General features: G+C 58.6%; 44 protein-coding genes and 2 pseudogenes. 10 read left to right on the top strand and 36 right to left on the bottom strand.

All coding sequences use genetic code 11. From position 1 onward, the window contains the following. Positions 1-233: 233 nt before the first annotated feature. Both EOD15_RS00595 and EOD15_RS00605 read right to left on the bottom strand, forming a co-directional pair. Positions 234-1,400, bottom strand: a complete 1,167-nt coding sequence (locus EOD15_RS00595; protein WP_127309113.1) for a M20 aminoacylase family protein — start codon at positions 1,398-1,400, stop codon at positions 234-236. Between the two features lie 1,419 nt (positions 1,401-2,819). Then, positions 2,820-3,249 (bottom strand): annotated as a pseudogene (locus tag EOD15_RS00605) (transposase); the annotation flags it as partial. A gap of 140 nt (positions 3,250-3,389) precedes the next feature. On the opposite strand from EOD15_RS00605, the pseudogene EOD15_RS36465 reads away from it, so the two are divergent. After that, positions 3,390-3,692: pseudogene (locus EOD15_RS36465) on the top strand (integrase core domain-containing protein); the annotation flags it as partial. On the opposite strand, the gene EOD15_RS00615 reads toward EOD15_RS36465, so the two are convergent. Further along, positions 3,689-5,008, bottom strand: a complete 1,320-nt coding sequence (locus EOD15_RS00615) for a CapA family protein (protein WP_127309102.1) — start codon at positions 5,006-5,008, stop codon at positions 3,689-3,691. The pseudogene EOD15_RS36465 and the gene EOD15_RS00615 sit on opposite strands and share 4 nt — an antisense overlap. 1,491 nt (positions 5,009-6,499) lie before the next feature. Between EOD15_RS00615 and EOD15_RS00625 the strand changes: the two genes are divergently transcribed. Genes EOD15_RS00625 through EOD15_RS00645 form a run of 5 tightly spaced genes read left to right on the top strand, consistent with a single transcriptional unit; the run spans position 6,500 to position 11,995 of the window. Continuing rightward, positions 6,500-8,083: an ABC transporter substrate-binding protein gene (locus tag EOD15_RS00625; protein ID WP_127309104.1), complete on the top strand. Its 1,584-nt coding sequence runs from the start codon at positions 6,500-6,502 to the stop codon at positions 8,081-8,083. A 19-nt stretch (positions 8,084-8,102) separates the two neighbouring features. Next, entirely contained in the window at positions 8,103-9,041 is a 939-nt protein-coding gene (locus tag EOD15_RS00630) for an ABC transporter permease (RefSeq protein WP_127309105.1), read from the top strand. A 1-nt stretch (position 9,042) separates the two neighbouring features. Then, a complete protein-coding gene (locus tag EOD15_RS00635; RefSeq protein ID WP_127309106.1) occupies positions 9,043-9,936 on the top strand; it encodes an ABC transporter permease in 894 nt (297 codons plus the stop codon). Next, positions 9,933-10,952: an ABC transporter ATP-binding protein gene (locus tag EOD15_RS00640; RefSeq protein ID WP_127309107.1), complete on the top strand. Its 1,020-nt coding sequence runs from the start codon at positions 9,933-9,935 to the stop codon at positions 10,950-10,952. Before EOD15_RS00635 ends, EOD15_RS00640 begins: the two co-directional genes overlap by 4 nt. Further along, positions 10,949-11,995, top strand: coding sequence for an ABC transporter ATP-binding protein (locus tag EOD15_RS00645; RefSeq protein ID WP_127309108.1), 1,047 nt, complete (start codon positions 10,949-10,951; stop codon positions 11,993-11,995). Before EOD15_RS00640 ends, EOD15_RS00645 begins: the two co-directional genes overlap by 4 nt. Here the strand turns inward: EOD15_RS00645 and EOD15_RS00650 are convergent. The 9 genes from EOD15_RS00650 to EOD15_RS00690 all read right to left on the bottom strand — a co-directional run bounded on the left by EOD15_RS00650 (position 11,992) and on the right by EOD15_RS00690 (position 21,443). Further along, positions 11,992-12,549: a hypothetical protein gene (locus tag EOD15_RS00650; protein WP_127309109.1), complete on the bottom strand. Its 558-nt coding sequence runs from the start codon at positions 12,547-12,549 to the stop codon at positions 11,992-11,994. The two genes, EOD15_RS00645 and EOD15_RS00650, sit on opposite strands and share 4 nt — an antisense overlap. Positions 12,550-12,828: 279 nt before the next feature. Further along, a complete protein-coding gene (locus EOD15_RS00655) occupies positions 12,829-13,326 on the bottom strand; it encodes an Lrp/AsnC family transcriptional regulator (protein WP_127309114.1) in 498 nt (165 codons plus the stop codon). Positions 13,327-13,453: 127 nt separating this feature from the next. Further along, positions 13,454-14,836, bottom strand: a complete 1,383-nt coding sequence (locus EOD15_RS00660) for a CapA family protein (RefSeq protein ID WP_127309110.1) — start codon at positions 14,834-14,836, stop codon at positions 13,454-13,456. Between the two features lie 111 nt (positions 14,837-14,947). After that, entirely contained in the window at positions 14,948-15,964 is a 1,017-nt protein-coding gene (locus EOD15_RS00665; RefSeq protein ID WP_127309111.1) for a dipeptide ABC transporter ATP-binding protein, read from the bottom strand. After that, positions 15,961-16,968, bottom strand: coding sequence for an ABC transporter ATP-binding protein (locus EOD15_RS00670; protein WP_127317701.1), 1,008 nt, complete (start codon positions 16,966-16,968; stop codon positions 15,961-15,963). Before EOD15_RS00670 ends, EOD15_RS00665 begins: the two co-directional genes overlap by 4 nt. A gap of 1 nt (position 16,969) precedes the next feature. Next, complete coding sequence (locus tag EOD15_RS00675; protein WP_127311627.1) at positions 16,970-17,851, bottom strand: ABC transporter permease; 882 nt, start codon at positions 17,849-17,851, stop codon at positions 16,970-16,972. Between the two features lies 1 nt (position 17,852). Then, complete coding sequence (locus EOD15_RS00680) at positions 17,853-18,794, bottom strand: ABC transporter permease (protein WP_127311628.1); 942 nt, start codon at positions 18,792-18,794, stop codon at positions 17,853-17,855. After that, positions 18,794-20,401, bottom strand: a complete 1,608-nt coding sequence (locus EOD15_RS00685) for an ABC transporter substrate-binding protein (RefSeq protein ID WP_127311629.1) — start codon at positions 20,399-20,401, stop codon at positions 18,794-18,796. The genes EOD15_RS00680 and EOD15_RS00685 overlap by 1 nt, the downstream gene beginning before the upstream one ends. Positions 20,402-21,290: 889 nt before the next feature. Continuing rightward, a complete protein-coding gene (locus EOD15_RS00690; protein WP_127311630.1) occupies positions 21,291-21,443 on the bottom strand; it encodes an iron chelate uptake ABC transporter family permease subunit in 153 nt (50 codons plus the stop codon). A 344-nt stretch (positions 21,444-21,787) separates the two neighbouring features. Here EOD15_RS00690 and EOD15_RS36470 point away from each other — a divergent pair, with 344 nt between their 5' ends. After that, a complete protein-coding gene (locus EOD15_RS36470) occupies positions 21,788-22,180 on the top strand; it encodes an IS630 transposase-related protein (protein WP_127312320.1) in 393 nt (130 codons plus the stop codon). Then, positions 22,164-22,739, top strand: coding sequence for an IS630 family transposase (locus tag EOD15_RS36475; protein ID WP_164761536.1), 576 nt, complete (start codon positions 22,164-22,166; stop codon positions 22,737-22,739). The genes EOD15_RS36470 and EOD15_RS36475 overlap by 17 nt, the downstream gene beginning before the upstream one ends. A 29-nt stretch (positions 22,740-22,768) precedes the next feature. On the opposite strand, the gene EOD15_RS35620 is transcribed toward EOD15_RS36475, so the two are convergent. The 9 genes from EOD15_RS35620 to EOD15_RS00740 form a co-directional block, all read right to left on the bottom strand. Continuing rightward, entirely contained in the window at positions 22,769-22,918 is a 150-nt protein-coding gene (locus EOD15_RS35620; protein WP_164761537.1) for a hypothetical protein, read from the bottom strand. A 58-nt stretch (positions 22,919-22,976) separates the two neighbouring features. Continuing rightward, the gene (locus tag EOD15_RS00705) at positions 22,977-26,081 is read right to left on the bottom strand and encodes a sialidase family protein (RefSeq protein WP_206618623.1); all 3,105 of its coding nucleotides are present in this window, start codon (positions 26,079-26,081) and stop codon (positions 22,977-22,979) included. Between the two features lie 570 nt (positions 26,082-26,651). After that, positions 26,652-26,864 (bottom strand): hypothetical protein, encoded by a 213-nt coding sequence (locus EOD15_RS00710; protein WP_127310017.1) that lies wholly within the window; start codon positions 26,862-26,864, stop codon positions 26,652-26,654. Positions 26,865-27,166: 302 nt separating this feature from the next. Then, a complete protein-coding gene (purU, locus tag EOD15_RS00715; RefSeq protein ID WP_127310018.1) occupies positions 27,167-28,051 on the bottom strand; it encodes a formyltetrahydrofolate deformylase in 885 nt (294 codons plus the stop codon). A 71-nt stretch (positions 28,052-28,122) separates the two neighbouring features. Further along, complete coding sequence (folD, locus tag EOD15_RS00720; RefSeq protein ID WP_127310019.1) at positions 28,123-29,013, bottom strand: bifunctional methylenetetrahydrofolate dehydrogenase/methenyltetrahydrofolate cyclohydrolase FolD; 891 nt, start codon at positions 29,011-29,013, stop codon at positions 28,123-28,125. 1 nt (position 29,014) lies between these two features. Continuing rightward, positions 29,015-29,602: a sarcosine oxidase subunit gamma gene (locus tag EOD15_RS00725; protein ID WP_245463533.1), complete on the bottom strand. Its 588-nt coding sequence runs from the start codon at positions 29,600-29,602 to the stop codon at positions 29,015-29,017. Next, positions 29,568-32,501, bottom strand: coding sequence for a sarcosine oxidase subunit alpha family protein (locus EOD15_RS00730; RefSeq protein ID WP_127310020.1), 2,934 nt, complete (start codon positions 32,499-32,501; stop codon positions 29,568-29,570). Before EOD15_RS00730 ends, EOD15_RS00725 begins: the two co-directional genes overlap by 35 nt. After that, complete coding sequence (locus EOD15_RS00735; RefSeq protein WP_127310021.1) at positions 32,498-32,788, bottom strand: sarcosine oxidase subunit delta; 291 nt, start codon at positions 32,786-32,788, stop codon at positions 32,498-32,500. The genes EOD15_RS00730 and EOD15_RS00735 overlap by 4 nt, the downstream gene beginning before the upstream one ends. Before the next feature lie 9 nt (positions 32,789-32,797). Further along, on the bottom strand, positions 32,798-34,048 hold the full coding sequence (locus tag EOD15_RS00740) for a sarcosine oxidase subunit beta family protein (RefSeq protein WP_127310026.1): 1,251 nt from the start codon (positions 34,046-34,048) through the stop codon (positions 32,798-32,800). A 125-nt stretch (positions 34,049-34,173) separates the two neighbouring features. On the opposite strand from EOD15_RS00740, the gene EOD15_RS00745 reads away from it, so the two are divergent. Beyond that, a complete protein-coding gene (locus EOD15_RS00745; protein WP_206523013.1) occupies positions 34,174-35,205 on the top strand; it encodes a GlxA family transcriptional regulator in 1,032 nt (343 codons plus the stop codon). A gap of 18 nt (positions 35,206-35,223) precedes the next feature. Here the strand turns inward: EOD15_RS00745 and EOD15_RS00750 are convergent, their stop codons facing one another. The 3 genes from EOD15_RS00750 to EOD15_RS00760 form a co-directional block, all read right to left on the bottom strand. Further along, on the bottom strand, positions 35,224-35,652 hold the full coding sequence (locus EOD15_RS00750) for a thioesterase family protein (protein ID WP_127310022.1): 429 nt from the start codon (positions 35,650-35,652) through the stop codon (positions 35,224-35,226). Between the two features lie 147 nt (positions 35,653-35,799). After that, the gene (locus EOD15_RS00755; protein WP_127310023.1) at positions 35,800-36,609 is read right to left on the bottom strand and encodes an enoyl-CoA hydratase-related protein; all 810 of its coding nucleotides are present in this window, start codon (positions 36,607-36,609) and stop codon (positions 35,800-35,802) included. Between the two features lie 16 nt (positions 36,610-36,625). Then, entirely contained in the window at positions 36,626-38,785 is a 2,160-nt protein-coding gene (locus EOD15_RS00760) for an acetate--CoA ligase family protein (RefSeq protein WP_127318120.1), read from the bottom strand. Between the two features lie 71 nt (positions 38,786-38,856). Here EOD15_RS00760 and EOD15_RS00765 point away from each other — a divergent pair, with 71 nt between their 5' ends. Further along, the gene (locus EOD15_RS00765) at positions 38,857-39,906 is read left to right on the top strand and encodes an AraC family transcriptional regulator (RefSeq protein ID WP_127310873.1); all 1,050 of its coding nucleotides are present in this window, start codon (positions 38,857-38,859) and stop codon (positions 39,904-39,906) included. Positions 39,907-40,023: 117 nt separating this feature from the next. Here EOD15_RS00765 and EOD15_RS00770 read toward each other — a convergent pair whose 3' ends face one another. The 12 genes from EOD15_RS00770 to EOD15_RS00825 form a co-directional block, all read right to left on the bottom strand. Further along, on the bottom strand, positions 40,024-41,067 hold the full coding sequence (locus EOD15_RS00770; protein WP_127310874.1) for a betaine/proline/choline family ABC transporter ATP-binding protein: 1,044 nt from the start codon (positions 41,065-41,067) through the stop codon (positions 40,024-40,026). A gap of 51 nt (positions 41,068-41,118) precedes the next feature. Next, positions 41,119-42,129, bottom strand: coding sequence for a glycine betaine/L-proline ABC transporter substrate-binding protein ProX (gene proX, locus EOD15_RS00775; RefSeq protein ID WP_127310875.1), 1,011 nt, complete (start codon positions 42,127-42,129; stop codon positions 41,119-41,121). Between the two features lie 31 nt (positions 42,130-42,160). After that, positions 42,161-43,093: an ABC transporter permease subunit gene (locus EOD15_RS00780; RefSeq protein ID WP_127310876.1), complete on the bottom strand. Its 933-nt coding sequence runs from the start codon at positions 43,091-43,093 to the stop codon at positions 42,161-42,163. Next, positions 43,086-44,264, bottom strand: coding sequence for an acetyl-CoA C-acyltransferase (locus EOD15_RS00785; protein WP_127310877.1), 1,179 nt, complete (start codon positions 44,262-44,264; stop codon positions 43,086-43,088). Before EOD15_RS00785 ends, EOD15_RS00780 begins: the two co-directional genes overlap by 8 nt. Before the next feature lie 3 nt (positions 44,265-44,267). Next, entirely contained in the window at positions 44,268-46,586 is a 2,319-nt protein-coding gene (locus EOD15_RS00790) for a 3-hydroxyacyl-CoA dehydrogenase NAD-binding domain-containing protein (protein ID WP_164761556.1), read from the bottom strand. A gap of 250 nt (positions 46,587-46,836) precedes the next feature. Further along, a complete protein-coding gene (locus EOD15_RS00795) occupies positions 46,837-48,207 on the bottom strand; it encodes an MmgE/PrpD family protein (RefSeq protein WP_127310879.1) in 1,371 nt (456 codons plus the stop codon). A 462-nt stretch (positions 48,208-48,669) separates the two neighbouring features. Continuing rightward, positions 48,670-49,125, bottom strand: coding sequence for a thioesterase family protein (locus tag EOD15_RS00800; RefSeq protein ID WP_164761555.1), 456 nt, complete (start codon positions 49,123-49,125; stop codon positions 48,670-48,672). A 142-nt stretch (positions 49,126-49,267) separates the two neighbouring features. Further along, positions 49,268-49,486, bottom strand: a complete 219-nt coding sequence (locus EOD15_RS00805; protein WP_127310403.1) for a hypothetical protein — start codon at positions 49,484-49,486, stop codon at positions 49,268-49,270. Positions 49,487-50,384: 898 nt separating this feature from the next. After that, positions 50,385-52,205 (bottom strand): CocE/NonD family hydrolase, encoded by a 1,821-nt coding sequence (locus EOD15_RS00810; protein WP_127310402.1) that lies wholly within the window; start codon positions 52,203-52,205, stop codon positions 50,385-50,387. A 273-nt stretch (positions 52,206-52,478) separates the two neighbouring features. Next, positions 52,479-54,146: a CocE/NonD family hydrolase gene (locus tag EOD15_RS00815; protein WP_245463534.1), complete on the bottom strand. Its 1,668-nt coding sequence runs from the start codon at positions 54,144-54,146 to the stop codon at positions 52,479-52,481. 246 nt (positions 54,147-54,392) lie between these two features. Further along, positions 54,393-55,733 carry an FAD-binding oxidoreductase gene (locus tag EOD15_RS00820; protein ID WP_127310400.1) on the bottom strand — a complete coding sequence of 447 codons (1,341 nt, stop codon included), beginning with the start codon at positions 55,731-55,733 and terminating at the stop codon, positions 54,393-54,395. A 282-nt stretch (positions 55,734-56,015) separates the two neighbouring features. Next, positions 56,016-56,690 (bottom strand): isochorismatase family cysteine hydrolase, encoded by a 675-nt coding sequence (locus EOD15_RS00825; RefSeq protein ID WP_127310399.1) that lies wholly within the window; start codon positions 56,688-56,690, stop codon positions 56,016-56,018. Positions 56,691-57,671: the final 981 nt, after the last annotated feature.

The following is a 57,671-nucleotide window of genomic DNA, read 5'->3' on the forward strand; positions in this document are numbered from 1 at the left end:
AATTTCATGTATGATTAAGAACATACGCTAACCCCCGCGATGCTCGAAGTTCCAGCATCAGCTATGATGATTTGGACATCAACTGATACATCCAGCATGCTGACTGGCTCGTCGGCGACTACCAATTCGGGCTCCATAGCGAGTGGATGAAAACTCTGCGGTTTATGGATATGCTCGTTATTTGTTCTCCCTCATTGTTCCGGCAACTAGACTGGATGGGTTTTGCACAGCCTTCACGCCGCCAGCATCGACGTCTCGACCAGCTTTACCCAGTAGCCGATGCCGTAAGGTATGGCTTCATCGTTGAAGTCAAAGGCAGGGTTATGCACGTCGGCAGTTGAGCCATTCCCAATATAAATGTAAGCTCCGGGCCGCGCCTCCAGCATATACGCGAAATCTTCCGCTCCCATTGTAGGTTTGAGCCGGTCGGTCACTGCATCGTGGCCCACAATGTCGCGCGCGGCCTTAATCGCCAGATTAGTTTCTTCCGGGTGATTGACGGTGACGGGCTCCAGACGGTGGTACTTGAAGTCGATACTGCCGCCAAAGGCGCGCGCAATTCCGTTCGCGGACTCGGAGATCTGTCGTTGGGCAAAATCGCGCAATGTGGGTGAGAGAGCTCTAACAGTCCCAGATATCTGAGCGTGTTCTGGAATGCTGTTATAGCCCTCCCCAGCCCGCAACTGGGTAACGGAGACGACGAGCGACTCGAGCGGGTCCGTGTTGCGCGAAACGACACTTTGCAGCCCAACGATGATCTGCGCTGCAATAACGATGGGATCGATAACCCTTTGGGGATACGCCGCATGGCCGCCGCGGCCCTTCACAAAAATGTCGAACTCGTCAACCGAGGCCAACGCGAGGCCGGGGCAAATCCCGAATTTGCCTATCTCCATTCCTGGCGTGCAGTGCATGCCATAAACCTTTGAGATGCTGAACCGGTCCATGATACCTTCCTGGACCATTCTGTGGCCGCCTATGCCCGCTTCTTCCGCGGGCTGAAAGATCAAGGCAACGGACCCCTTGAAGTTGCGAGTCTTCGCAAGGTATTTGGCGGCGCCCAGCAGCATCGCCGTATGACCATCGTGGCCGCATCCGTGCATCTTGCCGGGTATGGTCGACGACCAGGGCTTGTTCGAGTTTTCAAGTATTGGCAGGGCGTCCATGTCCGCCCTCAACCCAATCGTAGGTCCGTCTCCGCCTTCGCCCTGGATTAGCGCAACAATACCGGTCTCAGCGATCCCCGTCTCGATATGGTTGATACCGAAAGAGGCCAGCTTCTCGGCCACGAACCTAGCCGTGTTGTGTTCCTCATAGCCGAGTTCGGGGTTTTCGTGCAGGTAACGACGCCACTCGGTTACTTCATTCTGCAGTTCCCGGAAGGCCTTAATGCTGCTCATGTGAACCTGTTCTCTGTTGGGATCTTTGTACTGTTTCATTGGCCGATGTTCCTAAAAAGCGACCTGCCAAAGGCGGCGCTCGCGAAGCAAATTTACGCGAACTCCATTCAGGTGAGACTAGCTTGCGCGATTAGGCTTGTATTGACACGTTCGGTCAGTTTCTTGACATATGCCGCCATATCGGCACTGAATTGGGTGAAGACGACCACAGTTTCGCTTAATTCACTTCCGCGAAAGCCGTGGCAAGCGCTCAGGCAACGTCTGCCGAGAACATCTCGCTCGAGCAATGCGCGCCGCCGTCATCTCATTGCCATGCAGCCGCTCGGCGGCAAGCACTTGGGCCTCGATCAGCGCACAAGCGAGCACCAACGTGCAGGCCCGCCTGGTCGGCCAGCGTCGACACCCCAGCTAAGGGCGGGCGGCGAAACCCCGCTCCCCCACTGACTAACTAGGGTCCCCAGAGGTAGTCCGTTCTCCCCTCCCCAGCACTTGGCCTAACAGCCTGGACCCAAGCCTCGTGACTTGCTGCTCCGGACTTGCAGCTGCGAACTTCTTCCGCGGCTACTACGGTCATCATCACGAACAGCTTGCCGCACGTCGTCGTACTGATGATGTCTGTCGCCATCTTTCCTTCGACGGACGTTTCATGGATCCCCCGTTCTGTCGTCGACCATCGTCGCGATTTGACCGCCAAATCACCTTCGCACAGGCCTGCTCGGCTGCGATACTCGTTGGGCGCCGGATCACTGCAAACTTTCGGCCCTTTTTGCAGGAATAGGGACTAGCTCCCGCGCTACGCTCTCCAATGCGGAATCGGCGAACAGCGAAGGCATGACCGAAGTACCTGATGGCTGGAGGCCGCGGGGTGCACGGCCAAGTTGTTTGCAGCACAAACCAATACGGAACTCGTGGCTCGACATGCCCGAAGCGCAAACCCAGGGAAAGATCATCATGGTACCGGAGCTCACTTCACCGGCCGCGGGGTTAAGAGCAACGCTTTGCATACATCCTAGCCAAATAGAGGCTTTGCGCCGCTGAAGCGCAACTCGAGTGTGCAAGACAGGCCTGTCAGGGCGGCTGAAGCTGCTCATCAGAATGGGACTGCGGTAGTCTGTTCAGATGGAAGATGATCGGCGCTCCAGCGTTACGTCGTGCCGAGGATATGCTTAGGGCGCACGGCCGTAAGCCGAAGGGATTGGCGATTGCGGGGCCTCTTTCAATTCCTTGAGGTCACTTTGCGTGGCAGGACTGGTCGAGCACTCAATCTCATAGATAAAAGCGCAAGGCTAAGAGAAAATGAAAAAGACGGCAGGCGCAGATGCGGATTTAAGTTCGCCGCCAGCGACACTTGCGCCCCTCAGAAACCGGACCTTTCGTTCGATTTGGCTAGCCACGCAGGTCTCCAGCCTTGGTTGGCTGGGTCTTCCACAGTTCCTGCGCGTCGTTGATGCCGGCGCGCAGCGGATCATGGTAGACCTGCGTCGCCTGGATCCTGAGCATGTGCAGCATCACCTGGGCATCCTTTGGATCGTTCTTGTCCCAGCTGTTGTGCAACGCTTCTCGTGTTCGGGCCAGCGCAAGCGACACCAGCCGCACCTCAAAACCCGCTTCAGCCAGGCGCCATGCTATCGGCCGGTGATAGTTCCCGGTCGCCTCAAAGGCGCACCACAGGGCGGCCGTACGCCTGCAGCACTTCGATCAGATGGTCGTGCTCAACACGGGTGTTGAGCACCAAAAGGCGACGCCGACGCTTGTGGCCCGGTGCTTCGATCAGAACTTCATTGCGCACCTTGGCAATGTCGATCGCTACCAGCACCGCGGCGGCGGGTGTAGACTCTGAAGGGGTCATGGTCGGTCTCTCCGGAATGGTGTGAACATTCACATTCTAGAGAAACTTTGACTGGCCATGGCCGCCTCGACAGCGGTGCGCGCCTGCAGCGAAAAGCTGCGCGCACCGCTCTCTCGGTCGCCGCGGCTCCTTCATTCCGCAGCGACTACGGCTCGTGCTACCGGTCAAAAGCTTTTCAGGCAGCAAACGCTCAGGTCTACGTCAGATATTCACAAGACCGTACACGCCCAAGGCCAACGGAAAGGCTGAGCGCTTCATCCAGACGAGCTTGCGCGAATGGGCTTAATGCCCGAGCCTACAACACTTCTCATGAACGCACCGCTGAGCTGCCACGCTTTCGTCGCTGCAATTGGCACAGGCCACATGGCAGCTTACAATCAAAACCACCTATCAGCCGTCTCGGCTTGATGATCAGGGACAACCTGTTGAGACTCCACAGCTAGCGCGACCAACCCTGCCCTAAAACCAGATCGCAATAATCTTTCATCTTTATTAGGTCACCACCGGTAACGTTGCCGACCTCGTCAAGACGCTCGTCCAATTTTTCGAGCCGCATCGTCCTCTTGCCTTTGTCTAAGGATATGTTGCGAATAATGGGGATTGGTTGAGCGTTCTTTAAATAAGTTCGCTGTTCACCAGCAATTGTCCTGCCCTTTGAAATATTTAAGTTCAATACAAGGCTTAATATGAGGTGCGGTGCCGTAAACCAGTCCCATGTGAGGCTGCCAAGGGAATAGGCTATAATCGCGGTACGGTGCGGATCCCTCTTGGGGCGATAATACTCAACAGGTTGGATGACGTGCGGATGAGTGCCTAAAATCAGATCAACACCCTCTTCTACCAGGGCGTGAGCGGCTTCGATCTGTCTAAGCAGAGGAAAAAACTCGAATTCCACACCCCAATGGATGGAGGCGATGATAAAATCACAATCCTGTTCTTTACAATCCGCGATCTGAGCTCGCAGCAAATCTAACTCTGTAGGTACATTCCGAGACATGAGTCTAGACACATGAATTCGGAACTCATGCCCTGGAGGCAATGCAAACCCGTTAAGACTGTATGTAGCGGAAACAAAACCGATTTTGATCCCGTTTCTTGTGATGGTCTTGCATTTGCCATACTCGTCTTTCTTCCGTGGCGCGCCAATGGTAAGTATTCCATCGCTTTCTGCGATGTCCTGCGTGCGAGTAAGCACGTCAACCCCAAGGTCATTTGCGTGATTATTTGCCATATTAAGGACGTCGAAACGCGAAGTGTTATGAGACGTCAATGTGCGGTACTGCTCAATTGTGCAGCACATGCGAAACGAAGTTATATCAGGCATTACTTCATTGACTATGTGGGCATCAGCAACCACGGATTCATAGTTTGCAAAAGTCACGTCTTTATCGAAGACGACATCTTTAATTTGCGAGAAAAGCTGATTGTTTGAGGCTTCCAGGCCCGCAGCCTGAATAAGATCGCCACACGCAGCTAGACTGAGGGCGTCCTCTTCAACCCAGCCAGCCGGCAATGATATGTCGCTAGATTTCAACGACGATAAGGCCTCTGAGACCTCTCGCGAGTTTTTCGTGATGGGATGCCTACTGGTGTAAAACCAGTACTCAAGGCCGTTGCCCGTCCCTTCGGACATGCCGTTTGCCCTCTGGTGTAAAGGAAACTCCCACGATCCGTGGACTTCGGCTCTACGGATAGCTTCGAGCGCCTGTTCGTTGGGCTGGAAGACCTCAGTTGGATCAATTGGAAGCCGGATTGTCATGGTGGTCGCTCCGATTTGCGGGTTGTAGTGATCGATCTCAGAGATTGGCAAACACACTCCTGACCGCGTACGCTGACTTCGAAAAGACGATGTCGGCTTGCTCGCGGGTCAGACAGAGCGTCGGGGCAAGACCAAAAATGTCGCCCTGCGGCATGGCGCGGAGTAAGGATCGCGAGGGGCCACGATCCCCGTCCTGCGCCGCTAACACGTCGCCCGGTCGTCTGCGCAAAGCCACAATCGAAAGGGCAAGCATGTTGTCTTATTAGAGCCAGTCATTACGCCAAAACTTCCAATAATTGCTCGGAACGCACGAGCGGCTTCATCGGCGCTCAACACAAAAGACTCTCAAAGGAAGCGATCTGCGCAGGGCGCGCCGCTCGCCAAGCCATTTCATGCGAACTCCGCCCATACTAGATCGCTCAATCAGGATCGCATTGACGCGTTAGGCCATTTTTTTGACATCTGCCGCCATATCAGCACCTTGATGATCCTGAGTTCCCCTGGCGGTTGCCTTGCGTTGTGGGGCAAAGCTCCGTCGCTTTCCAGCTCGCAAGCGCGGCTCGATCGGCCCGCTTCATCCGGGAGAAAACAAGATAGCCGCACAATCTCGGCGCAATGGCGCGGCCCTGAAAAATCATACTGGCAGAAATCAACCTGCTGACGCCAAGCTCGTCGGCCAGATACTAAACCACCTCGTCGGGAGCCTCAGCCGCCGCGGTCGCAAAATATCCATACGCGAACGAAAAACTTCAGTCGAACTGCCAGTCCAAGCCTCGACCCGGCCGGCCTTGCGTAAAAATTCGATGTCGGGAAAAGGGAGGCTCCATTGCTGTCGACGCCTCAAGCGAAACACGCAACTACATCCACTCCGTCTGCGAAGAGTGAATTCTCAAGCGACGCCGCCATACGGGTCATCCGTGCCGCCAACGTTCCACAACTTGACCAAATCGCAGTTCGATCCGATCAGGCCTACCTAGCCGCCGTCAAAATCCGCGAACTTTAAGCGATTGCGTTCGGTAGGCGCGTGGCTCAGGAGACGACGCGGCGCTAGCAGTATCTTTCGACGCGGAAACGCCCATGTGCGTGCTTATCTATGACGCCGCGGTAGTAATCCTAACCCGCCGCCGGCAAACAGCGACTGGCGCAATTGGGATATAACACTACGCGACAAGATCGGCTTCAAACGCTCCGCTTTCGGTCATCCGCAAGCTCGCCCTTACCAGGCATGCGATGCTCCGCTTCGGTGGGCCGATATGGCGGCAAGTGTCAAAAAAGTGGCCGAATATGTCAATGCGATCCCCATTGTGCGATATAGTATCGTTCCCAATGGAACTCGCGTGAAACTGGCTACTGCATTCGTACTCTCAATGCGATTGAGAGCAGTCTGCGCATGGCTAGGAGAGATACGGTGTGGGATGCCGTCTGGCGCTGCTCGCGCGAAAACAGGCCCACTCCATCTGCAAGCTGTTCGGGTAATTAAGGGGAACAACTATGAACTATTATCAAGGTAGTGTTAGCCGCAGAAACTTCCTTAAGACTACTTCAGTGATCGGAGGGGGGATCGTCGCGGCTGGAATGCCCTTGTCCAGCGCGATCTGGGCTGCGGAAGGAAAGGTCCTCACAGCTGCTTCAACCAACGATATTACCAAGATGGATCCCCAATTCTACACTGCCGTCTCTGAAGTGAGCGTGATGGAGTGTCTCTATTCGAAGCTCACGCGATTCAAGCCGGGCTCCGAATGGGGCTGGGAGTTGGAAGCGGCCGAAAAACTGGAGCAGGTCGATCCAACCCATGTCCGCTTTCGCCTAAAAAAAGGGATCAAATTCACTGGCGATTACGGCGAACTTACCGCCAAAGACGTAAAATTTTCCTTTGAGCGGGGGATCAAGCACAATTCGCCGGTCAAAGATAATTGGGGTTCACTCGATCATGTCGAGATTGAAGATGACTATACTGGCGTAATCGTACTCAAGACCCCGTTCATGCCACTCTTTAACATCGCATTCCCCTACGCGGTAGGCCATATCGTATCCGAAGCTGCGGTGATGAAGGCAACCAAGGACGGCGGCGATTTCGGCATGAAGCCGCCAGCGTTCTCGGGGCCGTATGTGCTTGCCGAATATAAGCCAAACCAGCATTTGCTGTTGACCCGCAATCCGGAATGGGCGGGTTCGAAGCCAGGCTTTGACGAAATCCGCGTGGTCCTGATCGGCGACACCAAGACGGCAGAACGCGCCTATCAGGCAGGCGACATTGACTTCACTGGTATCACTCTGGATTCCCTCGCAAAGTTCAAGAGCAATCCGCCGGCCGACACCAAGATTGAGGGACATCCCTCACTGAACTACCACTGGATTGGCATGAATGTGGATCATCCAAAACTGAAGGACATCAACGTCCGCAAGGCGATCCAGTGGGCGATCAATGTGCCGCAGATCCTGGAAGCCGCATTTGCGGGACAGGCGGAGGTCGCAACAGGGACAATTCCTCCTGGCCTTCTAGGGCATCGTGAGAAAGCGCTTGTCCCGCCGGAAGGCGATCTCGAGAAGGCCAAGGAGTTCCTAGAAACGGCTGGTGTGAGCGATCTGAACCTGACCATCGATTGCCTGAACGAGAGCCTTTTTTTGACTATAGCCCAGACTGTGCAAGCTCAATTGTCGCAGATCGGCATCACGGTCGAGATCAATGCTCAGGATGCCGGCTCGTTCTGGACGCTCGGCATGGAATCCGAAGGCGATCGCTGGAAGGACATGCAGCTCACTGTCATGTGGTTCAGCAATTTGCCAGACCCCTTCTATGCGACAGGATCCTTCCTACAAAGCCGAGTGGGGATCTGGAACTGGGAGCGCTTCCGCAGCGAACGCTTTGACGAACTCAGCGCCAAGGGAGTCACTATTAGCGATCCGAACGAGCGGGCGAAGATCTACCAAGAGATGCAGGATCTCATGGAAGAATCCGGTGCCTACCGGTTCCTTACTCATGGGGGCAATCCGGTCATGTATCGCACCACGCATACGCAGGCCGTAACCCGTCCTGACGGTTACCCGCTGTACGTAGATTTCAAGGCAGTTTAGCTCTAGGCACCGTAAGAATATGTGGCTGTATTTTGCCAAACGTACCATCCTCGCGGTCGCAATTATTGCGGTCGCGGTGACGCTATTGTTCCTGATGATCATGGCAGTACCCGGCGATCCTGCCGTGGTTATGCTCGGCCCGCGAGCGACGCCCGAGATGAAGGCGCTGCTGCACCAGCAGATGGGACTAGACAAGCCGCTCGTTGTGCAGATTGTCACGTTCTTCGGCGGGCTGCTCCATGGCAATCTCGGCTTTGACGTGTTCAGTCAGAGACCTGTTGCAGACATTGTCTTCGAGCAACTGCCTTTTACATTAGAACTGATTTTGATCTCCATCTTATGGGCGGTCGTGATAGCCGTGCCGCTCGGCTGTTACTCCGCGGTGCGGCGTAACTCGTTGGTGGACCAGGTGGCCGGCGTCGTGACGGTGGCCACGATCGCAATCCCCTCCTTCGTCATGGCGGTCTATGCGCTGCTGATTTTTGCCGTGACCCTACGCTGGTTGCCAGCGATCGGAGCCGGCAATGGCCTCTGGGATGGACTTATCCATCTCATCCTCCCAGCTTTCGCCATAGGGATTGGTTGGGTCGGTTACATATCCCGACTGGTACGGGCATCCATGCTTGAGGTTCTGGGCGAAAACCACATACGCATGGCTAGCTCCTTCGGGATCTCGGAATGGCGCATCGTTGCGCGCTACGCGCTGCCGCTCGCGATCCTGCCGACCGTGACCATACTCGGGGTAGGCATCGCTTGGCTGCTTTCGTCCGCGGTCTTTATCGAAGTGGTCTTTGCGAGACCTGGCATCGGCGCGTTGATCGTGAATGCGGTCAATACGCGCAACTATCCGATTGTGATGGGCGTCGTGCTCGTCACCACGTTCCTTATCGTTGCCGCTACGACGCTCTCCGATGTGGTCAACGCATTACTCGATCCGCGAACTCGGGAAAAGCTCTGACATGATGAGCGTTGAAGCCATCCGTCCGGAAGCCAACGATGCCACGGCTGTCGGCGCCTTTCGCACCTTTTGGGGGCAATTTCGCAAGAACCGTCTGGGCATGCTCGGAGCAGTGCTTGTCGTGCTCATAGCAGCAATTGCGATCTTCGCTCCGCTGATTGTCACGCATGATCCGATCCGGATCATGGTCGGACCGCGTCTGGCCGCACCTTCACTGGATTTTCTGCTGGGCACGGACCAACTGGGCCGCGACACGTTTTCTCGCACTATCCTGGGCAGCCGCATTCCCCTCTTCGTGGCTTTCGCCTCTCTCGGCAGTTCACTGGCAGTCGGGCTAGTCCTTGGCTTGATCGCGGGCTTCGGTCCGCGCTGGCTTGACAATTTGCTTCTGCTGTTCTTCGATACGATCCGCTCCTTCCCAAGTATCATTTTCGCGCTGGCCCTGATCGCACTTCTGGGACCAAGCCTGGCGAGTGTCATTCTCGTCATTGCAATAACGTCCATGCCCATTTACGCGCGTGTCGTGCGTACGCAGACAGAAGGGCTGCGTAACAGTGAGTATATCGCCGCAGAGCGTAGCATGGGGGCTGGCACAACACGTATCCTGGCCGTGCACATATTGCCAAATGTCCTCGGCCCGCTTGTCATTCTGGTGAGCATGGACGTGCCCGCCGTGATTGCCGTGGAGGCGGGTCTCAGCTTCCTCGGCATGGGCGTGCGACCGCCGACCCCTGATTGGGGAGCTATCCTCAACGATGGCTACAGCTACATCGATCAGACGCCCTGGCTTGTATTTGCAGGCGGCGTTCCGATCGTCCTCGCAACGCTTGGCTTCACATTCCTGGGCGAGGCGCTACGCGAAATCTTCGATCCCAAGCTGCGGAAAGACCTATGAGACACGACGATTCGATACCGCCGCTCTCATTCAGTCGCCCGCTTCTTGAGGTCCGTGACCTGAGTCTCGATTTTGGTACGCCGCGTGGGCGCATCCAGGCCCTGCGTAAGGTTTCTATCGACGTTCCGGCCGCACAAGTGGTTGGCATTGTCGGCGAGAGTGGATCTGGAAAATCGACGCTCGCATACACGGTAATGGGCCTCCTTTCTGAAAATGCAGATGTGACCGCCGGCAGTATCCTGTTTGAAGGTAAAGACCTGCTCAAAATGCCCGCTCAGGCGCGTAGGAACTTGCTCGGCGATCGTCTCTCCATGATCTTTCAGGATCCGATGACCGCACTCAATCCGGTGCGGACCATCGAGAGCCAGATGATCGATATTCAGCACCACGAACAAGGAAGCCGCAGCGAAAAGCGCGCTCGTGCGCTCGATATGCTTCACCGGGTCGGAATTCCCGATCCCCAAAGCCGTATCGGCGCCTACCCGCATCACTTCTCTGGCGGCATGCGCCAGCGCGTTTGCATCGCCATGGCGCTTCTAGTGAAACCGGCGCTCCTCGTGGCCGACGAGCCAACCACCGCGCTTGATGCGACCTTGGAAGTGCAGATCATTCATTTGCTCAAGGATCTGCAGAAAGAGATCGGCTGCTCGATTCTGTTCGTCTCCCACCACCTCGGAGCGGTGGCTGAGTTGTGTGACCGGGTCGCCGTCATGTATGCGGGCGAAGTGGTGGAGCAGGGCGCCGTTCGGGACATCTTCCACAATCCTGCTCACCCCTACACGCGCGCGCTACTTGAGTGCGATCCCGGGCGGATCAAGAAAAGCACGCGCACTTTGCCGACCATTCCGGGCGAGGTGCCGGGTCTCCTGGGCACCAAGGTAGGGTGTATCTTTCGGACACGTTGCCGGCAAGCGTTCGATCGCTGTGGGCAAGAGAACCCGGTCGAGTACCGCATCGGCGTAGACCAAGTCGCCCGATGCCATCTCCTCGACAAAGAACTGTTGGTTTCGGTATGAGCGCGCTGCTCCGGGTTGAGGACCTGCTGGTACGTTTCCGCACTATGGGTCCGCTTAAGGCGCTCGCAACCGGGACGAGAGCCCCTTTCATTGACGCGGTATGTGGTGTGTCCTTTGAAATCCGCAAGGGCGAGACACTGGCCCTTGTCGGTGAAAGTGGCTCAGGCAAATCCACCATCGCGCGTACGATAATCGGCTTGCAGCGGGCTGTGAGCGGCAGCATCAGCTTCGACGGACAGGAAATTGAGGAGCTCACCGGGGCCGAACGCAAGCCTTATTTGCGGCGCATGGCGATGATGTTCCAGGATCCCGTCGGCTCGCTCTCGCCGAGGCTGACGGTGCGATCGCTTCTCACAGAGCCCTTTCGCATCCATGGGCTAAAGGATCGCGATGCCGAAGGCGAAGCGGAGCGACTGCTTCGAATGGTCGGCTTGTCGGCGGAATTTGCTCGTCGCTACCCCCATCAGCTTTCCGGTGGTCAGGCCAGGCGCGTTGGTATCGCGCGTGCTCTTGCGCTAAGTCCGGACTTGCTTATTGCCGATGAGCCGACCGCAGGCCTCGATGTTTCGGTGCAGGGCGAGGTGCTTAATCTTCTCGCGCGGCTTCAAAACGAACTCGGCATGGCGATCTTGATCATCACACACAATCTTAACGTTGTGCGCCACATGACCGATCGGATGGCGATCATGTATCTCGGCCGCTTTATTGAGGTAGGCTCGACCGAGCGTATTTTCGATCAACCGCGCCACCCCTATACAGAGGCGCTGCTTGCGGCCAATCCCGAGCCTGACCCAGATGCGGTGCTCAACAGGATCGAGCTCAAGGGTGAGGTGCCGAGCCTGATGAGGCGGCCATCCGGTTGCGAGTTCCACACCCGCTGCCGTTACGCGCAGGATATCTGCAGCCGCATTTTCCCCGAACCTTCAACCAGCCCGGATGACCCGGAGCACAGCTTCAGATGCCATTTCCCGATCCAGCGTGAAGTCATCTCTGGCTTCGGGCGGCCACACCATACCTCATTCGGAACAAGTGATGGTGACTAAGGAAGGTCTCGGCTCAGGACCCATTGATCAGAGCCACAAGTGACGGTGGCCTGCGATGCAGATCCCGCGACGAAGGTGTGGGCGCATGTGTCGGAGCGGGTGGCGATGCGCCGGCAGTCCTTTAGCTTGGCGAACAGGTCGCGACCTTGTGGCGTTGATGATAAAAGCGTTGTCGTAGGGTTGCGAGCCGGGACAAGCCGTTTCGCTCCGAGATCCGCGCGCATCCGAAGCGCCCGCACGGAAGCGCTCGAAGACCTGGCGGTGGAATTTTCGGCACACGGTCTTTCGGCGCGCGACATTGAGGGTGAGCGGTGCCGGAGATCGATCGAGGCATGTACTTGCAGCCGAAGGCGGGATCGCAATGTCGCGCTGCTTCGTGTTTCCCTCCCGTCGTCCGTGGCCTTGGTGACTTCACAGTTCAGCGCGTCCCGGTCCTTCTGGCGCAGCTTGGCTGGCTTCTTCTGCCGCTGGTGCGGCACCTTTCCTGTCTTGATTTGGGCCTTTTCAGTATCGCTACTGCGCTGCTTCGCCGCCGCCACGATCGTGGCATCCACGATCTGGCGACCCCTCGCCAGATTGCCGGCCTGCCGAGGTGCTTGTCGAACCGGGCAACCGGTCCTCCACCGCCCGGCCCTGCGTGTGGTACTCCCTAAACAACCAGATCGTTTTGGCGTCGGGAACCTTTGTCGCCGAGCCCCAGCCCGAGAACCGCAAGAAGCAAAGCCGGTCCTGAATCCTCAATCTGAAACTGGGCTTGATCGTCCGAGAGGCTGAAGCGATGGCTGACTACCGCGGCGCCATGGAAATGGGCAACCTGTCGCCTTGGACGACAATCACTTCCCCGGTGTTTGCGCTAGGTGCTGAGTCACCTCGAGAGGCACGGCGAAGCTGGCCTTGACGCGATCCATAACTACCATGGTCTTGAATCCCTTGATGTCATGGTTTTCGTAAAAGAAGCGACGCGTGAACTCTTCATAGTCCTCCATGTCCTTGGCGGTTACGATAAGAATGAAGTCCGCATCCCCCGTAACATAGAAGCCAATCATTACCTCATGTGTGTTGCGAATTGCCGCTTTGAATCGATCGACGATGTCCGCCCTTTCCCTTTCGAGGGATACCAGGACGATCATGGTGATATGGCGGCCCACTGCCTTGGGTGAGACAATGGCAACATCCGCTTCTATCACCCTTTCAGCGCGTAGCCGTTTCAAGCGCCGTTGGCATGCCGTTGGGGACAGATTCACGATTTCAGCTAATTCTTCTGACGTAAGCCGGTTGTTCTTCTGGACAGCTCCAAGAAGTGCGACATCTATACGATCCAACTCGGTCATTCCGCGATCCTGCGCAATCCAGCAAACGGTCGCCGGAAGCTTTGCATTGACATCAAGTATAGCTCCGCCATTTAAGAGGGCTTTCTTCGGGAGCGCGGTTCTTTTATTGATCCGCGTCATCCGCAGCCTAGCTGGACCGAAGTCTGATCACACCAATATTGTTTTCGACGGCAATTTCGGTACCGAAAGGGTTCGAAAGCTCCTGGAGACGCTCTAGAATTCTGTTTGCTTGCTGGCCGAGCGCGAGTCGAGGGATGCCCCGGTTGGCAAACCTCTTCGAGTGACCAAGTTCAATTGGATAGATGCGCAATTCGGTAAGTTGATTGTGCTCAAATCGGCTGACTGCGATAATGCTTTCGTAGAAGACCGGGTCCGCGAATCCCGGGTCTGTCTTATAACCTCTCGCCATCTCATCGACTGTCACCTCGGCATCAGTGTCGCTCCGCGGATCCTTGCCATGAGCGGTGAACATGTCGGCGCCTACGGGCGTCCGCAAGTCGTCCATGATGAAGTTCCCAACGCTGTAGAGAATCGGCCTGCCCTTGTAGATCTCAATGCCTCTAAGCTGGTGCGGTCCATGCACGATATACGCATCGGCCCCGGCATCGATCATTTTGTGCGCAAAGGATTGTTCGTAGTCGGGCAACTGCTGGCTCCAATTCCCGGGCTCATGCCCATGGTTGGTGACGATGCAGAAGTCAGCAAACTGCTTGCCTCGGCGAACGTTTCGTAGGATGTCCGCGACATCGCTCTCATCGGGTTCGTAGCTGAAACCGACCTGGTCGCCCGCCTTGTACCTCGCTCCAGCGAGTGCGAGGCCGTTTGGATCGTTACGGCCGGGCCTGTAATTGGGCAGCGCATCGCGGACTTGCCTCAAGTTCTCGAGCATCGCCCGAGGGACTACTATGCTTTCTTCCAGACGAAGGGCAGAGAGGCCGGGTCTGCCCGGCGCCTCGCCGGCAGGATCGCACGCGCGAGACATAGGAGTAAACGTCGTGGCAAATGAAATGAGCGCCACCCGAGCGCGTGGAGTCTCCAGGAACCGGGCGGCGCCGGCTTGTGCAAGATTTTCGCCAACACCTGCGTAAACGATTCCGTTCTGATCCAGTGCTCGGCACGTCTCCCGCATGCCTTCAACACCCCAGTCGAGGGTATGGTTGTTGGCGTAGCTGACCAGGTTGAAGCCCATGGCCTTCAGATCAGGCCCGAGTTCTGGCAGGCTGACGTGATATGCGCCCCCGTACTCGGCCTGCGGACTTCCGTTGAACGATCGGATGTCAAAGATGTTGGTTTCCATATTGCCGAACGTGACATCGGCATCTCGAAGGATCTTTACGATGTCGTCAAAGCCGGGATGCTGACCCTTCGTCAGTGGCCGGGTCACGATCAGATCGCCCACCGCGACCATCGTGAAACCGTCCGCAACATTCGTTGCAATTGAACCGGTCGGATCATAGCTCCCGGTCTGCTGGGCGAGAGAAGAACCCTTCTCGTGTCGATCTTTTTCCATAAGCTTCGCTTTAATTGTTTTCTTGCTGCACTTGGCGTGATGTTCACGTCAGCACCGCACTCGAGATCTTCGATCGGGTGAGAGGGGCTGGGGCTATGCCACAGCGATGAGCTAAGGAGGATTGGCCGCCGCAGCCGGTTGGGCCGGGATGTCGGTGGCCGGAGCGCGAACATGACAGGCGACGACCCGTCCGTCTGCCATTGGGACCAAAGGCGGCACTTCGATGCGGCAACGCTCGATCGCGAGCGGGCAACGCGGATGAAACGCGCACCCGCTCGGCGGGTTGATCGGACTTGGCACCTCGCCCTCGACGGGCGACTCCAGCCGAACCCGCGTCGGATCCGGAACCGGAGCTGCCGCGATCAGCGCCTCGGTGTAGGGATGGACCGGTTTCGCGAAGAGCGCCTCGCTCGGGGCGAGCTCCACGATCCGCCCCAAATACATGACCGCAACGCGATGTGCGATATGCTCCACGACGCCGAGGTCATGCGAAATGAAGACGAAGGCGATGCCCATCTGCTGCTGGAGATCCAGAAGCAGATTCAGGATCTGCGCCTGCACGGAGACGTCGAGGGCTGACACCGCTTCGTCTGCGATGATGAGAGAGGGGTTGAGCGACAGGGCGCGGGCAATACCGAGCCGCTGGCGCTGACCGCCCGACAATTCGGACGGCAGCCTGTGCATCATTTCGGGCGACATTCCGACTTTTCGCAGAAGGTCCGTGGCGAGTGCCTGGCGCTGCTTGCGGCTAAGACGTTCAAAATTCTCGACGGGTTCGGTGATAATTTGCCCGGCCGTGAGGCGGGGATTCAGGGACGAGTAAGGATCCTGAAACACCATCTGCATCCGACGGCGCCACGCGTGAAGCGCGTCCTTCTTGAGGCCCGCAATGTCGGTCCCGTCGATCAGTACGCGGCCACCCGTCGGCTCGACGAGCCGCATCAGGAGCCGCGCGACGGTGGACTTGCCGCAGCCGGACTCGCCGACGATGCAAAGCGTCCCGCCCGCCTCAACGGTGAAGGATACATCCTCCACCGCTCGGATCACCGGAATGCTTTTCTTGAAGAGGCCCGAGCCAAGCGGATAGTGCTTGGTCAGCTTCTCGACTTTTAGCAGAGGTCCGTTCATGCGCCCATCACCTCTTCGGCGCGCCAGCAAGCTGCGGCGTGGCTCAACCCGACATCACGCATGGCGGGCGTCTTGTCGCGGCAAATGTCGATAGCGAACGGGCAGCGAGGAGCAAAGCTGCAGCCCACAATGGGCTCGCGTAGGCTTGGCACAATGCCGGGAATTTCTGGAAGGCGGCGCTGACGGCCACGCCGCGGATCAGGCACCGACCGCATCAGCCCCTGGGTGTAAGGATGCGCGGGACGCGCAAACAAATCTATCACGTTCGCTTGTTCTACGATCCGACCAGCATACATCACGATCACGCGTTGGCATGTCTCTGCGACAACGCCCAGGTCATGCGTGATGAAAATGACGGCCGTTCCCGTGCGCTCTTTCAGCTCGACGATGAGCCGCAGGATCTGCGCCTGGATAGTAACGTCGAGCGCAGTGGTCGGCTCGTCGGCGATCAACAGTTCCGGCGAGCAGGCAAGAGCCATGGCGATCATGGCGCGCTGGCGCATGCCGCCTGACATTTCGTGAGGATAGTTGTTGACGCGACGCTCGGGATCCGCGATCCGCACGAGACGCAGCATCTCTTCGGCTTTCTTCATGGCCGCCGGGCGGGAAGCCTTGGTGTGGATCTGCACCGCCTCGGCGATCTGGTGGCCGACCGTGTAGACCGGGTTCAGGCTCGTCATCGGCTCCTGAAAGATCATGGCGATCCGGTCGCCGCGGGTCTTTCGCATCTCCCGATCGGACAGCTGAAGCAGGTCGCGTCCCTGGAAACGGACCTCGCCGCCGACGGTCCTGGCGGTCTGCTTCGGCAGCAGGCGAAGGATCGACAGGGCGGTGACGCTCTTCCCGCATCCGGATTCGCCAACGACGCCGAGCGTCTCGCCTTTCTTGACCTGGAAGCTGATGCCGCCCAGGGCACGAGTGACGCTTTCTTCGCCAAAGAAATGCGTTTCGAGGTTTCGCACGTCGAGCAGCAAGTCGTTCCCTAACCTTTGATGCATCTGCATGTCAGCGCCTCTGCTTGGCGCGGGGATCGAACAGGTCGCGCAGGCCGTCCCCGAGCAGGTTGACGGCAAGGACGGTGACGGCAAGACAGATACCGGGGGCGAAGATCGTCAATGGGGCGATGGCGAGATACAGGCGCGAACTGGCGATCATGTTGCCCCAGCTCGGAATCTCGGGCGGCACGCCCACGCCGAGGAAGCTCAGCCCCGCCTCCGTCAGGATCGCGCTGGCGCAGACGGTAGCGCCCTGGAGCATTAGCGCCGGAATGGTGCTCGGCAGGATATGTCGCCACAGCACTTTCGGCAGGCGCGCCCCGCCGCAGAGCGCGGCCTCCACATAGGGACGCTCGCGAACACCCAGAACCACAGAACGAACCAGCCGCGCGACGGCTGGCGTCTCAGGGATGGCGATGGCGACGATGAGGATGCCGATCCCCGGTCCTATCAGAGAAATGAGCGCAATCGCCAGCAGAATCGTCGGGATCGACATCAGGCCGTCCATGACCCGCATGACGACATTGTCGAAGCTGCGGCTGTAACCTGCGATGACACCGATCAGGAGCCCGACCACGGCCGCGCTCGCTGCCGACAGCAGCCCGACCAGGAGGGAGATGCGGGCACCGAAGATCGTTCGCGCAAACACATCCCGGCCCAGATTGTCGCTCCCAAACCACATTTCGGCGGAAGGCGGCTGAAGGCGTTTGAACGGATCCATGTTCCCCGGATCGCCAGCGTAAAGTGGGGCAGCCAGCGCCAGGATGATCAGAAGCCCCAGCAGGCCGCCGCCTATCAAGACCAACGGATGGCGTCTTGCCAGACGCGGAAGGTCAGACAGGCGAAGTCGCCCCGCCGGAACATATTCAACTGGTGCCGACAAATTCGTCATTTCAGTACCGGATGCGCGGATCGATCAGGGTGTACGCCAGATCGACCGTGAGGTTGATCAGTACGTACAAACCCGAAGTCAGGATGAGCACGCTCTGAATGATCGGATAGTCACGGTTGTTGATTGCATCGACGACCAGACGGCCAATGCCGGGTATGTTGAACACGGTTTCCGTGAGGACGACGCCGCCGATCAGATAGGCGAAGCTGATGCCGATGACGGTCAGGATCGGGACCCCGGCATTCTTCAGAGCATGATGAAAAAGCATGGCATAGGACGAAGCGCCCTTGGCCGCGGCTGTTCGCATATAGTCTTCTGACAGAACTTCGACCATGCTTGCCCGGGTAACTCGGGCGATGAATGCAATGTAGCCAAGACTTAACGCCACGGTGGGCAGGACCAGATGCACGAACCATCGGCCCAGATCAACCTCGATCGGCACGTATCCCTGTACCGGCAGCCAGCGGGTCCTGATAGCGAAGAAGTAGATGAGGAAAAAGCCGATCACAAAGACGGGGATGGAATACCCAAAAGCTGAAAAGGCCGTGAGGAGCCGATCGACCGGACGCCCGGTTCGCCACGCTGCAAGGATACCGAAGGAGACCCCCACCGTCACCGAAAGGATCATTGTTAGGATCGACAACGAAATGGTTGGTTCCAGCCGCTGCGCGACGAGTTCAAGGACCGGCCACCCACTGAAAATCGATGTCCCGAAGTCTCCCTGGAGAATGCTGAACGCCCAGCGCATAAACTGAACGGACAGCGGCGCGTTGAGCCCCAACTGTTCGCGGATAGCGGCGACTGCTTCGGGTGGAGCATTCCTACCGGCGATCATGGCCGCCGGATCGCCGGGCGCCAGCCTGAGAAGCAGGAACACAAAAACTCCGACCATCGCCATGACGGCGATGGCCGAAACTATCCTGCGAAGGATGTAATTACCCATCAGGCTGAGGTCTTCTGCATATTCCACATCGGCACGATTTGAGGCATGCCAATAACGCCAGTCAGCGTCTTGCGTCGCGTGATTGGCGAGACATATTTTCCCAACCTCACATCGCCGACGAAGTCCCACCATAATTTTTGCATCTTGCGGGCCACTGCCTTGCGCTCTTCAAGCGATTCGACATCCGCCCACTTGACCCGCAGCGCCTCATATTCGTCGTTCGTCGGCCAGCCGTACCAAGCCTTGTCACCATTCGCGAGGAGGAATGGTGAGGCGAGCGGATTGCCGAGCGAATAGTCAGGTTCCGACGTAATGAACACGCTCCAGCCGCCGTTCTCGACAGGGTCTTTGCTTGCCCGGCGCGTGGAAAGCTCACCCCAGGTCATTGACGCGAGCTCGGCATTGACTCCAATCTTCCGCAGCGAGGCCGCCAAAAGCTGCGAGGCATTGTCGCCCTCGCGCCAGTCCGTCGCAGTCAGAATGACTACCTTCTCGCCGGCGTATCCGGCCTCCGCGAGGAGCTGCTTAGCCTTTTCGGGATCGCCATCCTCCTTGTACCATCCTGTGTTCTCGTCGTTGGAAACCGGCGTAGTGTCTCCAAAGATCGAAGTGACCGTTTTGAAGTATTTTGGGTTGCCGAAGGCGGCGCGCAACATCGCCTTCTGATCGATTAGGTGGAGCACCGCCTGGCGCACCTTGACGTTGTTGAACGGCGGCTGCAGGAAATTCATTCGCAGGACCATGTCCCACCCTCCCTTGTCCAGAACCTGGAGTTCAAGGTTGGGATCGCTTTCGATCACTGGGTAAAGATCGGCGGGCGGGTCCTGCAGGTAATCAATCTCACCAGCTTGCAAGGCCGCGAGAGCGGTCTGCTGATCGGCGACATTCTCCCAAATGACTCGATCGACGTTGACGATCTTCCCGCCGGCCAATCCATCGGATGGCTCTTTGCGCGGCACGTATTTGTCGTTACGGTCGTAGGTGAAGCTCGCACCCGGCTTGGCGAGGGCTTCATTGAACCTGAACGGCCCCGAGCCGATATTTGTGGTCACCTGTTCGGTTGCGGGGCGATTGGCGTCCTTTTCGCGCATTATGAACAGGCACGGAGGAGTCAGGTCCGCTAGGATATCGATCAGCACCCCAAGCGGATCCTTGAGCGAGATCGTGAACGTCTTGTCGTCTTTCGTCGAAATGTCGCTGGCCCTGGCCAGGATAATTTGCCCGCCGGGATGAACCTGTCCCCAGCGGCGGATCGAAGCCACACAGTCCGCCGCGGTGACCGGAGTGCCGTCATGCCAGCCCAGACCGTCCCGGAGCTCGAATGTATAGGTCTTCTTGTCGTTGGAAACGCCCCACTTCCCCACCATTTGCGCCCGCGGCATCAACTTGGAGTCGAGCGTGAACAGGGTATCGTAAATCGCCGCGCCGTGATCAGCGGTAATGTTAGTTGCCGTCCAGATCGGATCGAACACGCGGAGATCACCCTTCACCATCCGAACGGTCTGCCCCGCAGTCGGTGTCGTCTGCGCCCGCAGAACCGACGGGATCGACACAGCCAAGCCGGCGGCAATGCCGGCCTTAAAGAGGTGGCGCCGGGAGATCGTCATTTTTTATTCCCCTTTTGATTTTGTGCATTGTAATTTCGTCATGCGCCCGATGGCCCTTGTGCCAAGCGCTATTAGTTAGAGAGTACAGCCAGTAGGTACTTCCCTTGTGCTTCAATTCGCTGACGCCACCTTGGCGGGCCACCAACTCGCACATGTCCGCGCTACCCAGTGCCACGATCAATCAAAAGCTGCCGTACGTGCAGAACTTCACACAGGGAGAGTTGGCGCATCCCTGCCGATCAGCAGTTGCACTATTCGCTCCGCTCACCCAGATTTCACGAGATCAGGTACCATTTTGCCGCTCTCATCGGCTCCATTGGGTGAGAATAGCTCGCGCTAGCAGAATCACGTTGACACGTTCGGCCATTTTTTTGACATCTGCCGCCATATCAATACTTGATGCTAGGTCCCTGACCTGCTAGTTGGTCGACACTGCATCATGGTGACGTGGGCGGCCATGGGGCTTTGACCCATGTTCGCAGGTCGCTATCAGCCAACTGCGTTATAGAACCACGGTCGCCAGTTTCGTAGAGATGCCGTCGTAAATGACGATTGCCACGTCGGGATATCCGGCCATCATAGTCGACCTCTCCCTATTGCCAACGTCGGGTCACCAAGCGCGTCCATTTCGAAGCCGACATCGCACAGCAGCGACGGGTCGCCAGGGGAGGCAAAATGCAGACCTGTGGCGCGGAGGCTTAGCCGTGAACGCCGGCTGCGTGCGAGCGCGAACGCGAACAACGGCTCGGCGATCAGCCAGGTGGGATGCCGAGTTGAATCTCTATCGTGTCAGGCAGGGCGCGCGAGATTGCCAATGCCGAGCAGCAAACCGCCGCCGATCAGCGCCGACACGGGCAGCACTGCGGAGACAACCATGTGCACGGCTAGTCTAGAAATCAGTGGCCCACGCAGCCAACGATGCCGTAACGCTGACGCGCGCAGCAGTCATCAACATCGCGGCCACGATCAGCAGCAGGCGCACGCGGGATACGTCGCCGCCCATGGCGCGTGCCTTGTCCTCGCCGGCAGCCAGTATGTTCACCTGCTACGTAGCGTAGAGCAAAAGCCCTGCCCCGGCGATCCGGGAGGAGCGCCGCCGTGCCCATGCGATGCAGGCCGCCAAGCAACCAGAAAGTGACGGTGGGCAGCTGGGTTCCTCGTTTCCCAGTCAATTAGCAATCGGCCCACTTTTCCTCGTCCGGCCCTTCTGAGGGCGGCGCCGGACCGTCACGGTCGACGGGGCTTTCATGATCTGAAGAAGCGGCGGGGGCTCTATCCTAGGCCGTACGCCGGATGCGCTCAACCCTAAAGCGTGTCGCGATTTAAGGGATTCAGGATTCCCCTTGATTTGAGTTCGTGATTCATTGCGGTTGAAGGGAGACCGTGATGGGCAAGCCGCTACCACTTGAGTTGCGTCGGCGTGTTGTTGCGTATGTCGATGAGGGACATGGTCACCGCGAGGCTGCGCGCCATTTCCGCGTTTCGCCTCGCTTTGTGAACAATCTGATCAACCTGCGCCGGCAGACTGGTTCGCTCGAAGCGCGCCGGCAGGGCCATGTGGGCGGCGGGAAGCTTGAGCGGCATGCCGAGTTTGTCCGCTTGCGATTGGCCGAGACCGGCGAACTGACGCTGGATGAGCTTTGCGTCGAGTTGGAGGTGCGTGGTGTAAGCGTGCACCGCTCCAATGTCGGTCGCCTGCTCAATCGCCTTGGGCTCAGTCATAAAAAAAACTCTACTGGCCAGCGAGCAGCGGCGGGCCGACGTGCGCCAGGCACGTGAGCTGTGGACCGGGCGGCGAAAGCGCTTCTTCAACAAGGCTTTGGCGCGGCTGATCTTCATCGATGAGACGTCGACCAACACCAAACTGACCAAACGCACCGGCTGGGCGCCGAAGGGCGAGCGCTTCAGGACACATGCGCCCTTCGGCAAATGGCAGACGCAGACCTTCATCGCCGGGCTACGATGCCACGGTCTTGTCGCGCCGTGGATCGTCAACGCGCCGATGAATGGCACCATCTTCGAGCACTATGTCGAAACGCAGCTCGCTCCCGAACTGTCGCCCGGCGATATCGTCATTCTCGACAATGTCGGCTTCCACAAGAACGAGCGCGCCGCACAACTGGTTCGCCAAAGGGGCGCCTGGCTCCTGTTCCTGCCGCCATACTCACCCGATCTCAATCCGATCGAGATGGCCTACTCAAAACTCAAGGCGCTGTTGCGAAAGAAGGCGGCCAGAACCTTCGACGCACTCTGCCAGGCTCTCGGCGATATCTGCCACCTGTTCGAGCCAGCTGAATGCAGAAACTTCTTCAAGGCTGCCGGATATGAGGCTAATTAATCGCGACACGCTTTAGCCCAACTAAAAGACTAGCGGCGCCGCGCTGCCGCGCGTCTGCGGAGCCAACTGCGGGCGATCACCATCGCTAGGACGGCAAGCACGGCCGCGATATAGAGTATCTCGGTCGTGCCGTCGCCCCCGTCAGGAGCCACGCCGAATATTCGCTCGATAAAATTCATCTCTGTCTTCTCCTTGGCATGAAGGCTCACTCAGCTATATGTGTTTCCTCGCGGGCACCTAGGCGTCCCCGGTCCCGAGCAGCTCGAAGCCAGCGCTCTTGAGCGCGGCGTTGAGCGCAGTGACCTCGTCCTTGACGAGCCCATTCAGTTTTTTGATCTCGCTGTCGACCTTCGACATGATCTCATCGGAAACATGACGGGCCTGCACGGTTGGCGCAGCATCGCCGATTTCGACTACGGTGACGAGGTCGATCAGCTTATCATGCCAGCCAGCAGGATTACGGTCGTCGCTGTCGCGCGGCGTCTCCCGCTTGATGTCGACCAGCGTTCCCTCGATCGCCTCGAGCCGCCCGAACAGTGCCTGCGTGCGCTCCCCGAGCGATTTGTCACTGCCGCCGAGCCGCTTCTGGAGATCCGCGAGTTGACGCTTTAGGAGCCGGATCCGATTGACCGCCTGATTGAGCGATGAGACCTTGCCGAACAGCTCTTCTAAGAGCGCGAACTGCTCGACGAAGTCCTTGTCAGTCGTCGCTATGCGGGGATCCTTAACGACGGTGAGACCGGCCGTCTGACTCTTTCCGTCCGCCTGCAGCACAACCTTATAGCTGCCGGGTACCACCGCCGGGCCGCTCGGATCCTCGTCCTCCACCGCGAGAGGCTCGTACTTCCGAGTTATCAGCGATTTGTCGAGCTTGGACGGTCCGCGATGCCTGAGGTCCCAAACGAAACGGTTGAGGCCGGCCTTCGTGCCTGGCTTCTTATCGAAGGACGCTTCTTGGTCGTCGCTCGAGAAATCGACGATGGTCTTGCCCGTGGCGTCCTGGAAAGTGAGCTTGACCGGACCCTCCGCATCCTCAAGCAGCCAATAATAGACGATCGCTCCGATCGGCGGGTTTTCGCCGCAGTCGAGATAGTGGCGATGGCTGCGTCCACCCTCCAGCTCCACGTCCTCTGTGCCGGCACCGATGCCGAAAGACGGACTGTAGCTCATGCCGGCATTGGAGCCTTTCCGGGCTCCGTACCGGAGCCTGGTCCGGACTGTGGGGCGCGGGCTCATCAGCCTCGCAGCTTTCTGATCGACGGCCAGCTCGCGCAAAGGCGTAATGTCGTCGAGGATCCAGAAGGATCGGCCATGGGTGCCGGCGACCAGATCGCTTCCCTTAATCTTGAGATCGTAGACCGGGACCACGGGCAAGCCCCCGGCCAGACGCGACCAGTGCGCGCCGTCGTCGAGACTGAAGAAGACTCCGGTTTCCGTGCCGACGAAGAGCAGGCCCGACCGCACCGGGTCGGCGCGCACCACACGGGTGATCTCGCCCTTGGGGAAGTCGCCGACGATCGACCGCCAACTCTGGCCGCCGTCCCTGGTGCGGAAGAGATAGGGTTGATAGTCGGCGAGCTTGTAGCGCGTGGCCGCTACATAGACGGTGTTAGCGTCATGCGACGATAGCTCGACGCAGCCGACATAGGCGAGTTCGGGCATGGCGTCAGGCGTGACGTTCCTCCACTCGATCCCGTCGTTCCGCGTCACATGGACGAGGCCATCATCGGTAGACGCCCAGATCTCCCCCTTGCGATGCCGGGATTCGACGACCGATGCGCACGTCGCATGCACCTCCGCGCCGGAGTTGTCGTGGGTCAAGACGCCGCCCGAGTAATCCTGTCTAGCCGGATCGTTAAGGCTGAGATCGGGCGAGATCGCCGTCCAGCTCGATCCTTCGTCGCGGCTGCGGAAGACGTGATTGCCTCCGGTATACAGCGTCTTCGGATCATGCGGCGAGAAGGTGATCGGAAAGGTCCAGGCGAAGCGGTACCGCATGTTCTTCGGCGCCATGCCACTCGTTTTTTCTGGCCAGACACTGACGACGCGAATCTGCCGGGTACGGTGGTCGTAGCGTTGCAGAGCTCCACAGCCGCCTGGGCTCGAGCCGGTCGCGCCGCAATAGACGATGTCGGGGTCCTCAGGATCGACAGCGATGAAGCCGCTCTCGCCGGTCCCCGGATAGGCGCAGTCGCCCAGGGTGATGACGCCCGTTTCCGCGGCGCTCGGGACTGAGATCGCGGTGTTGTCCTGCTGGGTAGCGTAGACCCGATAGGGGTGCCGATCGTCAACATCGATGCGATAGAACTGTGCCGTCATCTGATTGTAGATCGACGACCAGGTCCTGCCACCGTTGAAGGTGATGCAGGCGCCGCCGTCGTTGCCTTGGATTATCCGCTTGGGATTGGCTGGGTCGATCCAGAGAGCGTGGTTGTCGCTGTAAGGCGTCGTCAAGTTGGTGAAGTTCGCCCCGCCATCGGTCGACTTCCACATTTGCAAGTTGTTCACATAGACCGTATCGGCATGTCCGGTGTCGGCGAAGACGTGGGTGTAGTACCAAGGGCGATGGATCAGATCGCGGTTTTGCGAGACATGGATCCAGCGGTCTCCGTAGTCGTCAGTGCGGTAGAGCCCGATCTTGTCGCCCTCCGCCTCGATGAGCGCGTAGACGCGCCCGCGCTGCGCCTGCGAGACGGAGACCCCAAGCTTGCCGAGCACCCCGCCCGGTAGGCCATTGCGACCGGACAGTTCCTCCCAGGTGTCGCCGCCGTCAAGCGACCGGAAGAGTCCGCTCCCCGGCCCACCGCTGTTCAGGTTCCAGAAACTGCGCCGCGTCTCCCAAGTCGTGGCAAAGAGGATGCGCGGATTGCTGGGATCCATCGAAATATCGACGGCGCCGGCGTCAGGATTGCGGTAGAGGACCTTCTGCCAGGTCTTGCCGCCGTCCTTGGAGCGGAACACGCCTCTTTCCTCATTTGACCCGAACGCGTCGCCCAGCGCCGCGACAAAGACGATGTCCGGGTCGAGCGGATGTATGCAGATCTTGCCGATATGGCGGGTCTTTTTCAGCCCCAGATGAACCCAACTGCGGCCGGCATCGGTCGATCTATAGACGCCATCGCCGTAAGAGACGTCGACGCGGATCGTTGTCTCGCCCGTACCGGCATAGATGACATTCGAGTCGGAGGGGGCAACCGCGAGCGCGCCGACGCTGGCACTCGTGAAGAAACCGTCGGACACGCAACGCCAATAAACGCCGCCGTCGGTTGTCTTCCACACCCCGCCCGCACAGGCGCCAAAGTAGAACACCATTGGATCGGTAGGATCGCCTGCGACCGCCACAACGCGGCCGCCTCTGGCGGGTCCGATGCAGCGCCATTTCAGGGCTTCGAGGCTCTTCGGGTCACTGACAAGGATCTGCGTCGACATCGCACTACCTGCTCATAATGATGTTATTTGTGCTGAGACTCTGGAAACTTTCGCGAGAGCGCGCCAGACCCTGGTTAAATGCCGCTGTCAATTCACCTTGGGTCACCGAAATTGAGCGTCGGCCGCTTGCGCCAAATTCAGCTCGCATATGCCAAGTTCTAATGAACGGCTGCGATCCATTCTTCGATGGCGCTGCTGGTTCATCAAAGATACTTACGCAATTCGGGCAGCCTTCGCTTGGCCGATGGCATATGCTCGGTAATCATAGCGCGACTCCAGATGATACGTGGCGTTCTTGATAATGCGGTTGCGCTACATGCAATCCCATCGCCGCCTTGTCGAGGCTGCCGCCCCCCGCCACATCGACGAAACTTTTTCAGGCGCATGAATTCCACAACTGTATGCCTCTTGGTGGAGTCGCTTCGATGGCTGCCGCTCTCAATAAGCTGTGCGGCCGGAATGACTCATGTACCTCCACTGGAATTATGCCGCCTTCAGTTGCTTATTTTCCGCAATTTCGTCGAGAACGGTATCGGATTCCTGCGTTCTCTTTGCGTCTTTAGGGGGAACCTGCGTTTGGTTGATTGCCTGCGCGAGGTCGTGCAGAGATGGAAACGCGTAATCGGAAGATTCCGCAGCCGAGCGGCGGCCTGTCTGCGCAAACGATGGCGCCATGGAGATCGGCGAAGAACCCAACTGCAACCTCTGAGCACCCGCGCGCCATCCTTAGCGCGGGCGCGGTGTGGAAACAGTATCGGATGGGCTTCGTCATCGCTCGCGAAACGCTCGCGAGCTCTTTCGCTCGGCGACCCGGAGAGAAGCCGGATTGAGCTGATGGGCAGCAAAGGGTCATTGCTGCCCTGCAACCCAGAGATCGCTGGCAACCGCCATTCTGTTCGAGCTGCGAAAGCGAGACGGTCCGTCAAGTGCGAAAAATGCAGCGGCCAAGGTCGAATGGTTGGTCCGAAGCACTTCCGCTAACGCCGGGCGCCGCTGCATCATCCCATTCGTTCTGAGGCATAGGAGCCAGGCGAAGCGGGGAAGACCACCGTCTTATTCCCGTTGAGGAAGACACGGCGATGGATGTGCGCGTGAATGGCACGTGCGAGAACCTGGCTTTCGACGTCGCGCCCGAGCGAGACGTAGTCTGACGGGCTCTGGGCGTGGGTGACGCGAACCGTGTCCTGTTCGATGATCGGCCCCTCGTCGAGATCGGCGGTCACATAATGCGAGGTCGCGCCGATCAGCTTCACCCCGCGTTCAAAAGCCTGCTTGTAGGGGTTCGCTCCTTTGAATGACGGCAGGAAGGAGTGATGGATGTTGATGATGCGGCCGGACATCTTCTCGGACATCTCATTCGATAGCACCTGCATGTACCGGGCGAGCACGACCAGCTCCGCGCCGGTCTCCTCGAGGATGCGCATCTGCTGCGCTTCGGCTCCCCTCTTATTCTCCTTCGTAACTTTGACGTAGTGGAACGGAATGTCATGGTTCACGACCAGCTTTTGGTAGTCCAAATGGTTCGAGATCACCGCCACGATATTGACCGGCAACGCTCCGATACGCCAGCGATACAGAAGGTCATTGAGACAATGGCCGAAGCGCGAGACCATGATTATCACCCTCATCTTCTGGCTCTCGTCATGGAAGGCGAAGTCCATTGCGAACGTCTCGGCGGTGTCAGCAAAGCCGTTGCGCAGCGCGTCGAGGCCAGCGCCTTCTTCAGAGATAAAGCTCACACGCATGAAGAAGTTGCCGGTCTGCGTATCGTCGAACTGCGAGCTGTCCGTGATGTTGCAGCCGCTGCCGGCGAGGTAGCCGGCGATGGCAGCGACGATCCCGCGCTTGGACCTGCAGGTGACGGTCAGGTAGTATTTGTCCATAGGGAGCTTGCTCGTGTGTGCGGAAGAGATCCATTCGGGCCTGTCAGGGAGAGTGCCGGATTGCACGCGGCTCATAAGGTGAGGCCCTCGGGCTCGGACAGCCTATAAGCACGGCAGCAGGCGGTAACCGTGTTGGCGAGAAGACAGGCGATGGTCATGGGACCGACACCTCCCGGCACTGGCGTTATCGCTCCCGCTACCTCCGCCGCGCTTCCAAAATCCACGTCGCCCACCAGTTGTTGCTTGCCATCCCGCGCGATCCGATTGATGCCCACATCGATCACTGTAGCGCCCGGCTTGATCCAGTCGCCGGGGATCATCTCGGGGCGGCCGACGGCAGCGACAAGAATGTCGGCTCGACGGCAGAATGATGCCAGATCGCGTGTACGCGAATGAGCAATGGTTACGGTGCAGCTGTCATTGAGCAGGAGTTGCGCCATCGGTTTTCCGACGATGTTCGAGCGCCCCACGACCACGGCTTCAAGCCCAGAGAGATCGCCGAGATGGCTTCGCAGCAACATCAGGCAACCCAATGGGGTACATGGCACCATCGCATTTTGTCCCGTGCCCAGAAGCCCGACATTCGAAATGTGAAACCCGTCGACATCTTTTGCTGGATCGATCGCATTGATCACCAGATCGGCGTTCAGATGACTGGGTAGAGGGAGCTGGACAAGGACACCATGAATATCCGGATCGGAATTCAGCTGCTCGATTAGAGCAAGCAGATCGGCCTGAGATGTTTCGGTGGGCAGCTTGTGTTCAACGCTGCTCATGCCAGCTTCGATAGTCTGCCGTCCTTTGTTGCGCACATAGACTTCCGACGCCGGATCGCCGCCTACCAGAACCACTGCCAGGCCCGGCGTAATGCCGTGTTCCTCCTTGAGCCAGGCCACATCCCCAGCAACGCTCGACCGTAGCTGCGCCGCGGACTCTTTGCCGTCGATGATCTGAGCGGTCATGTTACCTTTCCTCTAGCCGCTTCGCCGCCGTTTCCAGTGCGTGCCAGAGCGATCCGGCCGACGAGCGCGCGCCCAGCACGGCGATATGAGCCTCGCTGCGGCGGATGACGAAACAGCTCATATGCTCAAGCCCGGTGCGCGTCGCGCAGCCCGGGCCAAAATCCGCGAGATCGACGTTAACGAGCTTCGACAGCAGTGCATCGATAGGCCCTGTGCCGGCTCGCGAAACGATCTCGAACGCGACCCAGCCATCGGTCTGCTCGGTCACCGAGCAGCCAGGGGCGAGTTGCTTGAGCTCGGCGGCAAAATCCAGCTCGGCGCGGCCTTCCGCCTCGATCATCCACTGATCCAGCCCGGTCCACAGCGCGGCAACCCCCTGCCCTGCAATCCAGCGGCCTGGTCCGGGAAGAGCGAGGCCGAACGGCGTGGGCTCAACGGTTCCGCGGCGCAGCGCCATGGAGGCAAGCGCCAGACCCCCGTTCTCACGGATCTCCAACGCCCCGAACGATGCGAGGCGTGGTAGTGCGGCACCGAGCGCGGTGATGGGTCTCAGGTCACTCACGAAGACGTGCTCCTTCAGGATCGACAAAATGCGCCGGCACGACGCGCAGGCGCGAGCTTTCGCCTTCGAGCGGGTTCGCAGCCACGATCACCTCGCCCAGCCGTTCATCGCCGTTCTCTAGGAAACCGAGCCCGATCATCGAGCCGACATGCGGACTGTAACAAGCCGACGTGGTCCAACCCTGATCGGTGTCGAATTTCCTCGGTGCGCCTTCCGCAAAAAGATGCGAGCCGCTGACCACATTCCCGGCAGGATCGACGGGCCGCAGCCCGACCAGGCGTCGCCTGTCGCCGGCAAGGCCCTCGCGCCGCGACATCACGGCGCCGACGGAATCCTTCTTCTGCGATACCATACTGCCAAGCCCGACCATGAGGGCCGTCGCCTGTCCGTTCAACTCAGGGCCGGCGGCGTGTCCCTTCTCGATCCGCAGGACCCCCAATGCCTCGGTGCCGTAGGGCGTCGCTCCGAGATCGGCTCCCAGTTCCATCAGCCGCTCGATCAATGCGTGGCCGTAGCGTGCGGGAACCGCAATTTCGTAGGCAAGTTCGCCCGAGAAGGAGATGCGGAAGAGCCGCGCGCGCAGGCCGTCGCAGACGGTGAGCTCCGTGCAGGCCATAAAGGGGAAAGCCTCGTTCGACAGGTCGAACCGGTCAACGATGCGGGCGAGCAGAGCGCGCGACTTCGGCCCGGCGACGGCAATCTGCGCCCAGGCATCGGTCGTGGAGATGAGCTGGACGTCGAGTTCCGGCCACAGGCATTGCCGCGCGAATTCCATGTTGCGATAGACCAGACCGGCGTTTGCGGTCGTCGTGGTGACCACACAATGATCCTCGGCCAGCCGCGCGCAGGTGCCGTCGTCATAGGCAAATCCGTCTTCGCGCAGCATAAGCCCGTAGCGGACCCGGCCGACTTTCAGTGTGGCCATCATGTTGCAGTAGAGCCGGTTGAGAAACTCGCCCGCGTCGGCACCCTGGACATCGATCTTGCCGAGCGTCGTCACATCGCACAGGCCCACTGCGCCGCGCACGGCCCTGGCCTCGCGGTCCACGCTGTGGCGCCAATGCGTTTCGCCCGGACGCGGGAAATATTGCGCGCGCATCCACTGCCCGACCTCGACGAACACCGCACCCTGCGCCTCGGCCCAGTGATGGGTGGGTGTGAGGCGGCGCGGTCGGAAATGCCGCCCTGTATCGCCGCCGCCCAGGACCGAGAGCGTCACTGGAGTGTAAGGTGGGCGGAAAATCGTTGTTCCAATTTTTGGGATCGACCTCCCGGTCAGCTCCGCCATCACGGCAAGACCGGTCACATTTGACGTTTTGCCTTGGTCCGTCGCCATGCCCAGAGTCGTGTAGCGTTTCAAATGCTCTACCGGCCGCATGTTCTCGGCATGGGCCAGCTTGATGTCCTTCACCGTCACGTCATTCTGGAAATCGACCCAGGCGCGCTTCTTGCCCGGTACATGGAAGACGGGCGCAACCGTGTAGTCTGCCTCCTCGGCGCGCGGCAAATCGGGCAACGATGCCGCGATTCCAAGTTCGTCCATCGCACGCTGTGCGGCTCGCGCGCCGGAACGCAAGGCGTCGGCGGTGGAAAAATGGCCCGCCGCCGCACCTGCCGGAATTAACCCTACAGGCCCATCCTCTCCAGGCAGGAACGCCTGCAGCGGTTCATTCCAAACAGGCCGACCGCGATGATGCGAAAAGAGATGCACATTCGGGTTCCAGCCGCCAGAGACCCCAAGCGCGCCGCACTCGATTGATTCGGACCTCCCGTTTGCCTGAACCTCGATCGACTTCAGGCCAAGCCGGCCGCGTGAGCCAGTCACCATGCCCCCCGCGATCAGTCGGTAGTCACCGCGAGCCTTCGCCTCGGGGCGCGCGTCGATGACGGCGGCGATCTGGACACCCTTGGCGGCCAGATCGCGCGCGGTGTGATGACCGTCATCGTTATTGGTAAAGACGGCGACCGTCTCGGACGGGCATGCCGCCCAGCGATTGGCGTAAGCCCGCATCGCGCCGGCCAGCATGATTCCCGGACGGTCATTGTCGGCAAAAGCGATCGGGCGCTCTGTCGCGCCCGCCGCCAGGACCGCGCGTTTCGCCGTAATACGCCAGAGTGTCTGGCGCACACGCCCGCTCACCTCCGGGAGATGATCGGAAACGCTTTCCACAGCGCCATAGATGCCGTGATCATAGACCCCGAAAACCGTGGTGCGACGCATCACGCGAATGTTCGGCAGGCTCTCAAATTCAGCCTCCAACGCTGAGATCCAGTCGCTGGCTTGCGCTCCGTCCAACGTTCTCGTCTCGGACAGAAGCCGCCCGCCCAGGCGGAAATCCTCGTCGGCCAAAATCACACGTGCGCCGGAGCGCGCCGCCGTCAGCGCCGCAGCAAGCCCGGCCGCCCCCCCGCCGATGACCAAGAGATCGCAATGCAGGAAGCCCTTGTCATAGACATCGGGATCGGCCTGCATTGAAAGGCGCCCGAGGCCTGCCGCCCTGCGGATCACCGGTTCGTAGAGCTTTTCCCAGAAGGCTTTCGGCCACATGAAGGTCTTGTAGTAGAAGCCGGCTGTGAAGAAAGGCGACAGCAGGTCGTTCACCGCCAACGCGTCAAAGCCGAGCGAGGGCCAGCGGTTCTGGCTTCGAGCCTCCAGACCGTCGAACAATTCCACCGTCGTCGCGCGCGTGTTGGGCTCCCGCCGCGCCCCCGTTCGCAGTTCGACTAAAGCGTTCGGTTCCTCCGAACCGGCCGAGAGAACCCCGCGCGGGCGGTGATACTTGAAGCTGCGGCCCATCAGACGAACGCCATTGGCCAGCAGCGCAGAGGCGAGCGTGTCGCCGGCATGGCCATGATACCGTTGCCCGTCGAAGGTGAAGTTCAGGGTCTGCGAGCGATCAATCAGCCCTCCGGCTAGCCGTGTCATTTGCTGCACCTCGTCCGCGCAAGGGCCACATTGCGGGCCAGTTCCGCACCGAGGACTTCATGGGTGACCGTGTCGCGCGTCACCACCAGCCATGACCGGTCGCCGTGCTCGTGGTACCACAGTTCGCGGTGCACGCCCGCCGGGTTGTCGCGCAGGAAGACGTAATCGCAAAAAGCCGCCTCGGCATCGGGCGCGGAGGGGGCTGGACGGTCGATGAGCCGCGCGTCGCCCAGATAGGTGAATTCCTGCGCATCGCGCAGGCCCAGAAGTGGATGGGTGATCAGCATTGAACCGCCTCAGTGGAGATTGGGCTGGGCACCGGCGCCGCGCTCGTCAACCACATGGCCGCGTGCGAACCGCTCGATACGATAGGCGCGCGCGGTCTCGTGCGATGCGCCGGTGGCAAGAAGATGGGCGAAGGCGTAACCGCTGGCAGGCGTCGCCTTGAAGCCGCCATAGCACCAGCCGCCGTTGAGATAGAGGCCCTCAATTTGCGTGCGGTCGATGATCGGCGAGCCGTCCATCGACATGTCCACCACACCCCCCCACATGCGCAGGAGCCTCGCCCGCCCGATCATGGGCATCAGCGCCATACCGCCTTCGACGACGTCCTCCACCACCGGCAGGTTTCCGCGTTGGGCATAGGAATTGTAGCCGTCAATATCGCCGCCGAAGACAAGCCCGCCCTTGTCGGACTGGCTGATGTAGAAATGGCCTGCCCCGAACGTGATCACACCGGGAATGGTGGGTTTGAGCCCCTCCGTGACGAAGGCCTGCAAGACGTGGCTTTCGATCGGAAGCCGCATTCCAGCCATTGCCATGACCCGGCTCGAGGAGCCCGCCACCGCCACCCCGACCTTGTCGGCGGCGATATAGCCACGCGATGTCTCCACGCCACGCACCTTGCCGCGATCGAGCCGGAAACCGGTCACCTCGCAATTCTGGATCAGGTCCACGCCGTGGCTGTCGGCGCCGCGGGCATAGCCCCAGGCCACGCCGTCGTGCCGCGCGGTGCCGGCACGCGCCTGCATCAGGCCGCCTTTGATCGGGAAGCGCGCGTTGTCGTAATTCAGGAACGGAACCATGGCGCGCAGTTCCTCCCGACCCAGCAGCCGTGCGCCCGCCCCCGCCAGCATCATGGCATTGCCGCGGCGGCGAAAGGCATCGCGCTGCGCATCCGTATGAAAAAGGTTGATGATGCCGCGCTGGGAAACCATTGCGTTGAAGTTGAGCTCCTGCTCCAGTCCTTCCCAGAGCTTCATCGAGAACTCATAGAAGGGCTCATTGCCGGCAAGCAGGTAGTTCGAGCGGATGATCGTCGTGTTCCGCCCGACATTCCCGGATCCGAGCCAACCTTTCTCCAGCACGGCGATACGCGATCGTCCGAAGGTCTTGGCCAGATAATACGCTGTGGCCAAGCCGTGGCCGCCTCCGCCGACAATCAAATAGTCGTAGGAAGGCTTTGGATCGGGATTGCGCCAGAGCGGCCGCCACCCGGTGTGACCCTTGAGCGCTTCAGCAAAGACGCGGAAGCCGGAAAACTTCATATCAAGGACTCCTTGGACTGCCGAGACTATGTCACGGCAAGGGCAGCGAGGTGTTTTCAAAATTGACACATGTGTGCTTTTGCCGGACATGTGCGAACGATGTGGACGATAGGATTTTCAACAGGATGATTGACGGGAATCACGGCAGCGCGCAGCGATACGGTTTCCTGCTGATCGAAGGCTATGCCCTGATGTCCGCGGCCGCCGCGGTCGAGCCGCTGCGCGCCGCCAACCTGCTTAGCGGGCGGACCCTTTACGATCTGAACTTCATCTCGGCCAAAGGCGGGTGGATGCGCAGTTCCGTCTCGGGCGCGTTCGAAACCGAACCTGTTTCAGAAGCAGGCACTGATTTCGATATTCTCTTCGTCGTCGCCGGCGGCAACCCGCTCACCTATCGGGACGACAGGATCCTGGCGTGGCTACGCCGTCTCGCCCGGTCGGGAGTGCCTTTGGGCGGAATCTCAGGCGGGGCGGCAATCCTGGCCGCGGCGGGTGTTATGTCGTCACGCCGGTTTACCATCCACTGGCAACACATCGATGCAATGCGCGAGGTCTATCCTGAGGCGCTGATCGAACGCCGCCTCTTCGTCATCGATCGCGACCGCTTTACCTGCGCCGGCGGCATGGCTCCCCTGGACATGGCCCACGCCCTGATCGCTTCAGATCACGGTGTGGAATTGGCCCGCGCGGTCAGCGATTGGTTCATCCATACCGGCATCCGGCAGGCAGAGGCGCCGCAGCAATTGGACCCGGTGCGCAGGTATGATCTGCACCATCCCGCTCTGGTCGCCATGGTACAATTGATGACGAGCCATATCGCGGACCCGCTAAAGCTGGAAGATCTGGCTCATCTGAGCGGTATCGGGGCGCGGCAATTGGAGCGGCTGACAAAAAACCAGCTTGGACAGAGCGTGATGCAGTTCTATCGGTCTCTGCGGTTGGAGAAGGCCGACGAGATTCTGCAGCAGTCCAACCTTCCGCTCGTCGAGGTGGCGCTTGCCACTGGCTTTTCCAACCGTAGTCATTTCTCACGCGCTTTCCAGGCCCACTTTGGCATAGGCCCCGCCACTCGACGAAAACGGCGCGGCCGCGAAGAGGCTCCGGATCAGTCTGACCGAAGAATCCTGGGGGAGAAACTAAGCAGCTTGGCCCAGTAGAGCGTTCCAAGCAGGCTCTTAGCCTTCGGCACACACCGGTCCCAGTGATCTCAACTTATGGAGGAAGGGTTCGGGAAGCGGCGTGCTGCGACCATTTTTGCGATCGACCAGCACGTGAGTGACTTCAGCTGTAGCCATTGGCTTACCTTCGATCCATAAACCTTGGCCCACAAGAAATGATGATCTGCCAGTCTGGAGTAACAATGATCCCACAACGATCTTGTTTGGATACTTTATCTCTGCTCGCAGGTCCATGGCGATCCGCGCTATCGGCAGTATGTAGTCGTCGGAAGCCAGCATCGTATCGAATATTGCCCTGCCAGCGGCAAAATAGGACGAGTATACACCGACGTTCACATGACCGAGAGCGTCGGTATCACAGAACCGGACATGCTCGTCAGCAAAATGCTGGAAAAGCTCAATATCTAGGAGTCGTGCGTCGTTCATCTTGTCACCAACAAAGTCAGTTGGATATGCAAGCTGCGCCCGTCATATCGAGAAGCGTCCATCGGCTGTGTCCCCACTCACCAACCCGCATTCAAACGCCAGTCACTGTACCTAGGAGGTTGTGCCGCTGAATATATCTCTAGTGATTTACCTGCCCCTCCACTGGGGCTTACGCTTTTCCATGAAGGCCCGGGGTCCTTCGAGGCTATCTTCAGAGTTCGCTATAGCTTTGTACTTTTTCAATTCACCTGGCGGGTTTCTCACCGCTGCGAACCCGTCCCTTGCAGAGAGGTGCGATGTATAGCGCATAACTTCTTTGAGACCTTCAATGGCGAGCGGGGCAGATTCGCAGATCTTCTCGGCATGGCGCATCGCCGCTGCCAGAGCCTCTCCCCGGGGAACAACCTCGTTCACAAGGCCCAATCGAGCAGCCTCAGACGCCGAGATCGGCTCGCCGGTCATCATGAGGTGCATTGCAATATTGTACGGTATCCGGCGATGCAGGTTCTGAATGCCGCCCGCCATCGGCAAAAGCCCGATCCGCGTCTCGGGGAGAAGGAAGCGCGCATGCTCGGCCGCTACGATCATATCGCACGCGAGCGTGATTTCGAAGCCTCCTCCCGCCGCGGCGCCGTTGACAGCGGCTATTACTGGCTTTGTCAGGCCCCAGAACTCCGCAATGCCACCGAACCCCCCAGGGCCGTTGCCGACCTGCGTGTCGTAATAGAGGTCAGCGGTTAGGCTTTCATCGGACTCCTTCAAGTCCCAACCGCCGCTGAAGATGCGGTCCCCGGCGCCTGTGAGGATTGCCACTCGTAGGTCTTCGTCTTCCTGAAACGCCGCGAACGCAGCATAAATTTCTCGGCTCGTACGGCGAGAGATGGCATTCGCCGGCGGGTTGTCGATCGTGACAACAAGTATCTGTCCGTGGCGCTGAGTGCTAACTAGTGCGGTCATAGCGGCAGCCTTCTGATCAGTGCTTCGTATGTAGATTCTTGATGGCGGCTCTAACCGGCAGCGCGTCTACCGCAATCACCTCAGCGTCAGTAATAATCACAGGATTCACATCGAACTCAGCAAGCTCGTCTTTCAGCGCATCAGCCATATTAGAGAATTTCGAGAATGCTCGGGCCAGTGCATGGACATCATACGGTTTCTCGCCACGACGGCCGTCGAATATTGGTCGAATCTTGAGGCGGTCGATCAGCTCTAGTGCGCGCTCCTCGCCAAAGGGCGCCAGCGCAATCTGCCGGTCGGCAAACAACTCGATCCATTTCCCTCCCGGAGAGACGGTTACCAGCGCGCCGAACTGAGGATCGACAACCATGCCAAAGCTCATCTCAACGCCGGAGGGGCTCATCCTCTGGACCATCACCTTTGGTCCCAGACGCTGCGCTAAATCCTTGTAGGCTTCAGTCACCCGAGTAACGCTGTCCAGATTCAGCGAAACGCCACCGACGTCGGACTTATGATAGATACCCGGCATCGCAGTCTTCAACACCACAGGAAAACCCGTCATGTCGACTGCGGTCAGCACTTCCTGCAGATTCTCGCACTCGTGGTTTGCCACCACCGGAATATCAAAAGCCTGCAATACCGACAGGCCAATCTTCTCACCATCGGAACCCGGCTGCGCGAGCAGGGCTTTAGCATTTTCAAGAGCTGATTGTGGGACCGAGAAGCCGACCTCCCTCGCGGCATTTTCTAGTCGCGCTTTAAAGGTGTCGACGGCCTTCACCGCCGTCATCGCGCAATCGACCCCGCTGATGAGAGGAACGTCGCAATCCAACAATCGCGTAGCTATCTTAGAGTTTGCAATCCCCGAAAAGCTGCTCATCATAAACATCGGTTTTCCGGTCAACCGCTGCGTCTCAGCCACGATCTCGGCATAGACGGTCCCAAATTGAAAGGCGTCCCCTGCCTCGGTTGCAATAGCGCCAAATGCGCTGTTGGGATCACGCATCATCAACTCTAAACAACGCGCAAAATGTGCTTTGGCGTCGGTACGGCTACCCCATGCATCCAGTGGGTTCTCCGCGATCATACCGTCGTCCAACTGGTCCTGCAGTTGGGCCAGCGTGGACTTACTAAGTTCAGCGAAAGTGGCGCCCTTGTCTTCTGCGATATCAACCATGAGTTCGCGCAGCCCGCCAGAATCCATCGCCACGCAGAGCCCACCTGAATTGGCGTCCTTGACGTGCGCGAGTAACTGGGCTGTCGCCGCCAACTCATCGAGTGTCTTGACCGAGATCACATTGTAACGGTCGAAGAGCGCTTCATAGGTCGACGCGTCGCCGACGACCGCTCCACTATGACTGATGGCCATAGCGGCGCTCTTTGCCGTCCGGCCGACCTTGAGCGCGACAATCGGTATGCGCTTGCTAGCGGCCTTTTCTAGCGCTTCCACGAAGCGTGCGGGGTCACGGACCGTCTCGATAAACAATGCAACTGCTTTGGTCGATGGCAACTCCAGCGCATAATCTAAGTAGTCCGCCAATGTGGTATTGAGTTCCTGGCCGGACGACACGGTTAAATTGTACCTAAGACGCGTTAGATCAGTGGCTAGCGCTTGAATGACAGACCCGGAATGGGCGATCAATGAAACATTTCCAGGCGCGGCCTTGGTAACAGGACAGGAGCTAAACGTTGCATGCGTGCTGTTGGTGAAGTTCTGAAACCCCATCCCGTTACCGCCGCAGATCGGCATTCTCGCTTCCGCGGCGATACGGGCCAGACGATCGCGTTGCTCCTGATTACCACAGTCCGCGAATATGACGGCAGCTCGCACGCCAAGCGTTACACATTCCGAGAGAACTTGCTCCAACAGTCTCTGATTGACCGCAACTACCGCCAGGTCTGGCGCCTCTGGCAGTTCAGATACCGCGCTGAAGCAGTCGACATTTCCGATCTTCTTATACTTGCTGTTTACGGCGTAGAGTCGCCCGCGGTACCCACGCTCAACCATGTGGTCAACTGCGCTTCTGCCTAGGCTTCCTTCAGTTGCCGAAGCGCCGATAATCACGGCGGAACGAGGTTCAAGCAATGGCTTTAGCCAGTGGTTGGAGGGCACTTCGGAATTCTCCTTGAGGGGCAATTTCTTATAGCCAACATAGCCATGCTGAGCCACACGCACATTGACATTTCATGCCACATTTTCGATAGTGCCCGCCAACAGGGGTCGTTGTCGACACCTAGGAGTACATCATGACGACCGCGGTTCTGAAGCTGCCCACTATTCCAATGCGCGTCTGCAAACCGGTCTTGGCCCATATGCGCGATCACGGCGTTGCGATCCCAGCACGTGATGCGCGTACTGGCTTTGACCTTTCGAAATTTCAAGTTGACGGTAAGCGTGTATTCCTTTGCGAGTGTATCGCTCTTATGGAGTTTGCTGCGCGAGAAATTTCCGAGCCGGCGTTTGGCCTTAACCTCGGCCGCACCTATAGTATTTATGACCTTGAGATCATCGGCTACATGATGCTGAACTCGAAGGATGTGGGAGACGCTCTACGGACATTTGTGCGGTATTTCAAACTTCGTGCCGACGGTTGTCGATTCGACCTCATTAGAGGACCCGACGGGACTGCGGAGTTGACTTATGCAGTGATCGCCCCCGGCGTCGCCGAATGCAGACAGGATGTTGAACTGGCGCTCGCCTGGGGCATGCAGATAATACGCACGCTATCAAGCCGTACCTGGCGCCCGATTCGCGTGCAGTTCAAGCATAGTCCCTTGGCCGCTATCGAGGATTACAGGGAGGTTTTTCAATCGCCAGTTCATTTCGAACAGGGCTCCAGTTCGATTGTTTTCGACAGCAGGGTGTTGGAACATCCTGTTGCCAACGCAGACCCGCGGTTGTTGGGCATTCTGCGGGACCAGGCTGAGAGCCTTATATCACGAGATGCCTACTCTGCTGATCTGGGTTCGCTGGTAGGCGCGCAGATTGACCAAGCTGTGCTACTGGGTAGGGCTCCCCGAATCGACTGGATTGCTAAGCAGCTGGGCATGACCACACGAACGCTTCAACGTCGCCTGGACGAACAGGGACTAATGCTGCGTGATTTAGTCGACGCCAAGCGGAAAGCCGTCTCGACCGATCTACTGGAGAAATCTGATTACGGTCTTGCCGACATCGCCATGATCTTGGGCTACTCGGAGGTCAGCGCATTTGTTCGAGCTTTCACACGCTGGACGGGTATGCCCCCAAAGGCATACCGAGTGCATTGGCGAGAACAGGCGGTCGCCAATGCCTGAGGTCGCACAGGTCGGCTCTCGTCGGCGTGATTAATTAACTCTTAGCGAACGCCTTTTGATGCGATGGCTCACAGCTAGCTAAGCTAGGAGGCCATGCAAACCACATCCAGTGACCGCTTAACGGTCCCTGTCTGGACGCATTGTGAGAAATGTCAGGATATCCTCACGAGCAATCATGCCGACGTTCGTACCGCCTCTCGAAACGAGAAGCGTTCCAGTTCCAGAGATACCCCTCCGTATGACCTCCGCCACTGGCGTTTGGGCGTCGATAGAACCGCCGTCACAGGCGACATTTAAGGAATCGACGGTCTCCGAGGTTGATTGCATGATGTCACCGGCAACCAACTTATCCAAGAGGGTGACATGGCTTACGAATTCTCGAACGTAAGGTGTCGCAGGTCTCAGTAGAATGTCCTGCGGCGTGCCGATCTGTTCCACCTTTCCTTTGTTCATGATCGCAATGCGATCACCTAATCGCGCGGCTTCCTCGATGTCGTGAGTTATGAATACGGTCGTTTTTGTCGCTTTTGCCGAGATCTCTATGAACTGATCCTGTAGCTGCCTTCTGATAATGGGATCCAACGCGCTGAACGGTTCGTCCATCAGCAGAATTTCCGGATCTGTTACCAAGGCGCGCGCTAGACCCACCCGCTGCTGCATCCCACCGGACAACTCGTCGGGATAAAAAGTCCCCCACTCTGGCAGTTGGACTCTTTCTAGCGCCTCTTGGGCCAGCTGACGTCGCTCAGTCTTCTTGACCCCCCGAATTTCTAGTCCCAGCGCCACGTTCTCCGTCACAGTTCGGTTTGGTAGTAGTGCAACATGCTGGAACACCATGCCTATCTTTCTCGAGCGCAACTGCAGCAAACGTGCCTCGCTCAAATCGTTAATTGACGCCCCATCGATAACGATTTCTCCGGCGGTAGGCTTGATCAGGCCATTGATATGGCGCAGCAGAGTGGACTTCCCACTTCCGGATAGGCCGATTATACAAAATATCTCACCTTGATTTATGTCGAAGCTAACGTCTTCGACGCCCACGACATATGGGGGTGCCGGGGCACCGGAAAGACGTGATCGTTTTATCTCCTCCAGCGCATCGCCTTCGCGCGCCGCGTAGATCTTCCAGACATTTTTGAACTCAATCTTCTTGACTGACAATTTCGAAATCCTGATCCAGGCGTGAAGATGAAGCGTTCGCAATATACCCTTCTACGGCTTAGCCGCTTTCAAGGCCTCGTTTACCCAACCGTCAAATGTGGCACGGTGCGCCTTGATCCAGTCTTGAGTGTGGCGCTCAATATCTTCGGGTGACTTTTCGCCCTCTTCGATCAAGCTGTTCTCAGCTTCAATGTCCGCCACTGGCACCGTGGCCAGTTCGAAAAACTTGTTGGCCGCGGGATTTTTTTCCAAAAACTTATTGTTCGCGAGCACTCGGATAGTATTAGGAGCAAACCCAGTGTTCGTTCCGTCTGGAGATTCCGTGTTCGCGTTCGGGTCATCAGGGCTTGCCGAGAAGGGCACGTTTAGCCAAACGACATCGGTTCCAGGCTTCAGGCGATTATTGAGCCAATTTGGCGACCACGTATAATACAAAATTGATTGACCATTCTTGTACCGTTCCAGCATATCAGCCACCAAGGCAAAGTACTCGCCCTGATCATGATGAATTGTATCCCGCAATTTATAGGTCGTCAGATGGTGTTCAATTATCCGCTCGCATCCCCAACCGGGGTTGCATCCCACGAGATTGGCCTTCCCGTCACCGTCACTATCGAAAAGTGCTGCAAGCTTCGGGTCAGAGAGCTGCCCGAAGTTCGATATGCTGTATTTGTCAGCTGTGCGTTTGTCGATAAGATAACCCTGTTTCACGTTGGGCGTGAAGTTTCCTATTCGCGTCATCACCTTCTTGCCACCAGCATTCTCGAAGAACGCGTCATGAAGGGGCTGCCAATGGTGCACCGTGTAATCGACATCGCCGTTAGCTACAGCGATGTGAATTGTGGGATAGTTCGCGATCTGAGGCTCCTCAACCGTATAGCCGAGTGCTTCTAGCCCATGCTGAACGATCAGGTGTTGGAACACCGAGGTGTAATCTTCGCCTTTAATCTGTCGAACTACTATCCCTTTTCCTGGGAGATCTCGAGCCAAGACGCCAGGTGCGAGCGCGACGGTGAACACCGCAACGGCGGTTGCCAATTTTTTCAAAACTGACGTGATCATTTCATCCTCCTTGAGATCTGCTTATTGTTGTTCATTTTCTTCCACGAAACAGGAAGCTCAGGATCGCCAGAGGCCGCGATCCTGGCCCTGTGGCGCCAACACGCTGTCTGGTAGTCTGCGCAAACGACTGTGATAGGCGGTCGATCGCAATCGCCAGCATCACAATTCCAAAACCCCCAACGGTTGCTTGGCCGAGATCTAAGCGGCCTATACCGCTCAACACGAGTTGCCCCAGCCCTGGAACAGAGATCATCGAAGAAACAACCACCATCGACAGGGCAAGCATGATTGTCTGATTGACGCCAGTCATTATGGCCGGCCGCGCCTGGGGCAACTGAACCTTAAACAGGACCTGCCAATCATTCGCTCCGAACGCACGAGCGGCTTCAACCAGATCGTGACTGACCTCACGAATGCCAAAGTTGGTCAGTCTGATCACCGGGGGCAGCGCATATATCATCGTAACGATCGCACCCGGGACCTTGCCAATGCCAAACAGCATCACAACTGGCACCAGATAAACGAATGAAGGGATCGTTTGCATGAGATCCAAAACAGGCCTCATGCCGGCTTGGACCTTTTCACTACGCGACATGAGGATTCCGAGAGGAATGCCGATGATAAGACATGCGAGAACGCAACTTACGACGAGTGATAGCGTCGTCATCGCCTCTATCCACGCGCCGATGAGGCCGATCACAATCAACGGCATAACCACCGCTACCGCCACGCCAGCCCCACCTGTCTGCCACGCGACTAACCCGACAACCACGAGCAAAACAGTTGGCGGACAGCTATGCAATGCTTGTTCCACGGCGTTGAGAAGAAGCTGAAACGGAACCTTGATAGACTGGAACATCTCACGATAGTGTGAGGTGACCCAGGCCATTCCGTTGTTCACCCATTCCCTGACCGGAATGTCGATTGAGGCAAATGGGTCAAGAAGGTCAATTCTTTCAGGCATCGCGACCACTCCCTGCTTCAAACAGTGCGCCCGCCCCCATACCGCCACCCACACACATTGTGACGACAAGGTATTTGCCAGCTCTTCGGGACAACTCAATAAGTCCGTGGCCAGTCAGACGGGCGCCCGTCATCCCGTATGGATGTCCAAGGGCAATCGCGCCACCATTCACGTTTAATCGTTCAGAGGGAATCTCCAATCGATGCTGACAGGGGAGTACCTGGGCAGCGAAGGCCTCGTTAAGCTCCCATAGGTCGATATCGCTGGTTGCAACTCCCGCCTTCCTAAGCAGTGGCGGCACTGCCAATGTCGGTCCTAATCCCATCTCGTCCGGCTCGCATCCCACGACCGAGTATCCCCGAAAAATGCCCAGAATAGGCAGCCCCGATCGCACCGCGTAATCTGCGTCAGCTAGAACGCATGCTGATGCGCCATCGGACATCTGGCAGGCGTTTCCGGCCGTAATCGTGTACTCACTTCCGAGGATCGGCTTAAGTCCGCTCAAGGTTTGCTCGGTTGTGCCAGGCCGGATGCCTTCATCTCTCTCGATGATTGCCGAACCTGCAGGGTCCAGTTCGTCATCTATGGTGATCGGCGCGATCTCGCTGCTGAATAGACCCCCTTCCCGCGCGGCCGAAGCTCGACGTTGGCTTTGCGCCGCATACGCGTCCTGATCTTCTCGTTTGATCCCGTATCGCTGAGCGACGACTTCAGCGGTCTGGAGCATGGGCATGTAGATTTCGGGCTTGTGGGTTTTGAGCCATGGCTCGGGAATCCAGCCTTTGCGTATCTGCTCGTTATCCACAATGCTAACTGAGTCCACCCCCCCTGCAATACCGACGTCAATCTCGCCACATGCGATGCGATGAGCAACCTGAGCGATTGCCTGCAGCCCGGAGGCACACTCTCGGTTTACAGTTGCAGCTGCAACCGACGTCGGCAGGCCTGCGCGAAGTGACGACAGGCGCGCAATATTTCGTCCTGCGGCGGCTTCAGGCAGTGCGCATCCAATGATCGCGTCTTCGACTCGACCGGGTTCAATTCCAGCACGCGCTACAGCGTGAAAAATAGCGTGCGCAGCCAGCGAAACGGGATGAACCGCGCGCAGCGCTCCTTTGTAAGCTCTGCCTACAGGAGTCCGAGCTGTTGAAACGATAGCTACAGTTCGCATCTTTCACCTGACATCCGCAAATCTCATGCCGCTCTTGGCAAGGAATGCCAGTAGAGGGGCAGGTTCCCATACCACCGGGCCGTGTTCTTCTCTAAGTTCGATGACCTGGTCGTAGACTCGTTTTGGGCCCAAATGATCGGCCCAGAACATCGGACCTCCCTTGCGACGTGGAAAGCCCAGCCCATTCATCCAAACTACATCGATATCGCCGGAACTCCTCGCAATGCCGTCACCGAGCAGCCAGGCGGCGTCGTTGACCACAGGCAGCAGGCATCTTTGCAGTATCTCGTCATCGGAGATGTTCCGTCTCTTGAACCTTAGTTCGGAGGAAGTCGACTCGATCAACGCGGCGACCTCGATGTCCGGATGCGCCTCGCGCTGTCCCGGCTCATATCGGTACCAACCCTTGTTTGTTTTCTGACCATAGCGGCCAGCTTCGTAGATCCGGTCCGCGACGTGCGGATAACGCATTCCGGCCGGGTATGACGCCGCCTGCCTTACATGATAGCTGATATCATTTCCGGCCATGTCGTTCATCACGAATGGCCCCATCGCGAACCCGAACTCTTGAAGCACTCTGTCGACCTGTTCCGGAAGGGCGCCCTCTTCCAACAAAAAGAGTGCTTCGCGTTGGTACCCGGCAAGTAGCTTGTTGGCTACGAAAGCGAACTGGTTGCCGACGACCACCCCGATCTTACCAATGTGCTTGGCGACAGCTCTCAACTGCTCGATAGTCCCTTCCGCTGTCTCCCTGCCTGGAATTATTTCAACCAGCTTCAGGAGATGAGCAGGACTGAAGAAATGCATCCCTGCAATCTTTTTTGACCGCCCTGTTGCAGCTGCAATCTCGTCAATATCGAGCGATGACGTGTTGGTGACCAAAACGGCGTGGTCTGGACATATACTGTCTAGCTTGGCGAAGATCGTTTTCTTTAGTTCAAGGTCTTCGGACACCGCTTCGACAACCAGATCGGCCTCTTCTAGCGCCTTCATATCGCCAATTGCTATGATATTGTTGCGTGCCGTGTCGCCCTGCTCCTGGGATATGCGACCACGCCTAACCATGGATTTCAACGACGCACCAACGGCCTCAAGGCCCCCAGCTAGCCGATCTCCAGCTTGATCGTGAACCAACACCTTCACGCCGCCTGTCGCAAAGCTGATTGCAATTCCGCGACCCATGAAGCCGAAGCCAACCACTGCAACGCATCTCGGAAGACTTAAGGTCTCGGCACCAGACCGGAAATGAGGCAGATCAGTTGCAAGCTCGACCCTGCTTGCATGTAATAGTGCTATTGTCTCGGCTTCCGCGAGCAGCTTTTCGTTGTGTCCGTTTTCAATGGCGATGTTTTCTTCAAGGGAAGCTGACTGGGCTCCTAGAACGCATTCCATAGCCAGTTTCCCAGCCGGTGCCTTCAAGGAAGCTGGAAACGATTGCTTGAAATCCTCAATGATTTCCTGCCGGCTTTTCTCAGTTGGGCTTTTTGAACGCCTCGGACTGCGATCCGTCCCGACCCGAATTGCCTCATCCACCAACGCTTCACGGCTGCTGACCAGTTCATCAACCACTCCGAGCGCGTGCGCGGCATTTCCGGTAATGTTCTTCCCCCCGACGATCATTTCAAGGGCGCATTGCAATCCTGCCAATTCACTCAGATGAAGAGCGGCGGCACCTAAAGGAACAAGCCCCCATGTCGCCTCGGGAAACGCAAGCTGTACGCTCGGTGTGGCAACGCGCGCGTGGCAGGCGAGCGCTATGGACAGAGCCTCCCCAATGGCGCGCCCCTCAAGAGCCGCGACAACGGGGACCGCGGACGTCTTGATCGTGGTAATCAGTTCCTGCAAGCCGCCAAAATCTACCTTCTCTGAGGATCTTGAAATGTCGGTTCCAGAAGAGAATTCCGGTCCTGCGCCCCTCAGAATGATCGCATCGATGTCTTTGCGCGTCGCAAACTGGTCGATCAAAACTTTCAATCGAGCACGAGCAATGGCAGTGATCGCATTCAGCGGAGGATTGTCTAGATAGATGACCGCAACCCGACCAAACAGTTTGTAGTGAGGGGCACCCAACATCAAGCATTCTCCAGCAAAGCGATCTAAAAAACGACGGCGCTCGCAAACCAGTTTACACGAGCTCCATCGGCTCAGCTTAGACCGCGCGATTAGGATCGCGTTGACACGTTCAGCCACTTTTTTGACATCCGCCGCCATCGATGATTTGCGGTTTGCCCGCGAATGCGAGGAGAGGCGGGTGCGAAGGCGGGCGATTTGGCCCGCAATCCAGGGGATAACCGAGGCGACGCAGTCCTCCAGCGCCTTCACCCAACTCGAAGTCGGCAAGGCAACGCGAAGAACGGACGAATGGCTCGTTCCGGTCGCGACGAGCTCCCAGGCAGATCGCCCGCTCGATGCCATTGAGAAGGAAAGCGGACGAGTTGCGCCACCCATGCCTCGGGCGCGGTTACGGCTGATCGCCTCAGGCCAACGCTGCCACGGGTCTCACCAGTCCGGCAAGTCTAATGACGGCAGTGCTTGGAAAGCCCATGGTGGGACGAGCTATAGCACGACGTCCCTAGCTTAGCTGTGGTTGGCAGTCTGGTGGACGAAAAAGCTCCTGGAGTAGCTCGCACAATCCACTTGTCCCGTCGGCGAGCCTGAACACAGCATCTTCGATACGTGTCATTCTGCCGGTCTCAAGCGAAGTGCTAGCCAGGGCGCGATACTTCGAACGTAACTCATCGGTCCGGAGCGGACATTCCGGGTCGCCGCGTGGTGTCGCTGGACCTGAAGCTAGCCGGCGTCCGTCCGTCGTGCTGATGACGACCTCAGCCCATCGCTCCGCCGGAAACACGTTGCTGTAGGGTCCGTGTTCTACCAGTACAATGCGCTTTTGCAGGGCGGCGGTGAGCGGGTCGCTCAAACCACGTCCGGTGATTTCTTCGGTGCCCACCTGCCCGTGGGCCAGCGCTGCGGCGACGGGGAAGGCTGTGGAATACTGTGCGGCATCGGTCTCGGTCGGCACCCGCGAGCCGAGGGCGACGGCCGCGGCAAATGTTCGGATCTCAACCCGCTCGATCTGTTGTGGCGTAAGCGCGTGCCGGCGCTTCAGATCGAGCGCGGCATCGATCGCCGGATGCGCCCAACGGCAGACGGGATATGGCTTGAAATACTGCTCCTCGATGCGCCAGCGCACGCCCAGATCATCCCAAAGCGCTGCCGCCTCCTCGCTCTCGATGATGGTCGCCGGGGCGCCAGAAAATCCCTGCCGCGCAAGGTACGCGGCAGAGACACCAACCATTGCGCCCCAGCCGGAACCGTCCTTCACCATGGTCGGATGAGCCACCATGCGCATCATGGGACTGCGCGGACCGTAGTACTCAGCAATCCCAAGTGCATGCCGAAGCTTCTCATGGCCCAGATGCATCAGGCGCGCTCCCAGGGCGGCGCAGGCTATGGAGTTCCAGGATCCCGATGAATGGAAATCGCAGGTGCTCGCATGCTGTACAATCCCCGCGCGGGTGCCGATCTCGTAGCCTTGCACCAACAGCGTGAGAAACTCGCGGCCGGTGGGCGTCACGACCAGGTCCTGAATCAGCGCGAGAAGCGCCGGAAGCACGGCGCACCCGACATGCCCTTTCACCAGACGATGACCATCATGTGCGTCAATGGCATCGATTGTGATGCCGCCAGCCAGCGATGCACCGACCGCGCTGCAACGACGCCCGTCGAATAAGAGACTTGCACCTGAGGTTCCAGCACCGGCGGCGAGAAACGCGGCCGAGAAGTCACGAGCAATTTGGGATGCAGGAGTAAGCACGCCGGCGGCAGCCGTACCAAGCAAGTCGATAAGACAGCGCTCGGCCTGCGCGACGACAGGTTTCGGTAGGTCTTCGAACCGAAGTTCGGACAGAAACGCTGTCAAGCGTTCAAGCGCCGCGGTCATCGCCCCCTCCACGTGAGTTTGCACTCGCAGTGATTGTGATGCGGCGACGGTAGCAGGGCTGTCTCTTGGATTTTTGGGCCAGAAAACGTTCGCACTTTTTCTCCGGGCGAGGGCTGCGGTCTGCTCCTCATAGAGCGGATCATGGATTTTCGGGCGGACCATTGGCTGCCTGCGATGTGCCTGCTCGCCGTCCAGCTGATCCGTTTCAGGCTGCTCTGGCCGTCCGGGAAGGTTCCCACGGCCCGAGCGCGGCTTGTTGGTCCAAATCTCGAGCCAACACTGCTGTCGGAGAAGCTGTAGTAGCTAAGCGTCTCCACGCGCGTCTCGGCCGTCCTGTTGCCTAGCACTCCGAGCATCACGGCGCGAAAGTCGACAGAAAGAAGGTTCAGGCACGAGCCGTCGAGCGTGATTAGCTCGAGCCCCGCTTGCATCGCCATCCGGCAATTCCCCTTCATGACTCCTCTAATCCCTCGGCACGAAAGGCTTGACCCGCATGTGCTCCCCTTCTCTACCGCGCAACAAATCAACCAAAGCTTGGGGGACAGGTGCCGGCCGATAATTGGTACGGTCGAAACTCACCCAAACGATCTCGCCCGAGCTGTGCATCGTCTCACCGTCCCTAGGGTAGATCTCGAGGGCGAAGGTAAGACTCGTCCGTCCGATGCAGGATGCGCGGGCGAAAATCTCCACTTCGTCATCAAAATGGAGGGGGACCTTTAGCTCAACACTGATCTTGACGGTATGGAAATCGATATGATCTTCACGATCCACGAGACGGAATCTCAGCGCCCGCATGTACTCCCACAATGCGAGACTGAAATAGTTGACGTAGTTTGCGTTGAAGACGACCCGCTGTGCATCAACCTCCGCCCAGCGGACGCGAAGCGGCATTGAGAACGTGAAATCCGTCTTAGCCATTTCAGACCGCTGCATGACTGATGATCGGCTCGGCGGGGCACTCATTGAACATACACTTGCTTAACATGCGATGCTGTCGCGTCGCTGGAGCTGGGCTCAAGTGCCCGGGCGGTGCTCGCGCGCAATGGCAATTCACGCGCGCTCATCGAGCATAGTTAAATCGTGCTACTGGAATCGAATTGACACTTTCGGTCATATCGTTGACTTTTGCCGCCATTTCGCGCTGGCATGTGCTGAAATTAGCGCGCGATCTCTGCTTTAACGATAGTCGGCAGTCCGAGCCACCGCGAAACTCTTCATCGAACACCTTGCCGTCGCACCCCGTCAATTGCCCCTCGCCATGCGTGACGACTCGCTTCACGGTGCAGTTCTCCAAGAACGCATGGCGATGGTGCGCCTGGGTGGTTTTGCCGTCTCAACGTTCGGACAAGAGTCATGCCGTTGACCGTTCGGCTGCTTTATGGACTGGAGGATCACCATGCCTGGCAAGTTTCTAGACCGCGGCAACACTGCTGGATCCACCCGGTGTTATGAGTTCCGTCCTCTCTAGGCCTCGTTGTTCGGGAATCCGACCGCAAATGCGGATGGTCTGGAGCAGACCAAAGCCGTTATCCGGGGCTTGAATCGGTCTCTGCTATTCCACAGCGGAGTGGCAGCGGCGATGGTCACCGATTTGCAGCCGCGTAGCCGCGTCTTACTGAGGAGGGTTGCTCCCCGGTCGAGTGGGCTTGCATGCGCAGCGCGTGATCGCATGGAGGCTTAGCGATCGCTAGCTTAAATCTGCTCCCGAAGACTTCCCTTAGCTCGTTCACTCCGCGGACGTGTTCGGAGGACATTGCGCGCGAGATGGAGGCAGCGGGCTCCGGGAGGTCAGTCACTTCCAAGTTTGAAGGATGCACCAAGCTTGCTGCAAACTCGAAGCTGATGTCGCGTCCAGTTCCTGTGGATTCGGGGCAAGCAAGGCTTTTGACGGCAATCGCGATGAGGAGTTTGTTCGTTGGCCCCTGGAGGGCTTCCTTCACGTCGCATAGCACCCGCCAGTCGAACGTGCCTGTCGTCGCAGAAAAAAGAATGGCCAGCAGATCTTTTGGCTGGATGAATGATCCTAGCGAGGTTTCAGCTATGCCCTTAGCAGACGTTGAAGGCCCTCTCGTACGGGTGGCGTCTTGTTAGGCCGTCGAACCCATCGTTCTGATAAATCCGCCTCTAGTCCTTTCGTGAGCAAAATTCCTGCATGGCGCACCGGAAGGCCCTAGAGACTAGCTCTCGATTATCGGCAGGTCGATGTAACAACCCGCCGCGCCACGATGAAATTTGAGCAACGGCGGCGCGCCGTCGGCGGGCACATCGGCAAACGTAGTCTTGTCGCTGCCAGCAAGACACACCCGCAGACGGTATCCCGCCGGGAGGCGGGCGGAGATCGGATGCAACGTGAAGGTCAGGATGGCGGGCTCGCCCGGAATGAGCGGTTCGGCGTCGCGCTTCAAATAGCTATGCTGGGGTCCAAGCGCGCTGAACGGTGAGTCGGTCCACACCTTCCGGTGCAGGGCGCGCAGTTGGCCCTCGGTGAGATAACAGGATACGCCATCCGGCTTAACGGCTTCGAGATATACGAAAAAGGCGCCGTCCTCGCGGGTGGAGGTGATGTTCAGGTGCACGACAGGATGTCCGGTGATCGTGAGTTCGCTGATCAACGGATCGCTGGTATAGCCGAGGCGCACTCCGTCAAGCTGTCGCCGATCTCCGTAATCGACTTTCAGCGCGCCGCCAGTACTGGTGGCCCACCGGTTTGAGGGAACCTCTGCCAGCGCAGGATCGACCTGGAACGAGTCGAACCCCGGCCCGCCGGGCGACGAACTCAGCCGCGAATCACTTGCCATGTACCACCGTTGGCGGGTAGCCGGGAGCGGCCAAAAGCGGGTCGATTTCCAGCCCTCTCCAAGAGTGTAATAATGGAGGATCTTCCCTTGCTCGCGGGCGGCATGACCGTTGAAGCACAAGTCCGCGAAGCGGACGTCGTTTGCGTCCTGGGTCGGCGGCGTTGGCGGGATCGCGTCGCCATCGGCACGGAGGGGATCCCAAGGGTAATCACCGCCGTGGTTCCACGGACCGATGATCACGTTCATCGGATTTGACTGCCCCACGAAACGGCGAACGGCTCCCTGCGCGGTACCGGCGTCAAACCAACTCGCCCAGTTTTGGATTGGCGCGCCTGAGCGAGAGACGCGGTCCGCTGCTTCCATGACGCTCCAGTCGAGCATCGACGCTCCGCCCCAAGCCGCGAGGCGATCGTCCTTGAACGTCACCTGCTCGAGACCCTCCCAGACCGGTGGCACGGACTCATGATCGCGCAGGGCCGCGGCAAGGTCCGCCTCCCCGCCCGGCCCGACGGAACGAACTCCTGGCGACGGTCGGCGCTCGCCATCCCCGCTGACGACCATATTTAGGTCCTGGTTCTTGCTGCGGCTGCCCCAGAGCCGCGCGCCGGAGACGGCGGGAATTCCACTTGGAAGCCAGACATATTCATAGGGGTCGTAGGAAGCAAACCGCGGTATGATGCCCTTCAGCGCCGGATGGTTTCGCTCTGCCATCCATTCCGCAGTGTTGGCGGTATAAGATGAGCCATAGCCGACGACACGACCCGTTGACCAGGGCTGTGCAACGATCCAGTCGAGCACCTCCGTGAAATCCAGTGTCTCCTCGCGCCAGCAGGGATATGGCCACACGCCGAAGGAAGCACCGGTCCCGCGAACATCACCAACGACCACGGCATAGCCATGCGGCACAAACCGGCCGGCATCGCGGTGGGGCGGGTCTCCCTTGATGCCGCGCCAGTAGCGCGTCATCACCAAAATGGTGTCGCGCCTTGTGCTGGCGTCGTCGCCCAGGGGACGGACGATGTCCAACGCAAGCCTTACGCCGTCGCGCATGGTCACGTACACAGATTCCAGCGGACCGAGCTTGTATTGCCCCGCGGCCGTGCCATTGAGATCTAGGCGAAAGTGCGTCTGCTCACGATCGGAGCCCGTTTCCGAGCGGCTATCGAGCTGGGTTGCGCCACATTCCTTCGATACACTCATCAGTTTGCTCCGGTCGAGCGCGAATGGCACAACGCCCACATTGATTTTGCCCGTAAATATTCTGGCTCCGACCGGTCAAATGTCAGTTGCCAAATGGCAGGATTGTTTTGTCAGTCTTAGACCTACAGGCCGCCTTCTGGTGCTCACGTCCTAACGGCTCCTGGTGGCCGTGGCGTCATACCGGAATCCGGGAAGACCTTCTACACGCACCCAGGGTCCAGTTAGCTGTTATCGGCCTCCATTGTCGTTCGTAATGGGCTGATTGGCTTTCGCTCAGCTTTCGATGATCGGCAGGTCGATGTAACAACCCGCCGCGCCCCGATGAAATTTGAGCAACGGGGGCGCGCCATCGGCGGGCATATTGGCAAAATTCGGCTTGTCGCTGCAAGCAAGGCACACCCTGAGGCGGTAACCTGAGGGAAGACGGGCGGAGATCGGGAACAGGGTAAAGATCAAAATGGCGGGCTCGCCAGGAATGAGCGGTTCGGCGTCGCGTTTCAAATAGCTATGCTGAGGTCCAAGCGCGCTGAGCGGTGAGTCGGTCCACACCTTCCGGTGCAGCGCTCGCAGCTGACCTTCCGTGAGGAGATAGGACTCCCCGTCCGGCTTTACGGCTTCGAGATAGACGAAAACGGCGCTGTCCTCGCAGGTCGAGGTGACGTTCAGGTAGACTACGGGATGTCCGGTGATCTCGAGGTCGCGCGTCAACGGCTCGCTCGTATAGGCGAGGCGCCCATCGAGGAACGTTCGGCGATTTCCAAACCCCAGGCGGTCGGTATCCCACCGCATCGACGTGTCGTCCTCCTGCGCCGCAGGGTTGACCTGAAGCGAGTCTAAGCCGGCACGATCAGGCGATGCTGTAAGTCGGAAGCCAGTTGAAATGTACCAACGTTGGCGGGTGGCCGGGACTGGCCAAACCGCGGTCGATTTCCAACCCTCTCCTAGCGTGTAGTAGTGGAGGACTTTCCCTTGCTCCCGGGCAGCCCGGCCAGAAAAGCACAAGTTCGCAAAGCGGAGGTTATTCGCGTGTTGCATCGAGGGCGTGGGCAGGATCGGCGCGCCATCTGCCTGGAGCGGATCGTAGGTGCCGCTGCCGTCGTGGTTCCACGGGCCTATGATTACGTTCATCGGATTTGACTGGAGCAGGAAGCGGCAAACGGCTCCGTGCGCCATCCCGAGGTCGAACCAACTCGCCCAGTTTTGGTATGGGGTGCCCGAGCGAGAGACCCGGTCCGCCGCTTCCCTGTTGCTCCAATCGAGCATGGACGCTCCGCCCCAAATCGCGAGGCGATCATCCTTGAACGTCACTTGCCGAAGACCCTCAGATAAGGATCGTCCCGGCTGGTGATCTCGTAGGGCCGCGGCAAGGTCGGCCTCGCCGCTAGGCCCGACGGGACGAACGCCCGGCGAGGGCAAATTGAGGTCCAGGTTTCTGACCATGTCAGCCCATGCCGTTCCGTAGGCGGTGGACACTCCACCGGGAAAGTAAACCTCTTCGTAGGGGTCGTAGGAGGCAGCCATCGGTATGATGCCCTTCAGCGCCGGATGGTTGCGCTCCGCCATCCATTCCGCGGTGTTGGCGGTATAGGACAAGCCATAGCCGACGACACGGCCCGTGGACCAAGGCTGTGCAACGATCCAGTCGAGCACGTCCGAGAAGTCCAGGGTCTCGTCGCGCGAGCGGGAATACAGCGAAACCCCGAAAGATGCACCGGTGCCGCGAACGTCTCCGACGACCACGGCATAACCATGCGGCACAAAGAGGCTCGAAAAGTTCTTGTGCAGCACGAGCTGGTCGCCATCACCGGCAGAGAGGTCTGCCTTCTGGCCACGCCAGTAGCGTGTCATCACCAGAATTGTGTCGCGCTTGGTGTTGCGGTCGTCGCCCAGTGGACGGAAGATATCCAAAGCAAGCCTCACGCCGTCGCGCGGAATGGTCACATAGACCGATTCCAGCGGGCCGGGCTTTGCTCGCCCCGCAGCAGTCCTATGGAGATCAAGGTGGAAAATTGAGTCTTGCGTCTGCTCAAGAGCGAAGCCCGTTGCCGAGCACCTCTCGAGCTGAGTTTCACGAGGTTCGTTCGATCCTCTCACGAGTTATTTCCTCCGGTCAAGCAAGAGAGCTCAGGCGCAATGCCTTCATTGGGTCCACCCGATCCCGTCCCAAGTCTGGCTGTGACTGCCAGGTCAACTCCAGGGGAATGGCGAGTGCGAGGTCGGATGCAGCTTGCCTTCGGCGAAGCGCGAGAAGCGGAACGGCCGCAGCAGGTCGCTCTCGTTACCGCAGATGTCGTCGGCCACCAGCTTGCCGACGCCGATCATCTTGTAGCCGTGGTTGCTGTCGGCGATCACGTATACGTTCTCGCAGAAGCGGTCGAACACCGGAAACGAATCCGCTGTAAAGCTGCCGATGCCGCCGGACGGCTCCTTCTTGTATTTCGGCATGGTGCCTTCGAAGCGCTTCTGGCAGAAGGCCAGCGCCGATACCCACATGTGGGCAAAGTCGTCGCCGACAATGAAGTCCGGGCTCTCCGGGCCGTAGGGATCAATCTTCACCTGCTCTGGCGCAGTCGGCACCTTGAACGGCATGGCGCCGCCCTGCACGCCCCCGAAGTGGAAATCAGGCTTGTAGTAGATGCCCCACAGCTTGTCCGTGATCACCGTGCCGTCGACATCGGAATGGAGCGGCGCATCGGTGTCCACATGGATCACTGGCGGCATCTTGCCGTCATTGGTGCGCTGCAGCTCCGGGTTCACGCCGAGCGTGCCTTCCTGCAGCGACCAGAAGGTCCACATTGGCACGTCCTGGTGCATCTTGCCGTCCCGGCCCTTGATCGAGATCGCCTTGGGCAGTTCGAGCATGTCCCAGATCTGCTTGACCCACGGGCCGGCGCCGATGATGACCTGGTCGCAGCCAATCTTGCCCTTGTCGGTGACGACGGCCTTGACCGCGCCATTGGCGTCCTTCTCGAAACCGAGGACCTTCACGCCGGTCGCGATCCGCACGTCCTCGTTCTCCGCTTTCTTGGCGAGGCCGTAGATCGAGCGCGTGTTGTTGGCATAGCCCCCCTTCTCCTCGTGCAGCACCGACGTGATGCCTTTGGCCTGCCAGTCGGAGAAGATGCCCTGCATGTACTTCATGCAGTCCTTCTCGCCTTCGATGAAGACCGACGGATAGCCAATCTCCTTCTGCTGCTGGTAAATGCTGGCAACGTCCGCGTGCATCACCTCGGGGCTGATCTGCATATAGCCGACCGGGTGGTAGGAGAAGGCCTCCGGGTCGCCTTCCCAGACCGAGACGCTGTGCGCCATCAGGCGGCGCATGGCGGGCTGGAAGTAGTTGTTGCGCACCACACCGCAGGCAATACCGGAGGCGCCCGCCGCGATGGCGGTCTTGTCGACGACCAGGATGTCCTTGCCGCTGCCCTTGCCGCTCTTGCGCAAATTCTCGCCCAGATGCCAAGCGGCCGACAGGCCGTGGATGCCGGCGCCTACGATGACGTATTTGACGTGACTCGGAAGTCCCATAAGAGCAATGTCCTGTTGAATTTCGAGGCTGAACATAGTTGGGGATCCGCGACAACCATTTGACATATGGCGCCACATTACCGATAGTATCCGCCATATCGTCGATGTTGGAAGCGCACCTATCGGATCGTGGCAGGCTAGTGCTGCTGGTTGAGCTGGTTAGCACCGATCCAAATCGCGTCAGCGCCGCGATCCCGCTGCTGATGCGGTGCGATAATGTCTCCAGGAATTCGTCTGTCGCCCTCTTTGAATGCAATCTGATGTGCGCCGCGATTTCCGCGCTTACAGGGATTCGTACAAGGAATCGATTGTTTCGGTCCGGTACGGCATCGAGAACGGCTTTTCGAAGCGCCATGCGCGATAGTCATTCCCATCCGCCTTAGCCAATTCCTCCGCCCCAAAGATCATCCCGCCCCTCAGCCAATTAGCCATGTCAAGCATGGCAGTCTTGTGAATTGTCCCGGTCGCGCTCCCGCACGCATCTTTCACCAGCGTGATCCGAAAATCGCGCCAAAGAGCATCCCATACCGTCGTCTCCAGGCAGGCCTCCGTCCAAACCCCGAAGATGATCAGGTGCTCGATATCCATGCGGTTCAGAACAAGATCGAGCTTCGTGCCGTAAAAGGCGGTGAAGCGCTGCTTGTCGATGACGGTGTCCCCGTCCTGCGGGGCGACCTCGGGACAGATCTCGCCGCGCGTTGAACCGGCGACGCTGTGCGGCGGCCGGCCGCGGTCATCCAGTGACTCATATCGCGGCGCGTCGATACCCCTCGGGTCGAGCCAATGGCGCGTGTAAATGATCGGAAAACCAGTTCGTCGACAAGAGTCCAACACCTTGTGAGCCTTGCTCAGAACGTCTGGATAATTCTCCACCGCGCAAGCGCCCTCAGGGAGGTTCTCGCCTTGCAGATCAACGGCTAGTACTACGGTTCGCTCCAGCCGGAACCAATCAGTCATTTCAGCTCCTCTCACACAATGGGTAAACTGAGTTGCAAGCTCGGCCAATTACTTGCATGTGTTCGGGCACGGCAAGCAGCCAAAGGTCTATACTAGCGATATTTTGTTCACGCGAAGGCCCCTACGGCCCAATCCATAGCCAGTTTCACAACCGGTCTCTTCAAGGAACCTGGAGACCTTGCTTGAAATCTCCGATCGTATCGTGTCGTCTCTTCTCAGTTGGGCTCTTTTGGGCGCCTCGAGCTTCAATCCCTACCGGCAAATGACGGCGCTCACGAAGCCAAATTCACGCGAGCTCCATCGGCTAAGGTTAGATGCGCAATTGGGACCGCCTTGACGCGCTCTGCCACAGTTTTGACATCTGCCGCCATCGAACGCTTAGTTTGGCGACTCCGCCGACATCGGCGGTTCTGGCAGCACGGCACCCGCTTCGGCCCGAACCGAAATCCCGCGCGGGGTCGATGCGACGTTGCCGGCGTGAGTGAAGGAGACATCGCTAACGCCGCCATCAGAACCAATGCCTCCGGGCACGGCCGAGCACGATGGCGAAGGCCAGCACCACCGCCGAGAGCAGCAGCATGAAAAGAACAAGGTAGAGCGGCCACAACGTTGTCGCCGCCCCTCGTCATAGTTGCGGGGCCGTTTCTCCCGATGGCGAGCTCAAAGTAGCCTCGGACATTGGCAGGTATTGTCATCCATGATCGACCTTATGCAGCTAGCGCAGTTGATTAACGTGATGCTTGTCGACGGTTGGAGGTCGCAGGCAGGAGCTGAGCATAGATACATTTAGCTGCGTGCATTCTGGTTGCGCTAAAGCAGAAAACAATCTGAAGGTGGGTTACCTCCAAAACAGCCCCCGTTTGACCCAAGCCCGCGCCCCCCGATCCAAGGTCGTTCAGATCTGGCCGCATCAGTTCGGGCACGGCGGACGCTCCGAACTCTTTTTCTGGGATTTATCCCATTGCCCAAGCTGAGCGGCTC

Source organism: Mesorhizobium sp. M7A.T.Ca.US.000.02.2.1 (genome assembly GCF_003996995.1).
In the GTDB taxonomy this organism is placed as follows: domain Bacteria; phylum Pseudomonadota; class Alphaproteobacteria; order Rhizobiales; family Rhizobiaceae; genus Mesorhizobium.

Bases quoted from the DNA above. Each gene is read 5' to 3' on its own strand.
- EOD15_RS00595 (WP_127309113.1), bottom strand. From the start codon at position 1,400: ATGAGCAGCATTAAGGCCTTCCGGGAACTGCAGAATGAAGTAACCGAG.
- EOD15_RS00615 (WP_127309102.1), bottom strand. From the start codon at position 5,008: ATGACAATCCGGCTTCCAATTGATCCAACTGAGGTCTTCCAGCCCAAC.
- EOD15_RS00625 (WP_127309104.1), top strand. From the start codon at position 6,500: ATGAACTATTATCAAGGTAGTGTTAGCCGCAGAAACTTCCTTAAGACT.
- EOD15_RS00630 (WP_127309105.1), top strand. From the start codon at position 8,103: ATGTGGCTGTATTTTGCCAAACGTACCATCCTCGCGGTCGCAATTATT.
- EOD15_RS00635 (WP_127309106.1), top strand. From the start codon at position 9,043: ATGATGAGCGTTGAAGCCATCCGTCCGGAAGCCAACGATGCCACGGCT.
- EOD15_RS00640 (WP_127309107.1), top strand. From the start codon at position 9,933: ATGAGACACGACGATTCGATACCGCCGCTCTCATTCAGTCGCCCGCTT.
- EOD15_RS00645 (WP_127309108.1), top strand. From the start codon at position 10,949: ATGAGCGCGCTGCTCCGGGTTGAGGACCTGCTGGTACGTTTCCGCACT.
- EOD15_RS00655 (WP_127309114.1), bottom strand. From the start codon at position 13,326: ATGACCGAGTTGGATCGTATAGATGTCGCACTTCTTGGAGCTGTCCAG.
- EOD15_RS00660 (WP_127309110.1), bottom strand. From the start codon at position 14,836: ATGGAAAAAGATCGACACGAGAAGGGTTCTTCTCTCGCCCAGCAGACC.
- EOD15_RS00665 (WP_127309111.1), bottom strand. From the start codon at position 15,964: ATGAACGGACCTCTGCTAAAAGTCGAGAAGCTGACCAAGCACTATCCG.
- EOD15_RS00670 (WP_127317701.1), bottom strand. From the start codon at position 16,968: ATGCAGATGCATCAAAGGTTAGGGAACGACTTGCTGCTCGACGTGCGA.
- EOD15_RS00675 (WP_127311627.1), bottom strand. From the start codon at position 17,851: ATGACGAATTTGTCGGCACCAGTTGAATATGTTCCGGCGGGGCGACTT.
- EOD15_RS00680 (WP_127311628.1), bottom strand. From the start codon at position 18,794: ATGGGTAATTACATCCTTCGCAGGATAGTTTCGGCCATCGCCGTCATG.
- EOD15_RS00685 (WP_127311629.1), bottom strand. From the start codon at position 20,401: ATGACGATCTCCCGGCGCCACCTCTTTAAGGCCGGCATTGCCGCCGGC.
- EOD15_RS36470 (WP_127312320.1), top strand. From the start codon at position 21,788: ATGGGCAAGCCGCTACCACTTGAGTTGCGTCGGCGTGTTGTTGCGTAT.
- EOD15_RS35620 (WP_164761537.1), bottom strand. From the start codon at position 22,918: ATGAATTTTATCGAGCGAATATTCGGCGTGGCTCCTGACGGGGGCGAC.
- purU (WP_127310018.1), bottom strand. From the start codon at position 28,051: ATGGACAAATACTACCTGACCGTCACCTGCAGGTCCAAGCGCGGGATC.
- folD (WP_127310019.1), bottom strand. From the start codon at position 29,013: ATGACCGCTCAGATCATCGACGGCAAAGAGTCCGCGGCGCAGCTACGG.
- EOD15_RS00730 (WP_127310020.1), bottom strand. From the start codon at position 32,501: ATGACACGGCTAGCCGGAGGGCTGATTGATCGCTCGCAGACCCTGAAC.
- EOD15_RS00735 (WP_127310021.1), bottom strand. From the start codon at position 32,788: ATGCTGATCACCCATCCACTTCTGGGCCTGCGCGATGCGCAGGAATTC.
- EOD15_RS00740 (WP_127310026.1), bottom strand. From the start codon at position 34,048: ATGAAGTTTTCCGGCTTCCGCGTCTTTGCTGAAGCGCTCAAGGGTCAC.
- EOD15_RS00745 (WP_206523013.1), top strand. From the start codon at position 34,174: ATGATTGACGGGAATCACGGCAGCGCGCAGCGATACGGTTTCCTGCTG.
- EOD15_RS00750 (WP_127310022.1), bottom strand. From the start codon at position 35,652: ATGAACGACGCACGACTCCTAGATATTGAGCTTTTCCAGCATTTTGCT.
- EOD15_RS00755 (WP_127310023.1), bottom strand. From the start codon at position 36,609: ATGACCGCACTAGTTAGCACTCAGCGCCACGGACAGATACTTGTTGTC.
- EOD15_RS00765 (WP_127310873.1), top strand. From the start codon at position 38,857: ATGACGACCGCGGTTCTGAAGCTGCCCACTATTCCAATGCGCGTCTGC.
- proX (WP_127310875.1), bottom strand. From the start codon at position 42,129: ATGATCACGTCAGTTTTGAAAAAATTGGCAACCGCCGTTGCGGTGTTC.
- EOD15_RS00780 (WP_127310876.1), bottom strand. From the start codon at position 43,093: ATGCCTGAAAGAATTGACCTTCTTGACCCATTTGCCTCAATCGACATT.
- EOD15_RS00785 (WP_127310877.1), bottom strand. From the start codon at position 44,264: ATGCGAACTGTAGCTATCGTTTCAACAGCTCGGACTCCTGTAGGCAGA.
- EOD15_RS00795 (WP_127310879.1), bottom strand. From the start codon at position 48,207: ATGACCGCGGCGCTTGAACGCTTGACAGCGTTTCTGTCCGAACTTCGG.
- EOD15_RS00800 (WP_164761555.1), bottom strand. From the start codon at position 49,125: ATGGCTAAGACGGATTTCACGTTCTCAATGCCGCTTCGCGTCCGCTGG.
- EOD15_RS00810 (WP_127310402.1), bottom strand. From the start codon at position 52,205: ATGAGTGTATCGAAGGAATGTGGCGCAACCCAGCTCGATAGCCGCTCG.
- EOD15_RS00820 (WP_127310400.1), bottom strand. From the start codon at position 55,733: ATGGGACTTCCGAGTCACGTCAAATACGTCATCGTAGGCGCCGGCATC.
- EOD15_RS00825 (WP_127310399.1), bottom strand. From the start codon at position 56,690: ATGACTGATTGGTTCCGGCTGGAGCGAACCGTAGTACTAGCCGTTGAT.